We start from the raw sequence: 55222 nt of genomic DNA, 5'->3' as shown, positions 1-55222 counted from the left end.
CGCACGACCGTGCGCAGGCGCCTCGCGTCGGGAGATGTCGAAGAGGTGCTGCCCGCGCCGTGGAATGCGCGCTCGCGCGTGCACGAGTACGGCGGCGGCGCCTGGACCGCGGTCGACGACGGACGCCTCGCGTTCGTCGAGAAGGAGGATCAGCGCGTGTGGCTGCTGGCGCCCGGTGAGCCGCCGCGCCCCCTCACGCCCGCCGCGGGCGACACGCGCTACGGCGCCCTCTCGTGGCAGGAGGGGCGGCTCCTCGCCGTCCGCGAGGACCACAACGGTCGCCGCCGCCCGCGCCGCGACCTCGTCGCCATCTCGCTGGACGACGAGCCCGAAGTCACCGATCTCGTCGACGACAGCGACTTCCTCGCGCAGCCGGCGCTGTCTCCGGGCGGCAATCACCTCGCGTGGATCGCGTGGGACCACCCGGCGATGCCGTGGGACCGCACCGAGCTGCGCGTGGGCCGCATCGAAGACGGCACGGTCGCGGAGTGGGCGACGGTGTCTCCGGATGCCGCGACCGCCCCGCTCCAGCCGGTGTGGCTCGACGCGGAGGACCTGCTCTACGTCGACGACCCGACCGGCCGGTGGAACCTGTGGCGCATGCGACTGTCCGCCGACCTCGACCACCGCCCGGTGTCGCCCGCCGACGCCGACACGGGTGGGCCGCTGTGGACCCTCGGGACCCGCTGGTACGCGCTCGTCGACGGCGGCCGCGTCGTGGCGGTGCGCACGAACGGCGCCGACGAGCTCGTCGCGATCGACCTCGAGTCGGGTGAGGCCACCCCACTCCCCTGCCCCGCGACCGCGGGGGTGAGCGTCGAGCACGCGTCGGGCTCGCGCGTGCTGGTGTCGGGTGCGGGAACGGATGCGCCGACCGGGCTGTGGATCGTCGACGCCGACGCCCCCGGCGAGGTCGTGACGGTGAGCGGGGGCAGCGCGCCGTGGGGTTCGCAGTGGTCGCCGCGCGCGCTGCCGGTCACGTACGAAGGTCCGCACGGACCCGTGCACGCATTCGCTTACCCGCCGACGAACCCCGACCACACCGCGCCGGCCGGCGAGAAGCCGCCGTACATCGTGTTCGTCCACGGCGGTCCGACGTCGCACGTCGGGGGCGCGGCATCCGCCAAGATCGCCTACTGGACCAGTCGCGGGATCGGCGTGCTCGACGTCAACTACGGCGGATCGACGGGCTACGGCCGCGCGTACCGCGAGCGGCTCCTCGGCCAGTGGGGTGTCGTCGACGTCGATGACGTCGTCGCTGCCGTACGCGGGCTCGCCGACGCGGGTCTCGCCGACCCCGACCGTCTCGCGATCGCGGGCGGATCGGCCGGCGGCTGGACCGTGCTGTGCGCGCTCTACCGCAGCGACGTCTTCTCGGCGGGCATCAGCCGTTACGGCGTCGCCGATCTGCGCGCGCTCGCGCGCGACACGCATGACTTCGAATCGCGGTACCTCGACGGCATGGTCGGCCCGCTTCCCGAGGCAGAGGAGCTCTACGTCCAGCGCTCCCCGCTGTCGCACCTCGACCGGCTGACGACACCGCTGCTCATCGAGCAGGGGCTGGAGGACCGCGTCGTGCCCCCGGCGCAGTCCGAGGCGCTGCGGAACGCGCTCGCACGCAAGGGAGTGCCGCACGCGTACCTGCCGTTCGAGAACGAGGGGCACGGGTTCCGGCGCTCCGAGACGATCGTGCGCACGCTCGAAGCGGAGCTCAGCTTCCTCGGTCAGGTGTTCGGGTTCGACCCGCCCGGCGTCGAGCGCCTCGAGCTGGAGTGACGGGCCCGCGCGCGCTCAGCGACTGGCACGAGGGCCATCGCCGACCGCGCACGCTTCGCGGCGGTGATGCCGATCGGCGGGCCGTCAGGCTCGGGCGTACGGCGCCAGTCTCGAAGCCAGGTGTCGTCCCACCCGCGCGTGCAGGAGCGTGCCCTCCTCCTCGTGGTCCTGCGACAGGATGATGCCCTGCTCGTGCACGGCCGACACGAGGTCGCCACGGTCGTACGGCACGAGCGCGTGCACCTCGACCTCGGGCAGGGGCAGCGCGTCCTCGATCGCGGCGCGCAGCTCGGCGATGCCCTCACCGGTGCGCGACGACACGAAGAGCGCCTTCGGCTCGAGGCCTCGGAGCAGCATCCGCGTGTCGTCGTCGACGAGGTCGGCCTTGTTGAACACGACGAGTTCGGGGAGATCGCGCGCGCCCACGTCGCCGATGACGTCCCGTACGGTCGCGAGCTGCGCGGCCGGGTCGGGGTGCGAACCGTCGACGACATGGAGGATCACGTCGGCTTCGCCGACCTCCTCGAGTGTTGAACGGAAGGCCTCGACGAGCTGGTGCGGCAGGTTGCGCACGAAACCGACCGTGTCGGTCAGCGTGTACACGCGACCGTCGGACGTCTCGGAGCGACGCACAGTCGCATCGAGCGTCGCGAACAGCGCGTTCTCCACGAGCACACCCGCGCTCGTCAGCCGGTTCAGCAGCGACGACTTGCCGGCGTTGGTGTATCCGGCGATCGCGACCGATGGCACGGTGTTGCGCTTGCGCTCGGCGCGCTTCGCCTCGCGGGCGGGGGCGAAATCGCGGATCTGCCGGCGCAGCTGCGCCATGCGGGTCCGGATGCGGCGGCGATCGAGCTCGATCTTCGTCTCACCGGGCCCGCGCGAGCCCATGCCCGCACCGCCCGCGCCGACCTGGCCACCCGCCTGGCGGCTCATCGACTCACCCCAACCGCGCAGTCGCGGCAGCAGGTACTCGAGCTGCGCCAGCTCGACCTGCGCCTTGCCCTCGCGGCTCTTCGCGTGCTGGCTGAAGATGTCGAGGATCACCGTCGTGCGGTCGATGACCTTGACCTTCACGACGTCTTCGAGCGCGCGGCGCTGGCTGGGCGCGAGCTCGGTGTCGGCGATCACGGTGTCGGCTCCGACAGCGGCGACGATGTCGCGCAGCTCGTGGGCCTTGCCCCGGCCGACGTAGGTGGCGGGATCCGGATGCGGCCGCCGCTGCAGCACGCCGTCGAGCACCACCGCGCCGGCTGTCTCGGCGAGGGCCGCGAGCTCGCGCAGCGAGTTCTCGGCATCCTCCTGCGCGCCCTGCGGGTGCACGCCCACCAGGACGACGTTCTCGAGACGCAGCTGCCGGTACTCGACCTCGGTGACGTCTTCGAGTTCGGTCGAAAGACCGGGCACGCGACGCAGCGCCGCTCGCTCCTCGCGATCCCACTGGTCGCCGTCGGTGTCGACCTGCGCGACCGTAGTCTCGTCCTGAAGAGCCTGCGCCGCGCCGAAGACACGAACCCCGGACCGCGCGTCGGCGCGCGAGAGCACCCTGTCGACGGGGTCGACGAGGGTCTCTTCGGTGCTTCGGGATGTCGTGGTGTCGGTCATTCGTTCCTCTCGTGGGGCCTCTGCCGAGGCATCCGTAAACTCTACGCCGATGAGGTTGCGGGGCAATCCCCGCGGAGCCTCGCTTCGCCGCTGCTGGGGCCTACCCGGTACGCTCGCTCCCATGTCGAGCGATCACTACTTCAGTGCGTCGCCGGCGAGCGCTGAGAATCTGCGACGCATCCGGGTCGCTCTCGCCGGTCGTGACGTCGAGGTGACGACCGCCGCGGGCGTGTTCAGCCCCGATCACATCGACTCCGGGACGGGTGTGCTCCTCGCGAACACGCCGCCGGCGCCGCCCGGCGGTGACTTTCTGGACTTGGGGTGCGGTTGGGGCCCGATCGCTCTGAGCCTCGCCCTGCAGTCGCCTCACGCCACGGTGTGGGCCGTCGATGTCAACGAGCGGGCTCTCGACCTCGTGCGGCGCAATGCGGAGTCCCTCGGACTCGAGAATGTCAACGCCGTGCTGCCCGACGATGTTCCCGACGACATCGCGTTCCGCACGATCCGGTCGAATCCGCCCATCCGCGTCGGCAAGAACCAACTGCACGGGCTGCTCGAGCGTTGGATCCCGCGGTTGGCCGAACGCAGCGACGCGTGGCTCGTCGTGCAGCGCAACCTCGGGTCGGATTCGCTGCAGCGGTGGCTGGCGGCGACCTTCGACAAGGAGTACAGCGTGCATCGCGCCGCCACCGGCCGAGGGTTCCGGGTCATCCGCGTGCGGCGCCACGGCACGCCGCCGACGGAGCCGATCGACGTCCCCTGACGGTTCTCCCGATCGCTGAGCGAGGACGCGACCGGTCGAGACGAAGCGCGCACACCCCGACCCGGATGCCTCAGGCCAGCGAGACCTCGCCCGAGAACACGAGCGTGGCGGGCCCCGAGAGCAATACGTGCTCCCCGTCGGCGTCGCGGCGCACCCGCACGCCGAGCGTTCCCCCCGGCACATCGACCGTCCACCGGTCGGGCGCGGCCTCCCCCGCCCAGTGGCGCACCGCGAGCGCCGCCGCGGCGACGCCGGTCCCGCAGCTGAGCGTCTCGCCGACACCGCGCTCGAACACGCGCATGCGAATTGATCCGACCCCGTCCCGCACGAGCGGATCGCTCGGAACGACGAACTCGATGTTCGCGCCGTGCGGCGGCTGCGGGTCGAGCAGCGGCTGAACGGTGAGGTCGAGTCCGTCGAGCTCGCGTGTCGAGCCGAGCGCGACGACGATGTGCGGGTTGCCGACGTCGATGCCCTGCCCTGGGCGCGCGACGTCGAGTCCGCGAGCGCGCACGAGCGCGTCGGCATCCGTCCGCCACGCACCCAGGTCGACCTCGAAGCCGTTGGGCGCCGTCGTGACCGTCTTGACGCCGGCCCGCGTGCCGATGGGAAGCGTCCCGCCGTCGGGAAGCGATGCGTACCCGGCCTGGAGCAGGTAGCGCGCGAACACGCGCACGCCGTTGCCGCACATCTCGGCCTTCGAGCCGTCGGCGTTGCGGTAGTCCATGAACCACTCCGCCTCGGGCGTCGCCGCGCCCTCCTGGATCGCCGAGGAGCGCACGACGCGCAGGATGCCGTCCGCGCCGATCCCGAACCGACGATCGCACAGCGCCGCCACCTGGTCGTCGCTGAGATCGAGGTCGCCTTCGGGATCGGCGACGATGACGAAGTCGTTGCCGGTGCCGTGGCCCTTCGTGAACGGGATGAGCGGCATTCCTCAATCCTAGAGTCGGGTCGTCACGCGTCGGCGATGAGCCGCTTGCCGGTCGCCCAGATGTCGAACGACTCGTAGCCGAGCGCGTCGTAGAACCCTCGCGCCGCGATGTTGTCCGGTCGCACCATGAGCTGCACCTTGGGGCATCCGAGCTCCTCGAGCCGCCGTTCCGCCTCCGTGACGAGCAAGCGTCCGATGCCCTCCCCGCGACGCGCCGGGTCGCTCGCGAGGTAGTACAGCCACCCGCGGTGCCCGTCGTAGCCCGCCATGACAGATCCGACGACGGCGTCGCCGTCGATCGCGACAAGGAAGAGCTCGGGTTGCACCTGCAGCTTGCGCTCGATGTCTTTGCGGGGGTCGTTCCACGCACGTGTGAGGCCCGCGGCGCGCCACAGAGCGATGACGCACTCGGTGTCGGGACGCTCGAAGGGGCGGACGCGCAGGCTCATTCAGCCCACTCTGCCAGGGTCGCGGCATCCGCCCCGGAGTCCGTCCACAGCACGCCCGCGTACCTGCGGAACCACGACACCTGCCTGCGCGCATAGCGCCGTGTGAGGGCCTGCGTCTCGGCGATGGCCTCCGCCTCAGTGGCCTCGCCCTTCAACTGTGCGAGCGCCTGCGCGTACCCGATCGCGCGTCGCGCGGTGACGCCGTGTTCGAGCCCCTGCTCCCGCAGCCGCGAGACCTCGTCGACGAGACCGTCCGCCCACATGCGCTCCACGCGCGCGTCGAGCCGGATCACGAGCTCGTCGCGCGGCGCCTGCACGCCGATGATGCGGGTCGACGGATGCCACAGCACCGGCTCGTCGGGAAGCGCGGCGCCGTGCGTCGCCTCGCCCTGCGCGAGCACTTCGAGCGCGCGCACGATCCGGCGGCCGTTGCGCGGGTCGATCCGCTCGGCCGTGCGCGGGTCGAGTTCGCGCAGACGGGCGAAGAGCACCCCCGGGCCGTGCTCGGCGAGCTCCGCTTCGAGCTTCGCGCGGAGTTCGTCGTCGTGCGGCGGGAAGCGGAAGTCGAACAGGACGCTCGACACGTACAGCCCCGACCCGCCCACGAGGATCGCGTCCGCACCGCGCCCGTGGATGTCGTGGATCGCGGCTCGTGCCGCTTCCTGGTACCACGCGACGGCGGCTTCGTCTGTGACGTCGAGGACGTCGAGGAGGTGATGACGGATGCCGCGCCTGTCCCCCTCCGGAAGCTTCGCCGTGCCGATGTCCATGCCGCGGTACAGCTGCATCGCGTCGGCGTTGACGATCTCGGCCGGGCGCCCGCGCGCCGCGAGCGCCTCCGCGAGGTCGAGCGAGAGCGCGGTCTTGCCGGTGCCGGTCGCGCCGACGACCGCCCACAGGGTGGGTTCGCTGCTCGGGGACATTCGCGCTGTCGATTCCTTCATCCGCGCCCCTTGCGATCGGGCGCGCTCGCACGAAACGGTAGCGCGAACGCCGTCGCGCGATGGGGGCAGGTGGTCAGACCCCGATGCGGAGGGTCGGGAGGCCGAGCGACACGGGTCGCGGGGCTCCGGGCTCACCGGCCGGTGCGGGCACAACGCAGGACTCCGCCTGCGAACGGTCCCACGCGTCGCCTGCTCGCGTACGGCGGATGCGCAGCGGCGCGCCGTCGGGTGCGTCGGCGAGCAGGTGGAACGGCGCCGCGTGCGTGACGGTGACGCTCACGACATCACCCGGACGAGGCGTGGGCGAGCCCTCGGGAACCTCGAAGTGAACGAGACGGTTGTCTTCGGCGCGTCCGGTGAGGCGGTGCGTCTCGGCGTCCTTCTTGCCCTCGCCGGTCGAGACGAGCACCTCGAGGGTGCGGCCGAGCTGCTTCTGGTTCTCCTCGAGCGAGATGCGCTCCTGCAGCGCGATGAGTCGGTCGTAGCGCTCCTGCACGACAGCCTTCGGCACCTGGTCGGGCATCGTGGCCGCGGGCGTGCCCTCGCGGATCGAGTATTGGAACGTGAACGCGCTGGCGAAGCGCGCCTGCTCGACGACGCGCATCGTGTCTTCGAAGTCCTCGTCGGTCTCGCCGGGGAAGCCGACGATGATGTCGGTCGAGATCGCGGCGTCCGGCATCTTCGCCCGCACCCGATCGAGGATGCCCAGGAACCGGTCACTGCGGTAGGAGCGGCGCATCGCCCGCAGGATGCGGTCGCTCCCCGATTGGAGCGGCATGTGAAGCTGCGGCATGACGGCGGGCGTCTCGGCCATCGCGTCGATCACGTCGTCGGTGAATGCGGCCGGATGAGGGCTTGTGAAGCGGATGCGCTCAAGTCCTTCGATCTCGCCGGCGGCGCGGAGGAGCTTGCCGAAAGCCTGGCGATCGCCGAACTCGACGCCGTACGAGTTGACGTTCTGGCCGAGGAGCGTGACCTCGATCGCACCGTCCTCGACGAGGAGTCGGATCTCGTTGAGGATGTCGCCCGGGCGACGGTCCTTCTCCTTGCCACGCAGGCTCGGGACGATGCAGAACGTGCACGTGTTGTTGCAGCCGACCGAGATCGACACCCAGCCGCTGTAGACGCTGTCGCGCTTGGTGGGGAGCGTCGAAGGGAACACCTCGAGCGACTCGAGGATCTCGAGCTCGGCCTCGCCGTTGTGTCGCGCGCGCTCGAGCAAGGTAGGGAGAGAGCCCATGTTGTGCGTGCCGAACACGACGTCGACCCACGGGGCCTTCTCGAGCACGGCCTGCTTGTCCATCTGTGCGAGGCAGCCGCCGACGGCGATCTGCATGCCCTCGTGACGGTCCTTGCGGGACTTCAGATGCCCGAGGGTGCCGTAGAGCTTGCCGGCCGCATTGTCACGCACCGCGCACGTGTTGATCACGACGATGTCGGCCTCTTCGCCGGCGCCGGCGCGGACATACCCCGCACTCTCGAGCGACCCGGAGAGTCGCTCGGAGTCGTGCACGTTCATCTGACAGCCGAAGGTGCGGACTTCGTACGTGCGCACGCGGCCGTCGGCGCCCACCGCCGCGGACGACGGCGCGATGAGCGTCGGCGTGGAAGAAGGGGAGGTCATGATGGCGTCATTCTACGAGCCGGCGCTGGGAGGTCGGCCCGTCGGGCGTCCCGGCGACCGCGGTCGGATGCCCCGGCGATCGTCAGCGGAACCGCACGCCCGACGAACCGCCGCTCTCGTCGAGCGCCTGCTTCGCGGCGGTGAGCGCGACGTTCGCCGGGTAGCCGCGCCGGGCGAGCTGACCAGCGAGTCGGCGCAGGGCCGTGTCGCGGTCGAGCGCGCTCATGCTGCGCGCTTTCGCACGTGCGAACTTGAGTGCGCGATCGAGGTCGTCGTCGGGCAACGTCGAGAGCACCTCGTCGGCGATCTCGCGCGGGATGCCCCGCTTCACGAGGGTCTGCGCGATCACCTGCCTGCCCTGCCCCTTGCGATCGACCGCAGTATGGACGAGCTGTTCGGCGAGCGCCGTGTCATCGAGGTAGCCGAACTCGATCATCCTGCTCAAGACGAGGTCTGCCGATGCGGGGTCGAGCTCGTGTTCACGCAGGAACGATCGTGCCTCCGAGACCGAGAGCGACCGCGTGCGAAGCCTCTTCAGCAGCAGCTTCTCGGCGAGTTCGGATGCCGCGGGGCGATCTTCACCGGAGTCGTCGTCGGCTGGCGCGTACTCGTCGGAGCGGCTGCTCACCCACGTCGGGTGCCACACGGCATCCGTTCCGGCGTCGACGACCTCGGTCTCCGGCGCAAGCTCGGGTACGCGGGCCGTGGTGCCCCCGCCGAACAGAGGGATGACGGGGGCGAGCCCGCGCTCGGTCTCGGCCGAGGCGTGCTCGCCCCCTTCGTCTGCGAATCGGACCATCAGGCCGGGCGGCGTGCCGCCAGGTCGTCGACGGGCGCTTCGACGGCACCCTTGACCGCGCCGATGCCCAGCTTCGCCTTGATCTTCGTCTCGATCTCGGCCGCGACGTCTTCGTTCTTGAGCAGGAAGTTGCGGGCGTTCTCCTTGCCCTGCCCGAGCTGCTCGCCGTCGTACGTGTACCACGCGCCGGACTTCTTGACGATGCCGTGCTCGACGCCGAAGTCGATGAGGCTGCCTTCGCGCGAGATGCCGGATCCGAACAGGATGTCGAACTCCGCCTGCTTGAACGGCGGGGCCATCTTGTTCTTGACGACCTTGACGCGAGTGCGGTTTCCGACGGCATCCGACCCGTCCTTCAGGGTCTCGATGCGGCGGATGTCGAGTCGCACCGACGCGTAGAACTTGAGCGCCTTACCGCCCGCGGTCGTCTCGGGCGAGCCGAAGAACACGCCGATCTTCTCACGCAGCTGGTTGATGAAGATCGCCGTCGTCTTGGTCTGGTTGAGACCACCGGTGAGCTTGCGGAGCGCCTGCGACATGAGTCGCGCCTGGAGGCCGACGTGGGAGTCGCCCATCTCGCCCTCGATCTCGGCCTTCGGCACGAGCGCGGCGACCGAGTCGATCACGACGAGGTCGATCGCACCCGACCGCACGAGCATGTCGGCGATCTCGAGCGCCTGCTCACCGGTGTCGGGCTGCGACACGAGCAGCTGGTCGATGTCGACGCCCAGCTTCTGTGCGTAGTCGGGGTCGAGTGCGTGCTCCGCGTCGATGAACGCCGCGATGCCGCCGGCACGCTGGACGTTGGCGATCGCGTGAAGCGTGAGCGTCGTCTTACCGGACGACTCGGGTCCGTAGATCTCGATGATCCGGCCGCGCGGAAGCCCGCCGACGCCGAGGGCGACGTCGAGGGCGATCGAGCCGGTGGGGATGACCTCGACCGGAGCACGTTCGTCGCTGCCCAGTCGCATGACCGAGCCCTTTCCGAACTGCCGATCGATCTGCGCGAGGGCCGATTCGAGGGCCTTCTCGCGGTCGGCGGGTGATGGCATCGCATGCTCCTTCTGGTCGCGGTCCGTCGCCTGTAGGCTGTCGCGCTCTGCCCGGGGTGGACTCGATGCTGCGACAAGGCGTGTGGTGTCTTGGACGGGTCCCACGCTAGGGAGGGCTTCCGACATGCGGCTCACGCTCCTCCCGACCCGTGGACAGACGCCCGATCGACACCAGCTGTGCAGGAGCCTACGCTCACATCGAACGGATCTTCGATCCGACACGCCGCGCCCGACCCCGCGAAAAGCGACCGCCCACCGGAGGAACACCGGTGGGCGGTCGACGGAGGTCTGAGATCAGCGGCGCTTCGGCTCGAGCCGTCCGACGCCGTAGCGGCGCTCGGGCGGCACGTCCATCTCCTCGCATACGGCGAGCCACACGTCGCGCGCCGGAACGCCGGCCTCGAGCGCCTGATTCGCGGTGCGATTGCCCACGCCCGTCAGGACGAGGTCGGAGAGGATCGCCCCCGCCCGGGGACCGAACTCGTGTTGGACGGCGCGCTCGAACTCGCTCAAGCGCATGACACTCCCCGGCTGATCGTGGGCCTGCTCGATGGAGGTCTCAGCGCAGCGACAGCTCGGGACCGACCTCTGCCATCAGGTCGTCGGGCACCACGTCGGGGAAGGTCTGCAGGCCCTCGAGGACCGAGATGCGATCGCCGACTTCGCGCATGATCGTCGAGATGGGGACATCGAGTGCTTCGGCGACCGACGCGAGGATCTCGCTCGACGCCTCCTTCTGACCCCGCTCGACCTCGCTGAGGTATCCGAGCGCGACGCTTGCGCGGCTCGCGACCTGACGGAGGGTACGGCCCTTCTGCTGGCGGAAATCACGCAGGACTTCGCCGATCTCGTGACGTACAAGGATCATGTCCGGCCCCTCCTCACATCGGATCCCACCGTGTCCGGGTGGACAACAGTACAACAGCGACTGGACTCAATCTAATCCCGCGCGCTGTGGAAAGGGTGGGAATCGCCGAATGTAACCGACACGCAACACGAGTTGTTCCCGCATTGTGCAATCACACGGATGCCTCTCCCGAGGCATCCGCACCCTCCACGCAATCGCGTGCCAGGCGCAGCGCATGCCGCACCGCCGCCGACCGGATCTCGGCGCGACCGCCCTCGAGGGCGAGCCCCTCCACGCGCGTTTCGACGGGCGTGGAGACCGCGACGTACACCGTCCCGACGGCCTGCCCGTCCTGCGGGTCGGGGCCGGCGACGCCCGTCGTGGCGATGCCCACGTCGGCGGAGACACCATCGCGCCCGGCCGTCACGCGCACGCCCTGCGCCATCTGTAGCGCGACGTCGGGATCGACCGCGCCGCGCCGCGCGAGCAGGTCGGCGTCCACCCCGAGGAGCGAACGCTTGAGGTCGGTGGCATACGCGACGACTCCCCCGCGCAGCACTGCCGAAGCACCCGGTACCGACACGATCGTCGCCACGACGAGCCCGCCCGTGAGCGACTCTGCGATCGCGAGCGACCAGCCTCTCGAACCGAGCGCCGCCACGAGCGCGCGAGCCACCTCGTCGGGCTCGCTCACGACGACGCCCTGTTCCTGCGGGCGCCCCGCACCTCGGTCACCACGTAGTCGATGCCGCTCGCGATCGTGAGGATGACGGCGATCCACATCGTGACGATGTTGACCCAGAGGGTCCACTCCCCGACGACCGTCCACAGCGGCAGCAGCGCGAGAGAGAGGGCGACGGCCTGCGCGACCGTCTTGAGCTTGCCCATCCACGCGGCCGCCAGCACGTGGTCGCTCACGACGATGAAGCGGTAGACCGTGATGCCCACTTCGCGCACGAGCACGATGATCGTGACCCACCACGGCAGCTCGCCGAGGATGGAGAGCCCGATGAACGCGAAGCCCGTGAGCACCTTGTCGGCGATCGGATCGAGCAGCTTGCCGAGGTCGGTGACGATGTGATGCTTGCGGGCGAGGTATCCGTCGACGCCGTCGGTCGCGATCGCGACGATGAACAGCGCCGCCGCCCACCAGCGGAGCGCACCGTCGGCGCCTCCGTCGGCGAGGAGCATCCACAGGAAGAGCGGTGCGAGCAGGATCCGCACGATCGTGATCGTGTTCGGAAGCTGTCGGGGGATCGCCATGGCCCGAGCCTATCGAGGTTCACGCGATGCCCCGCGGCGCCTGCACGGCGCTCGCGAACAGCGTCAGTCGCGCCCCGTGAGCCCCCACGCGTCCTCGTCGCTGCCGGCCTCCTCGGTGGGGTAGCCGTCGAACTGGCGGTCGACGGCGTCGCCGTCGTACCGGTCGTCGGCTTCGGCATCCGCTCCCCCGCCGGCGGCGGGCTCGTCGGGAACGTCTTCACCGCGCAGGCGCGCGAGCACCGTCGGAAGCTGCTCGACCGTCACGAGGACGTCGCGTGCCTTCGAGCCCTCGGAGGGACCGACGATCTCGCGGGATTCGAGAAGGTCCATGAGCCGGCCGGCCTTCGCGAACCCGACGCGCAGCTTGCGCTGCAGCATCGACGTCGAGCCGAACTGCGACGAGACGACGAGCTCGGCCGCCGCGAGCAGCAGATCGAGGTCGTCTCCGATGTCGGCGTCGACCTCCTTCTTCGCGGCGACCGTCTGCACGTCCGGCCGGTACTCGGGCAGAGCCTGGCCCTTCACGTGCGCGACGACCTTCTCGATCTCGGGCTCGCTCACCCACGCGCCCTGCACGCGGATCGCCTTCGACGAGCCCATCGGCAGGAACAGGCCGTCACCCTGTCCGATGAGCCGGTCTGCGCCGGGCTGGTCGAGGATGACGCGCGAGTCGGTGACGCTCGTGACCGCGAAGGCCAGGCGCGAGGGCACGTTCGCCTTGATGAGACCCGTCACCACGTCGACGCTCGGACGCTGCGTCGCGAGCACGAGGTGGATGCCGCTCGCACGCGCGAGCTGCGTGATGCGGACGATCGACTCCTCGACGTCGCGCGGCGCGACCATCATGAGGTCGGCGAGCTCGTCGACGACGACGAGGAGGTACGGATACGGCTTGAGCACCCGCTCGCTGCCGGCAGGCACCTTCACCTCGCCCGCGCGCACCGCGCGGTTGAAGTCGTCGATGTGGCGGAATCCGAACGACGCGAGGTCGTCGTACCGCATGTCCATCTCCTTCACGACCCACTGCAGCGCCTCGGCCGCCTTCTTGGGGTTCGTGATGATCGGCGTGATGAGATGCGGCACACCCGCGTAGTTCGTGAGCTCGACGCGCTTGGGGTCGATGAGCACCATGCGCACCTCGGACGGCTTCGCGCGCATGAGCAGGCTCGTGATCATCGAGTTCACGAAGCTCGACTTGCCGGAGCCGGTGGAGCCCGCGACGAGCAGGTGGGGCATCTTCGCGAGGTTCGCCACGACGTAGCCGCCGCCGACGTCCTTCCCCACGCCGATGGTCATCGGATGCGTCGACCGCTGCGCCGCATCCGATCGCAGCACGTCGCCGAGCGTCACGATCTCGCGGTCGGTGTTCGGGATCTCGACGCCGATCGCGCTCTTGCCGGGGATCGGCGCGAGGATGCGCACCTCGTTCGACGCGACGGCGTACGCGATGTTGTTCGTGAGCGCCGTGATGCGCTCGACCTTGACGCCCGGGCCGAGCTCGATCTCGTACTGCGTCACCGTCGGACCGCGCGAGAAGCCGGTCACACGCGCGTCGACGCCGAACTGCTCGAGCACGCCCGTGATCGCACGCACGGTGTCGTCGTTGGCCTGCGAGCGCGCCTTGTGCGGCGTCCCCGCCGCGAGCGACGACACCGAGGGCAGGCGGTACGGCGTCGACGGCGGCGTACGCGGACCGTCGCCTCCGAGCCCCGACAGCCCGGGCAGCGTGCCGTCGTCGTGCGGCGCGGCCGAGTCGTCGACGAGCGCCGTGCCGCTCTTGCCGGTCGACGGCACGGGCGGCGCCGACGGCACGATGACCTCGGTCGCGGCATCCGGCATCACCGGAGGCGTGACCGCCTGCTCGAACCCGCCCTCCGACGCACCCGGCGGCAGGAGCTCGGTCAGATCGCTCGGGATCGACCCCTCGTCAGGGTCCTTCTCGCGCCCGGTCTTGTTGCGACGCCACCACGGCAGCGACGGGTCGTCCGACTCGGTCGAGGTGTCGGATGCCGCGTCGTCGACCGCGCGCGGCTCGGCGTCGAACATCCACGTGTACAGCTCGCCCAGGCGGCGCCCGATGCGGTTCGGCGGCGTCTTCGTGATGATGAGGACGCTCAGCGCCGCCAGCAGCGACAGCACGATGTACGCCCCGATGTCGGTGAGGCCGAGCGCGAGGGGCTCGCCGATCATCCAGCCGAACAGGCCGCCTGCCTCGCTGAGCGCGGGCAGCCCCTGGGGCGGCTGCGGGCGACCGCCCGCGACGTGACAGAAGCCCGCGATCGTCCACAGAAGCAGGCCGAAGCCGATTCCGATGCGCCCGTTGTCGTGCACCGACGACGGATGCCGGAACATCCAGCCCGCGAGCAGCAGGAGCAGCACGGGCAGCACGAACGCCTCGCGACCGACCAGCGCGCCCGCCGTGTAGTCGCTGATCGTGCCCGCGACGTCGTTGCCGATGAAGAACCACTCCACGATCGCGCCGGCGACCGCGAGGAGCACGAGCAGCAGCGGGAAGCCGTCCCGACGCTGCTCCTTCTCAAGCGTCTCGGGCCCGAATGCGCGGAACAGCGCACCCGTCGCATGGGCGAGGCCGAGCCACAGCCGCACGATCACCGGCGGCCGCTCGGGCTCGCCGACGTACCGCCTCGGAGCCGGCGCGGAGCGCGCGGCCTTCGTGGGGGCGTCGCCCTTCGAGCCCGCGGAGGACTTCGACGCGCGCGAAGACGATCCCTTCGCGGGCGCACGACCGTTCGTGGTCGGGCTGGTGCTCCTGGCCATAGATTCCACCGTAAGCGCGCCGGACGACATCGCCCGGTAGCCACGCGGCGCACCGCGCGGGCTCCGGAGGGCGCGGATCCGAGGGGGCTACGCCTCGATGACGAGCGGAACGATCATGGGACGCCGACGCAGCGACTGGTTGACCCAGCGACCGATCGTGCGCCGCACGACCTGCGACAGCGCGTGCGTGTCGCGAACGCCCGACTGCGCCGCCTCGGTGAGCGCGGCGGCGATCTTCGGCTTGACCGAGTCGAACACCGCGTCGTCCTCTGCGAAGCCGCGCGCGTGGATCTCGGGACCCGAGATGATCTTGCCGGTCGCGGCATCGACCACGACGATCACCGAGATGAAGCCCTCCTCGCCGAGGATCCGGCGGTCCTTGAGGTCCGCCTCGGTGATCTCGCCCACCGTGGAGCCGTCGACGTACACGAAGCCGAGGTCGAGCTGACCCACGACGGATGCCTGGCCGTCGCGCAGGTCGACCACGGTGCCGTTCTCGCCGATGATCGTGCGCTCCGGCGCGATGCCGGTGTCCTGAGCGAGCGCGGCGTTCGCACGCAGGTGGCGGAACTCGCCGTGCACGGGCAGCACGTTGCGCGGCTGCAGGATGTTGTAGCAGTACAGCAGCTCGCCCGCGGCCGCGTGGCCCGAGACGTGCACCTTCGCGTTGCCCTTGTGCACGACATTGGCGCCGAGCTTCGTGAGGCCGTCGATCACGCGGTACACCGCGTTCTCGTTGCCCGGGATGAGGCTCGACGCGAGGATCACGGTGTCGCCCGGACCGGGCTCGATCTCGTGGTCGAGGTTCGCCATGCGCGACAGCACGGCCATCGGCTCGCCCTGCGACCCCGTCGACATGTAGACGATGCGGTCGTCGGGCAGCTCGCGCGCCTGCTTGTAGTCGATGAGCACGCCCTCGGGCACGTTGAGGTACCCGAGCTCCTCGGCGATCGTCATGTTGCGCACCATGCTGCGTCCGAGGAACGCGACGCGACGGCCGTGCGCGTACGCCGCGTCGATCACCTGCTGCACGCGGTGCACATGGCTCGCGAAGCTCGCGACGATCACGCGCCGCGGCGCCTTCGCGATCACCTGGTCGAGCACGGGTCCGATCGAGCGCTCGAGCGGGGTGAACCCCGGGACATCCGCGTTCGTCGAGTCGGGCAGTAAGAGATCGACCCCCTCCTCCCCGAGGCGCGCGAACGCGCGCAGGTCGGTGAGGCGCCCGTCGAGCGGGAGCTGGTCCATCTTGAAGTCGCCGGTCGCGAGCACGGTGCCCGCCGGCGTGCGGATCGCGACCGCGAGCGCATCGGGGATCGAATGGTTCACCGCGATGAACTCGAGGTCGAACGGCCCGACGTTCTCGCGCTGCCCCTCGGCGACCGTGAGGGTGTACGGCTTGATCCGGTGCTCCTTGAGCTTCGCCTCGGTGAGCGCGAGCGTGAGGCCGGAGCCCAGGATCGGGATGTCGCTCTTGAGCTTGAGGAGGTACGGCACGGCCCCGATGTGATCCTCGTGGCCGTGCGTGAGCACGAGTCCGACGATGTCGTCGAGGCGCTCCTTGATGGGTTCGAAGTCGGGCAGGATCAGGTCGACGCCCGGCTGGTGCTCTTCGGGGAAGAGCACGCCGCAGTCGACCACGAGCAGCTTGCCGCCGTACTCGAAGACCGTCATGTTGCGGCCGACCTCGCCGAGCCCGCCGAGCGGCGTGACGCGCAGCGTGCCTTGGGCAAGAGCCGGCGGGTCGTACACGGTGTTGGGCATTGATCGCCTTCCGATCGCCTTTCCTCGGCGGATGCCACGCGGCATCCGCCTTTCGCGTCACCGGGCGCTGCGCGCCCGACGGACCGCCCTCATCTCGTCGTGCCGGAGACCTTCGGCAATGCGCCGCCCGCGGCGGCGTTGCGATCGGGGCGGAAGTTCGAGAAGTCGACGCCGGGGACGTCGCGCACGAGCGCGAGCTCGTCCTCGATGATCGCGGCCTCCCACTCCTCCGGTCCGACGAGCGGCAGTCGCACGCGCGGGCTGCCGATGCGGCCGAGGCCGTGCAGGATGTACTTCGCCGAGACGGTGCCGGGCACGTGCGTCATGACCGCGCGCACGAGCGGCTCGAGCTTCTTGTGCGCGGCCGTCGCGCGGTGCAGGTCACCCGCGTTCACGGCGTCGACGATCTCGCGGTACGGCTGGGCCGCGATGTTCGCGGTCACGCCGATGAGCCCCGTCGCGCCGATCGCGAGGTGCGGGAGCACGTTCGCGTCGTCGCCCGAGAAGTACATGAGGTCGGTCTGGTTGAGCACACGGCTGACCTCGCTGAAGTCGCCCTTGGCGTCTTTGATCGCGAGGATGTTCGGATGCTTCGCGAGACGCAAAATCGTCTCGTAGGCGATCGGCACCCCCGTGCGGCCGGGGATGTCGTACAGGATCACCGGGAGGTCGGTCGCGTCGGCGACGAGCCGGAAATGCGTCAGGATGCCGGCCTGCGTGGGTTTGTTGTAGTACGGCGTCACGATCATGATGCCGTCGGCGCCCGCGCGCTCGCTCGCCTTGTAGAGCTCGATCGCGTGCGCGGTCTCGTTCGAGCCGCCGCCCGTGATGATCTTGGCGCGGCCGGATGCCACGTCCTTGCCGACCTCCACGAGCCGGACCTTCTCGGCGTCGGTGAGCGTCGAGGTCTCGCCCGTGGTGCCGGTCACGACGACGCCGTCGGCTCCTGCCGAGATGACGTCGTCGATGTGCTTCTCGACGGCGGGCCAGTCGACCTCGCCGTCGGCCGTCATGGGGGTGACGAGCGCGACGAGCACCTGTCCGAAGGGGTTGCCCGTATGCGTCATGGAGTTCAGGTTATCGGTTTCCGAGGGGCGGCCGTTCCTCGTTCCGGCCTGCTTCGGCGGCGCTCAGCGGCCGCGCCGCGCTGCGGACGCGACGATGCCCGCGGGGAGGATCCGTGACACCGCGACGATCGCCTTGTAGCGCAGCGACGGGATCGACACCGCCTTGCCGCGCGCCGAATCGCGCAGCGCCTGGCCGACGACCGCCGGCGCGTCGAGCCACATGAACGACGGCACGCCCTCCTGTCCCGGCGGAAGCCCCGCGCGCTCATGGAAGTTCGTGTGCGTGTAGCCGGGGCACACCGCCGTGACGGTCACGCCGCGCGGTCGGTACGCGGTGTTCGCCCAGCGGCTGAAGCTCACGATCCACGCCTTGACGGCGCCGTAGGTGGAGCGCGGTGTGAACGCGGCGACCGAGGCGACGTTGATGATTCGCCCGTGACCGTGCGCGAGCATCGACTGCAGCGCCGCGTGCATGAACCGCATGGGCGCCTCGACGTGCACCGCGAGGTGCCGTGCCTCGTCTTCGATGTCGTTGCGCTCGAACGCGAGCGGCAGGCCGAACCCCGCGTTGTTGACGAGCACTTCGATGGGCCGTTCCTCGTCGACGATGCGCTCGACGACCTTCGCCCGCTGCCGGGGCTTCGCGAGATCGGCGACGAGCACCTCGCACTGCACGCCGTAACGCGAAGTCAGCCGCGCCGCGAGCTCCTCGAGGGCCTCGCGGTCGCGCGCGACGAGCACGAGGTCGGCGCCGCGCGCGGCGAGCTGCCGGGAGAACTCGGCGCCGAGGCCGGAGCCGGCGCCGGTGATGAGCGCTGTCGTCACATCTCCTCCTGTCGCATCCGGCTCCTCGACTACGGCGCGACGCGCCCGTTGGCGTTGAACGCGGCGTGCGTCAGCGGCATGAGCTCGCGCCAGATCGCCTCCATCTTCTCGGCGCACATCTCGATCTCGCGCTGCGGGAACGACGGGAAGTGCGTGCCCTCGACCTTCGTGCGCAGCGAGAGGAAGTTCATGAGCGAGCGCGCGTTCATCGTCACGTACATCGACGAGTAGATGTTGAGCGGCAGCACGATGCGCGCGACCTCGCGCGCGACGCCGGCGTCGAGCATCCGCTGATACGCGCGGAACGCGTGGACGGATGCCTCGCGCGTCGTCTCGTCGACGATCGCGGCCTGCTCGGGCGTGCCCTCGAGGAACTCGTACGCGCCGGGCTTGCCGACCTGGACGAGCCGCCGGTCGGGCGCGGGGACGTAGAACACGGGGCGCAGCTCGCGGTATCGACCGGACTCCTCGTTGTACGACGCGATGCGGTGCCGCATGAACTCGCGGAACACGAAGATGGGCGCCTGCACGTAGAACGTCATCGAGTTGTGCTCGAACGGCGATCCATGGCGGTCGCGCATGAGGTAGTTGATGAGGCCGCGATCGCGAGCGGATGCCTCGGTGCCCGCCGCCGCGGACTCGAGCGTCTGCTCGCCCATCGTCGACACGCGCGCGGCGAACAGCACGTCGGAATCGGACGCGCTCGCGCGTACGATCTCGACGGTGACGTCGCTGCGGAACTCGATCTCTGGCTCGGTGATGGCTTCGTCGGTCACGCCTGCCACACTAGCCGCGCCCACCCCCATCGCAGAGGAGCGACGGCGGGCGTCGTGTGACGCGGCTTTCGTCACATTGCGCCGCATCCGGCCTCTATTCAGGTGATTGCAGTTAGCCTGGCTCGTTGTGGATCTCGTGAGCGCTCTCGTCGGCCTCGCCGTGCTGCTCACGGCGACGGTCGCCCTCGGCGTCTTCCTGCGCTGGCGTCAGAACCGCCCGCGCCGCCACATCCCGCACGAGATCGTGCAGCCCGAGCGCCTCGGCGCCGACGGCCTCGGCGAGAACGCGACGCTGCTGCAGTTCTCCACCGAGCTGTGCGCGCGCTGCCCCGGAGTGCACCGCACGCTCGCCGCGGTCGCCGCCGCCCACGAGGGCGTGCGCCACCTCGACATCGACCTGACGCACCGGCCCGACATCGCGCGCCACTTCCACGTGCTGCAGACCCCCACCACGCTCATCCTCGACCGCAACGGCGCTGTCCAGACCCGATTCGGCGGCGCCCCCAACCGCGACGTGCTCGAGCTCGAGCTCGCACGCCTGACCTCGGAGACGGCCACCCATGTCTGACGCCCCCGCCCGCGGCATCGACCCCCGAGGACCCCGGTTCGCCGCGGGCATCACGAGCGTGCTGCTGCTCGTCGACGTGCTCCTGGGTCTCACCGGGCTGTCGACGGCGCGCGCGGACGCCGGTTGGTTCGCGTATCAGCCGCTCGCCGAAGCGACGTTCGTGCCGGGGGCCGAGTGGGCGATCGGCTACGCGTCCATCGCGCAGCGCGTCCTCGACCCCGCGTTCCTCCTGCTGCTCGTGATCGCGCTCCTGTTCCTGTGGGGCGTGCTCTCACCGCGCACCGCGCCGTGGGGCGTGCTCTACCGCAAGGCGGTGCAGCCGCGCCTGAGCCCGCCCACCGAGCTCGAAGACCCGCGCCCGCCTCGCTTCGCGCAGGGCGTCGGTCTGCTCGTGACGTCGATCGGCCTCGTGCTGCACCTCGTCGGAGTGCCGTGGGCGCTGCCGATCGCGGCCGCCATGGCGTTCGTCGCGGCGTTCCTCAACGCCGTGTTCGGACTGTGCCTGGGGTGCCAGCTCTACCTTCTCCTGCAGCGCATGGGCCTGGTCGGCCGCGAGCGCGCCACGGCCTGACGACACCGCGTCAAGTCGTCGCATCGCGCCTGCCGCGTGGCTAGGCTGACGGAACGGCGTCCGAATGGCGGGTGCCGGCGACAAGGAGGTACCGATGACCGTCACGAGCGAAGCCACCACCGCTTGGAAGGGCAGCCTTGCCGACGGCCAGGGCACGGTCACCCTGGTCTCTTCCGGCACCGGCACGTTCGATGTGAACTGGAAGGCCCGCAGCGAGGGGTCGAACTCCACGACGACTCCCGAGGAGCTCATCGCCGCGGCGCATTCGTCATGCTTCAGCATGGCGCTGTCGCACGAGCTGGCGCAGAACGGCACTCCCCCGCAGTCGATCGACACGACGGCATCCGTCACGTTCAAGCCGGGCACCGGCATCACCGGCAGCCACCTCAACGTCAACGCGGTGGTTCCCGGCATCGAGCCCGAGGATTTCGAGCGCATCGCGCAGGCGGCGAAGGCCGGATGCCCCGTGTCGCAGGCGCTCGCGGGCATCGAGATCACCCTCGAGGCGACGCTTGCCTGAATCCGATCGTGGCCGGCGCGTCGTCATCGGCGGCGCGTCCGGCCTGATCGGGCGCGCGCTCGCCGACAGCCTCCGCGCGGACGGCGTGGCGGTGACCCGCCTCGTCCGGCGTCCCGCCGAGCATCCGGATGAGGTGGAGTGGCTCACGCGCGCCGAGCCGCTCGACCCCGCCGTGCTGGAGGGCGCCGACGCCGTCGTCGGGCTCAACGGCGCGAGCATCGGCCGCTTCCCGTGGACCGGGAAGTACAAGAACACCCTGCTGTGGTCGCGCATCACGCCGACGCAGGCGATCGCTCGTGCGGTGCGCGAACTGGGGGCGGATGCGCCGCCCTTCGTGTCCGCGTCCGCCGCGGGTTACTACGGGACGGCGCCCGGCCGTCGGCTCACCGAGGACTCCCCGCGCGGCGACTCCTTCCTCGCGGATCTGGTCGGCGAATGGGAGACGGCCGCGTTCGCGGCGGGGCGGTACGCCAGGGTCGCCGTCGTCCGGACGGCGCCGATCGTGCACCCGGATGGCATCCTCAAGCCCCTCATCCTCCTCACGCGCTTCGGGGTGAGCGGCCCCATCGGGCGCGGCACCCAGGCGTGGCCGTGGATCTCGCTCGAGGACGCGGTGCGCGGCATCCGTCACGTCATCGACGCGGGTCTCGACGGGCCCGTCAACCTCGCGGGGCCCACGCGCGCCACGGCCAACGACCTCGGCTTCTCGCTCGCGGTGCGCATGAACCGCCCGTATCTGGTGCGCGCGCCGGAGTGGGCGATGAAGCTCGTGCTCGGGCGCGACGCGACCGAGACGCTGTTGACCTCGGACATGCACGTCGTGCCCGAGAAGCTCGAGGCGTCCGGCTTCACATGGATGCATCCGCGCGTCGAGGACGCGGTCGCCGCCGCGGTTCCCGCCTCCGCCTGACCGCCCGCCCGTCGCCTACCCCCTACCCCCCGCCGGTCGCCTACCCGTGCCGAGGATGCGCGAACGACGACCGGATGCCGCATGCCGCGGTCATTCGTGCGATCTCGACGCCTTCGGGGCCCGGCTCAGCCCCCGGCCGCGGCCCGGCGCTCGACCGACTCGAGGCGGATCGCGCGACGCACGGCCTCGCGCGCCCGGCGGCGGTCGCCGGCCGCGTCGTACGCGAGCCCGAGGCGGTACCACGCGCGCCAGTCCTCCGGGTTCTCCTCGACCTCGCGGCGATACGCGGGGAAGACGGCGTCGCCGTCCTCGCGCAGCACACGCCCGCTCGGGCGCACCCCGACCTCCTCGGTCGGCAGGGCGTCCTCGCCCTCGAGGCGGCGCGCCAGCTGTTCGGCGCGCACGCCGAACCACAGCTCGCGCGCGAGCCCCCACGCCGCGATGAGCGGCAGCACGACGAGGGCGACGCCCATGAGGACGCCGACCGGGTCGCCGCTCATGAGCAGGAGCACGGCCCGCTGCCCGACGAGCACGATGTACAGCGCGAGCGCGGCCGCGATGACGAAGACGCCGATGCGCGCGCTCATGCGGGGGTCACGCCGGCGACCTGTCCCGAGACGTCCCCGTCCGCGACGGGCGGCTCCTCGACGGTGCCCGGCACCCGGACGCCCAGGTCGATGAAGCTGTCGAGGCCGACGAGGACGCCCTGCGCATCGCGCGCCGCGCGAAGGGCGATGCGGATGCCGGGCGCATACGCGCGAGCAGGGTCGATCGTGTCATGCGTGATGGTCACCGACTCCCCCGGCCCGGAGAGGATCACGTCCTGCTTCGCGACGACGCCCGGGCGGCGCAGCGAGTGCACGGGCACGCTCGCGACCTGCTGACCGCGGGCGCGCTGATCGACGTGCGGCGACTCCACCGGACCGACCGCACCGCGCGCCGCCGCGATGAGCTCGGCGGTGCGCACGGCGGTGCCGCTCGGCGAGTCGATCTTCGTCTCTCGATGCGCCTCGACGATCTCGATCGACGGGAAGAAGGGCGCCGCCGCGGCGGCGAGCGCCGTGCTGAGCACCGACCCGAGCGAGAAGTTGGGGATGAACACGACACCGGTGCCGGCGGCCGCCACGAGCGGGCGCACGAGTGCGATGCGCTCGGCCGACCAGCCCGACGTGCCGACCAGCACGTTGACGCCGCGCTCGATGGCGGCGCGGACGACGTCGATCGACACCGCGGGCGACGACGCGTCGACCACGAGGTCGGCGCCGTCGAGCTCGTCGAGCGTCGAACTCGACGACAGCACGGCGTGCACCTCGAAGCCGTCCTCGGCCTCGACGACGGAGCGGATGATGCCGCCGAGCTTGCCGGTTCCGCCCACGATGGCCACGCGCGTCGTCATGCGTCAAGCCTAATCGCGCGCGCGGAGACGCCGACCGACCGACCTAGGATCGAGGGATGGCCGAATTCGTCGAGGCATCCGTCGACTCGCCCGAAGCACATGCCCTCCTCGCCGACTACTTCGCGCTCCGCGCCGAGATCTTCCCCGGCGGCGGCTACCGCACCGTGTTCCCCGATCCGGCCGCGTTCGAGCCGCCCGCCGGCGTGTTCGTGATGGTGCGTGACGACGGAACGCCCGTCGGCTGCGGCGGCATCCGTCGCGTTCCCGACGGCCCTGCAGGCGTCCGCTACGAGGTCAAGCACCTGTACCTCTCCCCCGCGACGCGCGGGCGGGGATGGGGACGGATGCTCCTCGCGGATCTCGAGCGCCGTGCGCGCGAATGGGGGGCCGCGGAGCTCGTGCTCGACACCCACCACACCCTCGAGGCGGCGGGCGGCCTGTATGCGGCGAGCGGCTTCAGGCGGATCGAGCCGTACAACGACAACCCGAACGCCACGCGCTGGTACGCGAAGACGCTCGATTGACGTGCGTCAGACGGGGTAGGTCTCGGGCAGACCCGTGCGCAGCTCGACCGGGAGGTGCGCCATGTCGTTGTGCGACACGAGCGTCCACGGGCGGCCCTGCTTCTGGGCGATGACCGTGAGCCCGCAGTGCGCCTGATTCAGCGTCATCCACCGCCACTCGGGCGCCTGCAGCACTTCACGCACGAACCACGCGATGACGAAGTTGTGCGTGATGAGCAGCTCGTGCACCTCGCCCGGCCGTCGCACGAGGAACTCGCTCACGGCGTCGCCCATCTGGGCGCGGCCGGCCTCGATCTCGGCCTCGGTCACGCCGCCGAAGAAGGGCTCGAATGCGGCCGGCGTCTCGGGGGTCATGCCGGTGGGGACGCAGTCGAACAGGAGCGCCGACGGCTCGGGGTTCACCGACGGCATGCGGTCGGCCACCGCGTGAGCCGTCTGGCTCGCGCGCTCGAGGGGCGAGTGCCACACGGAATCGAACGGCACGCCGGAGAGGCGGTCGGCCAGCAGTGCGGCCTGTCGCCGGCCGCGCGGCGACAGGGGTCCGTCGGCGAGGCCGTGCTCGGCGTCCTGATGCTCACCATGCCGCACGAGGTAGATGTAGTGCGTCACACCAGCTCACTTCGTCGGGGGGATCTGCGCGCTCAGAGGCGCCCCTCCACCCTACGACAACGATGCGCGCGACCCGGCTCGCCGACGCGGGCTGTGGACAGCCGGGCGCAGACCTACTCGGACGCCCGACCGATGTCGGCGAGCTGTGCCCGACTGAGGCGCACGCCGACGCCCTGCACGAGCTCCTCGACGTGCTGCGGCGCGAACGCGTTCACGATCGGCGCCGTCACGAGACGCTGCGCGAGCAGCCACGCCACCGCGACCGCGGCATCCGGCACGCCGAGCTCGGATCCGACCGCGTCGAGCGCACGCAGCGTTCGGCTCCCGCGCCGGTTGAGGTTCGCCGCGAGCTGAGCGCCGCGCACCGAGAGCGCACCGCGCACGCGCGTGCGGTGACGACCCGCGAGGAAGCCGTGCTCGAGTGCGTGCGACGGGGTCACAGCCATGCCCTGCGCGCCGGCGACGAGCCGCAGGTCGTCGTCGAACTCGTGGCGGCGCAGCACGTTGTACGGAACGTCGAGCACCGTGATGCGCGGGAAGCCCGCCGACGCGTAGATGCGCGCCTCGACGAGCTGCGCGGCTGTGTAGCCGATCGCCCCGAGTGAGCCCACCTTGCCCGACTCGACGAGCCACTCGGCGGTCGCGAGCGTGTCTTCGAGCGCGGTGGTCGTGTCGGCCGTCGCGTCGAGGTAGAGCACGTCGATGCGGTCGGTGCGCAGACGCGTGAGCGAGGATTCGACGGCGCGCACGAGGTTCACGGGGCCGAGGCCCGGGTGGTCGGGGTTTCCGCCGACGCGCACCATGAGCACGATGTCGTCGCGGATGCCGCGCGAGTGCAGCCACTGGCCGACGATGTGCTCGCTGCGGCCGCCCGAGAAGCTGTCGGCGGTGTGCAGGGCGTTGCCGCCCAACTCGACGAACGCGTCGATGATCTCGTGACTCGACTCGAGATCCACATTCCAGCCGAACTCGGCGCCGCCGAGGATGAGCGGGAAGATCTCGTGACCCGTCTCGCCCAGTCGCACGCGGACGCCCTCGCCGACCGCGGGACCCTGCACCGGGATGGGTTCCGACGGATGCGGCGCAGGAGGTGTCGCGGCATCCGTCGCGCTCGCGGCCACGGCTGCGAGATGCGTCGCCGTACGCTTTGATTCGACGTCGAAGTAAGCCATGTGCCACACCCCCTCACGATGTCCTAGAGGACAGATCGTGACCTTTTGATGCTGTGTGCCCCCCGGCACGTAACTACAGGCTAGGGCAGGCCACCGACGAGACCGGTCGTTGCGGGGAACCTACGATAAACATTGCATAACGCTTGCATCACGATGAGGCGCGTGTGCGTCGATTCGTCCCCCGTTCGGCGGACAGGGCCCCATGCCCCCGCACGGTAATGCCCGCCCCTCCGCGAACGGGAGGGACGGGCATCCGCGATTTACGCCCTGATCAGCCCTCGGCAGGAGCCTCGGGGCCGACGCTGGCAGCCGCACGGCTCTCCTGGTCGGCCTCTTCGAGCACCGGCTCGAGCGACAGCTTGCCGCGGTCGTCGATCTTCGTGATGCGCACGAGCAGCTTCTGCCCCACTCCCAGCACGTCCTCGACGTTCTCGACGCGCTTGCCGCCCGCGAGCTTGCGGACCTCGCTGACGTGCAGCAGGCCGTCCTTGCCCGGGAGGAGCGAGATGAACGCGCCGAACGTCGCGATCTTGACGACCGTGCCCAGGAACTGCTCGCCGACCTCGGGGTTGGTGGGGTTGGCGATCGCGTTGACCTGTGCGCGCGCGGCCTCGGCCGACGGGCCGTCGGTCGCGCCGATGTAGACGGTGCCGTCCTCCTCGATGGAGATCTCGGCGCCGGTCTCGTCCTGGATCGCGTTGATCGTCTTGCCCTTGGGGCCGATGAGCTCGCCGATCTTGTCGACCGGGATCTGCACGCTGATCACACGCGGAGCAGTCGGCGCCATCTCGTCGGGACCGTCGATCGCCGCGTTGATGACGTCGAGGATGCGCAGACGCGCGTCTTTGGCCTGCTGCAGCGCGGCCGACAGCACCGACGACGGGATGCCGTCGAGCTTCGTGTCGAGCTGGATGGCGGTGACGAACTCGCTCGTGCCGGCGACCTTGAAGTCCATGTCGCCGAGCGCGTCCTCGGCGCCGAGGATGTCGGTCAGCGCCGCGTAGCGGGTCTGACCGTCCACCTCGTCGGACACGAGGCCCATCGCGATGCCGGCGACGGGGGCGCGCAGCGGCACACCCGCGTTCAGCAGCGAGAGGGTCGACGCGCACACCGAGCCCATCGACGTCGAGCCGTTCGAACCGAGCGCCTCGGACACCTGGCGGATCGCATAGGGGAACTCCTCGCGCGACGGAAGCACCGGCACGAGCGCGCGCTCGGCGAGGAAGCCGTGGCCGATCTCGCGGCGCTTCGGGCTGCCCACACGACCCGTCTCACCCGTCGAGTAAGGCGGGAAGTTGTAGTGGTGCATGTAGCGCTTGTGCGTGACGGGAGACAGCGAGTCGATCTGCTGCTCCATCTTGAGCATGTTCAGCGTCGTGACGCCCAGGATCTGGGTCTCGCCGCGCTGGAAGATCGCCGAGCCGTGCACGCGCGGGATGACCTGCACCTCCGCGTCGAGCGGACGGATGTCGGCCAGGCCGCGGCCGTCGATGCGGACGCCCTCGGTGAGGATGCGGCCACGCACGATCTTCTTGGTAACGGACTTGTAGGCGGCGGAGAACTCGACCGTCGCGACCGCCGGGAGCTCCCCGGCCTCGACCGCGGCGACCAGCTCCGCCTTGACGCGCTCCTTGACGGCGTCGTCGGCGTTCTGCCGCTCGATCTTGTCGGCGATCTGGTACACGCCGACGAGATCGTCGTACGCGCGCGACGCGACGAAGTCGTACGTCTCCTGGCTGTAGGGCAGGAACACGGGGTACGGCTGGATCTCCTTCGCCGCCGAGTTCGCGAGGACGTTCTGCGCCCCGACGAGCTCGCGGATGAAGGGCTTGGCCGCCTCGAGACCCTGCGCGACGATCTCCTCGCTGGGCTTGGTGGCGCCGGCCTTGATGAGGTTCCAGCTGTGCTCGGTCGCCTCGGCCTCGACCATCATGATCGCGACGTCGCCGTCCTCCAGCACGCGGCCCGCGACGACGAGGTCGAACACGGCCTCTTCGAGGACCTTCGTGTTCGGGAACGCGACCCACTGGTCGGGGTGCTCGCCGTGACCCGGCACGAGCGCGAGCCGCACGCCGGCGATCGGACCCGAGAACGGCAGACCCGAGATCTGGGTCGACGCGGATGCCGCGTTGATCGCGAGCGCGTCGTAGAACTCGCCCGGCGCGATCGAGAGCACCGTCACGACGATCTGGACCTCGTTGCGCAGGCCTTCGACGAACGACGGGCGCAGCGGACGGTCGATGAGGCGGCACACCAGGATCGCGTCGGTCGAGGGGCGGCCCTCGCGACGGAAGAACGATCCGGGGATCTTTCCGGCCGCGTACGAGCGCTCCTCGACGTCGACGGTCAGCGGAAAGAAGTCGAAGCCCTCGCGGGGCTGCTTGCTGGCGCTGGTGGCCGACAGGAGCATCGTCTCCTCGTCGAGGTACGCCGCCACGGCGCCCTGGGCCTGCTGTGCCAGGCGTCCGGTCTCGAACCGGACCGTGCGGGTGCCGAAGCGTCCGTTGTCGAGGACGGCTTCGGCGAACGTGATTTCAGGACCTTCCAAGAGGCCTCTCCTTCTTTTTTTAGCCTCGTCCGGCCGTGTGCCGGGCGAGGGTTTCTCGAAGGAGCAGGAACAGGCAGATCTCGACGCGCGGCATCGCCGCGGGATTCGCCAGCGCTGGTCACCAGTAGAAGATCACCCGCCGCGTCGCGTCGGGGAACCCACCACAGGGGACCAGCTTCCTGCCGGCCTGCTCCGTGAAAGCTCATGTTGAATTGAGCGGATGCCGCAAAGGCAGCCTCGTCGATCCTAGCAGTGCGGCTTCTGCGGACCCACCTGGGGGTCTTCCGCACAGGTGGCGACCCCGCGGCGGCGCCCCTAGGGTTGGTGCATGAGCACCGACGACAAGCCGGCGGGCGCCGCATCCGAAGAGATGAAGCGAAAGTTCAAAGAGGCACTCGACAAGAAGAACGCGCAGCACCGTGAGGGCGAGGCGCACCTCGACGGCGACTCGGCGATCCACGGCACGCACGGCGCGGTGACCAAGCGAGAGTTCCGCCGCAAGAGCGGCTGACGCGAAGGAGCACGGCGATGGTCTTCGATCCGACGTTCCACGAGATCTCCGACGAGGCCGACGAGCTGCCCGACCTCGACGGGGCCGACCCCGAGGCCGCTCCCCTCGAGGACGTCGACCCGGCCGACCTGCCCCCTGAAGGCGAGGAGTGACATGAGCGACTTCCACGAGCCGATCCCCGACGACGAGCGCGAGGTGCCGATCGACGACGAGGACGAGCTGGAGCTTCCGCCGCCGACGATCGACCCCCTCGAGTCGGTCGAGGAGGACGTCGATGACCAGGAGCTCGAGGTGCGCGAGGCTGCCATCGAAGCCGGGGAGATCGACCCTGCCGACTGACCCCTCGGCCCGGGAGTCGCCTCCGCGCGCGGGGGCCGCCTGGATCGTCGCCGCACTGTGCACGGGTACGGCGCTGAGTGCGCTGAACTCGGGCATGATCGCGGTCGCCCTGACGACGCTGCGCCGCGAGTTCTCGGTCGACGTCGCGACCGTCACCTGGGTCATCACGGTCTTCTACCTCACGTCGGCCGTGCTGCAGCCGCTCATGGGCCGCCTCGCCGACCGGTACGGCGCCCACCGCGTCTTCACGTTCGGCATGATCATCGTTGCGATCGCCGGCGCCGCGGGTCCGTTCGCGCCGTCGCTGGAGTGGGTGTGCGTCGCGCGCGTGGTCCTCGCGGTCGGCACGGCCGCCGCGTTCCCATCTGCCGCGGCCCTGCTGCGCTCGCTCGCTCCACGAGGGGGCTTCGACGCGGCCCGGGTCATCGGGCGCATCCAGCTCATCGACACGAGCACGGCCGCCATCGGGCCCGTCGTCGGCGGAGCGCTCATCCTCGTCGCGGGATGGGAGGCGGTGTTCTGGATCAACGTGCCGCTCGCCCTGCTCGCGATCGTCAGCACGCGCATCCTCATTCCGCGCGACGAGCCGCGCGATCACGTCCCGATCCGGCGGACGCTGAGCGAGTCCGACATCCCCGGCCTGCTCGCCTTCGCGGCGACCGTGGTCGCGATGCTCATGTTCCTGCTCGCCCTCCCCACCGCCCCGGAATGGCTGCTGCTCGCGGCCGCGGTCGTCGCGTGCGCCCTGTTCGTGTGGCGCGAGCTGCGCGCGCGGGTGCCCTTCGTCGATCTGCGGCTCCTCGCCGAGAATCTGCCGCTCGTGCGGGTGTACGTCCTCTTCGTGATCGGCAACATCGTGCTCTACGGCACGCTCTTCGGGATCCCGCAATACCTCGAGGAGTATGCGTCGTACTCGACGGCGATCGTCGGCGCGATGCTCGTGCCGCTCGCGGCGTTCAACGCCGTGCTCGCGCGGCCGATCGAGCGTCTCATCGACCGGTGGGGCGTGCGCCGGACGATGCTCGCGGGCGCGGGCGGGCTCGTCGTGGCGACGGCCGCACTCCCGCTGCTGGCCCTGTCGTCGCAGTGGTGGATCGTGCTGCTGCTCATGGCGGCGGTCGGCATCCCGTACGCGTTCGTGCTCATCTCGCTCACCCAGTCGCTCTACCGCACGGCGCCGCCCACGATCGTCGGCCAAGCCGCAGGGCTCTTCCAGACGGCCCGCTCGATCGGCTGCATCTCGGCCGCCGCGGTGGTCGGCCTGTCGTTCTCGGGCGCAGTGGGCGCCGAGGACTGGCTCGTGCTCTCGCTCGTCGTCGCGGGGGCCGCGATCGCGCTCACGGTCGCGATGGCCGCGACGGGTCGCACAGCGAGCGCGGGCGCGGCCGCCTCCTGAGCATCCGACTCGGTTTCACGCGATCTGCGCGGTGACGTCCCGACTGTCGGGCAATAGGTTCACGCCCACAAGGACCGTCCCGCGCACATCGGCACCGCTCCGTGCGCGCACTCGCACGCGAGCCGGTCCCCGATCCGACGGAGGACAGCATGACTCACGACGACGCGCTCCAGCCGACGTTCACCCGCGTAGGCGAGGCCACGACGGCGCGCTACCGCACGCTTCCCGAGGACTCGATGCTTCCCGAGACGGCGTACCGGGTCATCCGCGACCAGACGATGCTCGACGGAAACGCGCGGCTGAACCTCGCGACGTTCGTCGGCACGTGGATGGACGAGCACGCCGACCGGCTCTACATCGACTCGGCCGACAAGAACATGATCGACAAGGACGAGTACCCGGCCACGGCGGCGATCGAGGAGAGCTGCTGGCGAATCCTCGGCGACCTGTGGAACGCGCCCGACGACGAGGACGTCATCGGCACGTCGACGATCGGCTCGTCGGAGGCGTGCATGCTCGGCGGGCTCGCGCTCAAGCGTCGCTGGCAGCACGCGCGTCGCGAGGCGGGCAGGCCGGCGGACAAGCCGAACCTCATCATGAGCTCGGCGGTCCAGGTGTGCTGGGAGAAGTTCTGCAACTACTTCGACGTCGAGATGCGGCTCGTGCCGGTCACCGCCGAGCATCCGCTCATGGACGGCACGGGTCTCGAGGACGTCGTGGATGAGAACACGATCGGCGTCGTCGCGATCGTGGGGGTGACGTACACCGGAGCGTACGAGCCGGTGAAGGCGATCGCCGCCAAGCTCGACGAGATCCAGGCTGCGACCGGGCTCGACATCCCGATGCACGTCGACGGGGCCTCGGGGGCGATGGTCGCGCCGTTCCTGCAGCCCGACCTCGAGTGGGACTTCCGCGTCGAGCGCGTGCAGTCCATCAACACGTCGGGGCACAAATACGGCCTCGTCTACCCCGGCGTCGGCTGGGTGGTGTGGCGCAGCACGGCCGCGCTCCCCGAAGACCTCGTGTTCCGCGTGAGCTACCTCGGCGGATCGATGCCGACGTTCGCCCTCAACTTCTCGCGGCCAGGCGCCCCGGTGCTGCTGCAGTACTACCGGTTCCTGCGGCTCGGTCGCGCGGGCTACACGGCGATCCAGCAGGCGTCGCAGGATGTCGCGACGTACCTCTCGTCGGGGGTGGCCGAGCTCGACGCCTTCGAGCTGCTCAGCGACGGCACCGACATCCCGGTCTTCGCGTGGCGGCTCCGGCCGGGGTACACCGACAAATGGACGCTGTACCACCTGTCGGAGCGGCTGCGGATCAAGGGCTGGCTCGTGCCCGCCTATCCGCTGTCGGGCGAGCTGTCGGACCAGACGGTGATGCGGATCGTGTGCCGCAACGGACTCAGCCGCGACCTCGCGGAGGGCCTCCTGGACGACATCCGGAAGGAGACCTACTTCCTCGACTCGCTCGACGCGCCCATGCCCCACCCCGGCCTCGGGCCGACGTTCCATCACTGACATGCGCGGTGCGGCCGATCGCGCCACACGGCGTGTGCGACGTCTGAGGCGCGAATCCTGGGGCTTCGCGGTCGGATCCGCGCTGTTCTTCGTCGGCGTCCTGCCGGCGTACTCATCGTGGGCGGGACCCGTCTGGACGAACGCGACGTTCTTCGCGGGTTCGATCTTCTTCACGATGGCGGGGCTCATCCAGCTCCTGCTGAGCGGCCGTCGCGCGCCCGACACCCGGATGAACCGCGCCGACCGCACGGACTGGTGGGCGGCGGCGATCCAGTTCGCCGGAACGCTCCTGTTCAACGCCTCGACAGGGGCTGCGCTGGTCGCCGCGATCATCGAGCCCGACAGAGTGGGTGCCGGATGGCGGCCGGATGCGTGGGGCTCGATCGCGTTCCTCGTCTCGTCCGCACTCGCGGTGGTCGCCACCAAGGACCGCGGCGAGCTGTGGGATCGCGACGCGCGGACGTGGCACGGCACGGGACTGAACATGCTCGGATCGATCGCGTTCGGCGTGTCGGCGGTGGCCGCGTTCGTGCGGCCCGCCACGGGAGATCTCGTGAGTGCGGCGATGGCGAACTTCGGCACGGCGATCGGCGCGGCGTGCTTCTTCGTCGCCGCCCTGCTCGCCCGCCGGACGATCGAGGAGCCTCCGCGACGCGCATGACGGCGCGCGAGATGCGTGTTACCTTGTGGTGCTATGTACCTAGCAGTTCTAGGTATTGGGGGTGGCACGGTGCGCATCGGCAAGGACCTCGTCGCGGCGGTCGCGACGCCACTCGTCCTCGGCATCCTCGCCGAGGGCGAGTCGTACGGGTACGCGATCCTGCAGCGCGTGAGCGAGCTGTCGGAGGGCGAGCTCGAGTGGAGCGACGGCATGCTGTATCCGCTGCTCCACCGACTCGAGCGGCTCGGCTACGTCGAGGCTTCGTGGGGCATCTCGCCCACGGGTCGACGCCGGCGCCACTACCGGCTGAGCCCCAGCGGCCACGCCGCGATCGCGGAACAGCGCAGGCAATGGGAGGTCGTCAGTGACGCGCTCAACCGCGTATGGGACGGCCGCGGGAGCGCGCGGGCTGACCTCGCCTGGGCGGAATGACCACATCGGGAGGGGTCGGCATGACCGGAGGCGAGCTGGAGGAGCGCATCGCGCAATGGCGTGAGTTCGTCGCGCGTCGCGACGCGATCGCGCGTGACGTCGACGAGCTCGAAAGCCACCTGCGCGATCAGATCGACGGGCTCCAGGCGTCGGGCCTCGCCCCTGACGAGGCGTTCCTCGTCGCGGTGAAGCGCATGGGGCGCCTCGACGAGCTCTCGAAGGAGTTCGCACGCGAGCATTCGGAACGAATGTGGAAGCAGCTGGTGATGCCGGATGCCGCACCCCAGGCATCCGATTCGCGGAGTCTCCGGCTCGCCCTCGGCCTCGCCGTCGGCGCCGCGCTGGCCGTGCGGCTCGCGGCGATGCTGCTCCCCGACGGGCCGGCCGGTGCGCTCATGAACGCGAGCGTGCTCGTGCTGCCGTTCCTCGCGACCCACTTCCTCATGCGCCGGCGTGCGAGCGCCGTGACCGCGGTCGCGGTGCTCGTGCCGTTCGCCATCACGGCCGTCGTGCTGAACGCCTACCCGTTCGAGCCGGACGGCACGACGCAGGCCCTGTCGGCGATGCACGCCGTCGTGGCGATGTGGCTCGTCGTCGGGATCGCGTATGCCGGTGGCGACTGGCGCTCGAGCCGCGCGCGCATGGACTTCATCCGGTTCTCGGGCGAATGGCTCGTGTACTACGCGCTCATCGCGCTCGGCGGAGCCGTCATCACGGCGATCACGCTGGGCGTCTTCGGCTCGATCGGCATCGACGCCCAGCCGTTCGTGGGCGAGTGGCTCCTGCCGTGCGGCGCGGCGGGCGCCGTGCTCGTGGCGGCCTGGCTCGTCGAGGCCAAGCAGAGCGTGGTCGAGAACATCGCGCCCGTGCTCACGAGGGTGTTCACGCCCCTGTTCACGCTGTTGCTGCTCGCGCTCATCGCCGCGTGGATCGTGCAGGGGATCACCGCGGGCAGCGACGGGACGACCGTCGTGTTCGGCGAGCGCAATCTGCTCATCGTCTTCGACGTCACCGTGATCTTCGCGCTCGCGCTGCTGCTGTACTCGCTGTCGGCGCGCGACCCGCTGCAGCCTCCGAAATGGTTCGATCGCCTGCAGCTCGTGCTGCTGGCGAGCGTGCTCGTCGTCGACGTGCTCGTCCTCGTGTCGATGGTCGGGCGGATCGCCGAGTACGGCTCGAGCCCGAACAAGCTCGCGTCGCTGGGGCTCAACCTGATCCTGCTCGTCAACCTCGTCGGAGCGACGTGGCTGCAGACGCGGTTCGTCTTCGGGCGCGAGCGCTTCGCCGCGCTCGAGTCGTGGCAGACGGCGTTCCTCCCGGTGTACCTCGCATGGGCCGCCGTCGTCGTCGCGGTCTTCCCCGTGACCTTCGGGTACGTGTAGGTGGCGGATGTACGACCAGGAGTTCCTCGGGATCGAGGTCCCGCTCCCCCGGCCCCGCACGGACGAGCCGATGCGCGAGCTCGACTACCCGCGCTTCACGGTCGTGCTCGACCCGCGGCGGCGTCTCGCACGGGTCACAGGCGTCAACGTCGACGGCGGGTCGCTGGTCGACCTTCCGCGTCAGGGCCGGTGGCGTCTCGACGAGCGCGTCCCCGCGCACGAGCAGGCCGGCCCCGAGCTCTACGCGCGCAACGACCTCGACCGCGGCCACCTCGTTCGCCGACGCGATCCGGGGTGGGGCGATCCCGCCGACGCGCGCACAGCGATGGCGGCGACGTTCTTCTATCCGAACGCCGCTCCGCAGGCGAGCGCGTTCAACCAGTCGAAGGAGCTGTGGCTGGGTCTCGAGGACCATGTCCTCGAATTCGCGGATGCCACCCACCAGCGCATCTCGGCCTTCACTGCTCCGGTGCTCGCCGAGGACGACCCCGTCTACCGCGGAATCGCGATCCCGCGCCGGTTCTGGAAGGTCGTCGCGTGGGCGGATGCCTCGCGCGACGGACGCCTGGGCGCGACGGGATTCGTGCTCGACCAGTCCGAGCTGCTCGACCTGCGCGAGGGCGGGCTGACGGTCGCGCCGCTCGGCGGGTTCCGCACGTTCCAGGCGCCGATCGTCGACCTCGAGCGGCTCGCCGGCATCGACGCGGGTCCGCTCGCGGCGGCCGACGTCCTGCCGCAGACGACCGTGCGCGGAGAGACCGCCTGGCGGCCTCTCCGCGCGGTCCACGACATCGCGCTGGGCTGAATCGCGCCTCGCGCGTCACTCGCCCGCGAGGCCGCCCAGCAGGTGGCCGAACGATCGGCCCTCACCCAGGTAGCTCGCCGGGTCGAACGGATCGGATGCGGTCGCCGGGTTCTTGCGCGCGATCGCGACGGCGAACTCGCGTGCGGCCTTGTCGATGCGCTCCGACAGCGACGCGACCTGGTCGCCCGAGCCGCCCCAGTCGCTCGAGGCGGCGAACACGCCCGTCGAGACGGGCTCGGCGTGCAGGTAGGCGAACAGCGGCCGGATCGCGTAGTCGATCGCGAGCGAGTGGCGCGGCGTACCGGCGTTCGCACCGATGAGGACGGGCTTGCCGGTGAGTGCGTCGGGGTCGAGCACGTCGATGAACGACTTGAACAGACCCGAGTAGCTGGTCGAGAAGATCGGCGTGACCGCGATGATGGCGTCCGCCGAGACGACCGCGTTGATCATCGACTCGAGGGCCGGAGGCGCGAAACCCGTGAGGAGGTTGTTCGTGATGTCATGCGCGTAGTCGCGCAGCTCGAACACGTCGACCTCCGCCTCGATGCCCTCTCCATCCGGTCCCTGGGCCCGTCGAAGGGCCGCGACGGTCGCGGCGGTGAGCCGGTCGGCGAGCATGCGCGTCGACGAGGGGTTCGAGAGCCCCGCCGAGATGACGGCGATGCGACGGGCGGTCATCGGCTCGTCTCGCTTCGCTCGCTCACCGGACGGGTGGAGGCGGTCGCGGCCGCGCCGAACGCGGCGCCGGCGGCGGCCGCCGGCCGGGTCGCGTGCGCGTCCTGGTACGGCGACCCCGCAGTGAGGTTGTCGCCGCGGTTCGCGCCGGGCACGGCCTGTCGCGGCTCGCCATCGCCATAGGCGGCCTTCACACGCGCGGCGTGGGTGGGGGCATCCGGAACATCGGCGGGGCGTCCGCGCTGCAGTTCCTTGCGCAGGACCGGCACCACCTCGCCGCCGAGGATGTCGAGCTGCTCGAGCACCGTCTTGAGCGGGAGGCCGGCGTGATCCATGAGGAACAGCTGGCGCTGGTAGTCGCCGAACGTCTCGCGCATGCTCGCGTAGCGGTCGATGACCTGCTGGGGCGAGCCGACCATGAGCGGCGTCATCTCCATGAAGTCCTCGAGGCTCGGCCCGTGGCCGTAGACGGGCGCGTTGTCGAAGTACGGGCGGAACTCGCGCACGGCGTCCTGCGAGTTCGGTCGCATGAACGCCTGGCCGCCGAGTCCGACGATCGCCTGCTCGGGCGTGCCGTGCCCGTAGTGGGCGTAACGCTGGCGGTAGAGGCCGATCAGCCGCTGGTAGTGCTCCTTCGGCCAGAAGATGTTGTTCGCGAAGAAGCCGTCGCCGTAGTACGCGGCCTGCTCGGCGATCTCGGGGGTGCGGATCGACCCGTGCCACACGAACGGCGGCACGCCGTCGAGCGGACGCGGTGTCGCGGTGAAGCCCTGCAGCGGGGTGCGGAACTGGCCCTCCCAGTCGACGACGTCCTCACGCCACAGGCGGTGGAGCAGGTTGTAGCTCTCGATCGTGATCGGCAGGCCCTGGCGGATGTCCTTTCCGAACCACGGGTACACCGGGCCCGTGTTGCCGCGCCCGATCATGAGGTCCATGCGACCCTGCGACACGTGCTGCAGCATCGAGTAGTCCTCGGCGATCTTCACCGGGTCGTTCGTCGTGATGAGGGTCGTCGCGGTCGAGAGGATGAGCCGCTCGGTCTGCCCCGCGATGTAGGCGAGTGTCGTCGGAGGAGACGACGACCAGAACGGCGGGTTGTGGTGCTCGCCGAGCGCGAAAACGTCGAGACCGACCTCCTCGGCGTGCTTGGCGATGGTGAGGGTCGCCTGGATGCGCTCGGCCTCACTCGGAGTGCGGCCCGTGGTGGGGTCCTGCGTGATGTCGCTCACGGTGAAGATGCCGAACTGCATCCCCTGCCACGTGCTGCTGGTGTCGCTCACGATCTCTTCCGCTCTCGGATGCCGGAGCATCCGTATCTATGCAAGTGAATGTAACTCGTGCAACGCCTCTGTGCCAAGGTTATTCCCGCACGCCTGAGACGGCCTCGGAACCGGCCGTCTCAGGCGTCCGCGAACAGCGCGAGCATGTCGCGCACGACCTGGTGCGGGGTCCCCTCGCACGGCGCGTGACCTGTCGGATAGATCGCGATGCGCGCGCCGATGCGCTTCGCGTACTCCATGTGCTGCGCGGTCGGCCACAGGTCGTTGTCGCCCACGACGATGAGCTTCGGGATGTCGATCGCCGCGACCTCGTCCAGCACGTCGGGCGTGTCCATCATGAGACGCACCACGTCGTCGATCGCCTCGCGCCGCGTGACGTCCATGCGGTCGCGCACGAACGAGATGCGGTGCGACGGCGACCGATTGAGGTTGTACCGGATGCCCCACAGGATCAGCCCCGCCGCCTTGTGGGGGTCCACGTCCGACAGCGGCCCGATGTGCCGGACGCCGCGGAACACCTGGCCCACCGCGGGCGCCGACGACATGAGCGTGAGGCTCGAGAAGAGGTCGGGCCGCTCGACGAGTGCGAGCTCCGAGACGATGCCGCCGAAGCTGTAGCCCAGCACATGCGCGGGTGTCGGACCGTCCTCCAGCACCGCGATGAGGTCATCGATGAACAGCCGGTAGTCGTAGTGCTCACGCGGCGGGATGAGGTTGTGGGGCCCTGCGTCGACCGATTCCCAGTGGCCGGCGAGATCGTACGACTCGACGCGATATCCCGCTTCGGCCAGCAGCGGGAACATGAGGAGGAAGTCCTCCTTGGATCCGGCGAACCCCGACACGAGCACGACGCGCTGCGCGGTCGGGTCGCCGAGCGTCGCACGCGCGAGCGGACCGCTCGGAGCCGACACCGTGTCGCGCACCGTGCCGGGCGGGAAGGTGCGCCAGTCGATGTCGGGAATCACCTGGTCACGCTGGATCGCGTCGTCGATCGTGGTCATCGCGCCGACGAGACTACAGCCTCGCGGCGACTCTCACCGGTCGGCGCGTCGCACGACACGTCCCGCACGGCTCGCGGTCAAGCCCCTCTCGCCCGCGCGAACCGGGGATAGTGTGGCTTCGCCGCCATGACCGATTCACACAGCGCGGCCGCAGCCGCGGCATCCGGATCCCCCGCCTCGCCGGCCACGGGGAGCGTCGGCACGCCGCGCGCGAAGCGCCGAGTGCCCTTCTGGGACAACGCGCGGTTCGCCTGCATCACGCTCGTCGTCCTCGGTCATGCGATCCAACGACTCACGTACGACTCCGACATCGCGCTCGGGCTCTACCTCGTGATCTACGCGTTCCACATGCCCGCGTTCGCCCTCATCTCGGGTTACTTCTCGCGCTCGGACTCGCCGAGCCGACGGCAGATGGCTCGCGTGATCACCGACATCCTCGTGCCGTACGTCATCTTCGAGGCGCTGTGGACTCTCACGAAGTGGCTCGTCGAGGGGCAGGCGAACCCCAATCTCACGCAGCCCTCGTGGACACTGTGGTTCCTGCTCGCGCTCGGCATCTTCCGGCTCGTGCTCCCCTACCTCGCGCTCCTGCGGTGGCCGCTCGCGTGGACGATCGTGATCTCGATCGGCGCCGGCTACCTGCCGAACATCGACTCGACGCTGTCGCTGTCGCGCACGATGGGCCTGCTGCCGTTCTTCACGCTCGGCTGGTGGCTGCGCGAGCACGACATCGTCGAGCGCCTGCGACTGCTCGATCGCCGGCCGTGGTGGGTGTTCGCGGGCGCGATCGGCACGTTCGCCGTCGCGGGGCTCGTCGCATGGTTCTTCATCGACGACTGGCGCGAGATGAACCTCGGCGCGTGGCTGTTCTACGACGAGAACTACTCGTCGATCGGCGGCACGCAGTGGTGGGCGGGCGGCGTGCGACTGGCGCTCATCGCGATCGCGCTCGTGCTCGTGACCGCGTTCCTCGCGCTCGTCCCGCGCGGCACACACTGGTGGACGCACTTCGGGCAGTACACGATGTACGTCTATCTCCTGCACTCCTTCGTGCTGTACCCCTTCCGCGAGTCGGGCGTGCTGCGCCATCTCGAGCCGACGTGGCTGTGGCTGCCGATCGTGATCGTCGCGTCGGTGCTGATTTCGCTCGGCCTCGCGACGCGGCCGGTCAGGTGGGTGTTCCGGCCGTTCATCGAGCCGCGGCCGGCGTGGCTGTTCGCCGATCGCGACCTCGCCCGGCGCGAGGGGCGACGCAACGACCCGACGGGTTCGCGGCGGCCGCGCGAGACGACCCGCCGACTGAGACCGGCGGGCGAGGAGCGCCCCGACCGCTAGGTACCGCTAGGCCCCCGGCTTCGGCGACGGGAACTGCGTGCGCAGCACGCGCTCGAACGCCCGCTCCGACAGCACGCGACGCAGCCCCAGCATGAGCGTCGCCGACGGGGCGACGCGGTAGCGGGCACGCGGATGCTTCGCCTCCACCGCCCGCAGCACGCGCTCCGCCACATCGGCCGGCGTGCACGCCAGGCGGGCCTGCGGCCCGCGGTCCCACGACAGCGTCAGCGCGGCGACACGTTCGTTGAAGTCGTCCCACGCCGGGTCGACCTGCTCGGTGTCGCGCCGCTCCGCCGCTGCGTGCCCGAATCGCGTCGTCACCATCCCCGGCGCGATGAGCGACACGTCGATGCCGAACGGGCGCGCCTCGTAGCGCAGGGCATCCGTGAACGCCTCGAGAGCGTGCTTCGTCGCCGCGTACGCCCCGATGCCCGGCATGATCCAGCGCCCGTTCATCGAGCCGATCGTCACGATGCGTCCCCACCGCTGCTTCCGCATGCCTGGAAGGACCAGCTGCGTCAGGAGCAGCGCCCCGAACACGTTCGTCTCGAACATGCGACGCACCTGGTCGACGGGGAGCGTCTCGGTCGCCCCGAGCTCGTTGACCCCCGCGTTGTTGACGAGCACGCCGACCGCGCCCTCGGCTGCGACGACCGCGTCCACCGCTGCGCGGGATGACTCCTCATCCGTCACGTCGAGCGCGAGCGTGCGGCATCCGGCGTTCTCGAGGTCCGCGATCGACTCGAGCCGTCGCGCCGTCGCGTACACGGTCCAGCCGCGAGATGCGAGCACTGTCGCGATCTCACGGCCGATGCCGGTGGAGCATCCGGTGACGAGAACGGCGCGCGAGATCGCGGTCATGAGACAGACATAGCGGTCCCCGCGCGCGAGCGCAACGGCCCGGACCGGATGCTACGCCGTGGGCCCGCCCGAGTCGGCGAGCGCGAGCGGCAGACGCTTCGCCTCGCGCACGACCCACAGCACGAGAAGCGCCAGGAGGATCACATCCACCGCCACGTACGCGTAGTGCAGGATCGACGGACCGGGGTCGCCGCCCGCGATGATGATGTCGCTGCGCGCGCTCAGGAGCGGGCGGATGACGAGCGTCTGCACCGCGAGCACGACCCACATCGCCCCGATCATCGCCCATGCCGCGCGGTCGACGCGCGGGCGCGGCACCGCGAGCGCGGTGATCGTCACGAGCAGCACCCAGCCCGCGATCGCGAGGGCGGTGAACACGAGCCTCCCGATGCCCAGCCCGAGCGGGAGCGTGATGCCCGGCGCTTGGAACTTGAGCGGGGTCTCTATGAAGGACAGCCCCAGCACGAGGCCGAACCACACGGAGGGCACGGCGAGACGGAGCACGACGACAGAGCGCATGGCCCCACGGTAACGCCGGGCAACATTCGAGCGCTCGGGCATCGACCGTGCCTATTCTCGGCGCATGAGCGACCTGAGCCTGCCGATCCTCGATCTCTCTCAGCTCGACCGCGGCCCCGAGGCGGCCGCACGCTTCCGGGATGAGCTGCGCGCCGCGACGCACGATGTCGGGTTCTTCTACCTCACGGGCACGGGTGTGACGCCCGAGCTCGAGCGCCGCCTGCATCGCGCCGCGCGTGACTTCTTCGCGCTGCCCGAGGCCGACAAGCTCGCGATCGAGAACGTCAACAGCCCCCACTTCCGCGGGTACACGCGCGTCGGCGGGGAGCGCACGCAGGGCAAGGTGGACTGGCGCGAGCAGATCGACATCGGGCCCGAGCGCGAAGCGGTCGACGATCCGGATGCCCCGGACTTCGCGCGCCTCATCGGGCCGAACCTGTGGCCCGAGGCGCAGCCCGAGCTGCGCGAAGTCGTCTCGGAGTGGCACGACCACCTCTCCGGCGTCGCTCGCAAGCTGCTGCGCGCGTGGGCGCTGTCGCTCGGCGCACCCGAGACGTACTTCGACGAGCATTTCGGCGAGCCCTCGACGCTCATCAAGATCGTGCGCTACCCCGGCAAGGAGGACCCGACCCCGCAGCAGGGCGTGGGCGCGCACAAGGACTCAGGGGTGCTCACGCTCCTGTGGATCGAGCCGGGCAAGGGCGGGCTCCAGGTCGAGCGGGATGGCGAGTGGGTCGACGCTCCCCCGGTCCCCGGTGCGTTCGTCGTCAACATCGGCGAGATGCTCGAGTACGCGACGCAGGGCTACCTCCTCGCGACGAACCATCGCGTGATCTCTCCGCGCTACCCCGACGACCGCATCTCGGTGCCGTTCTTCTTCAACCCCGCGCTCGACAAGCGCCTGCCGCTCATCGACCTGCCGCCCGAGCTCGCCGCACAGGCGCGCGGCGTCACCCACGACCCCTCGAACCCGATCCACTCGCTGTACGGCGAGAACGCCCTCAAGTCGCGGCTGCGCGCACACCCGGACGTCGCCGAGCGCTGGCACGCCGACCTCCTCGCCGCGCGGGCCGCGGCATCCGGTTGAGACGCCTGCGTCTCTGAGTCCCTCATCGAGCTGTTTGACCGAGCGACGGGTTGTCGCCATAATCGGCACAGATCAGGCCGCCTGAAATTACCCGAAGCGGTCTGCGCTGCCAGGTGCATCTCGATGAGGAGAAGACATGACCGATACGTTGCTCGCGACCGCCACCGGAAGGCTGTTCATCGGCGGCGAGTGGCGCGAATCGTCCAGTGGCGAGAGGCATGACGTGGTCACGCCCGCCACGGGCGAGAAGATCGCGGATGTCGCGTGGGCGACCGTCGACGACGTCGACGCCGCGGCAGCGGCCGCACGAGCGTCGTTCGAGAGCGGCGTGTGGTCGGGCCTCTCCGGGCGCGAGCGTGCCCGCGTGCTCATCCGCATCGCCGCCCTCATCCGAGAGCGCTCCGAGGAGCTCGCGCAGGCCGAGAGCGCCGACGTCGGAAAGCCGATCCTGTTCGCACGCGTCGTCGACGTGCCGACGGCCGCCGAGACGTTCGAGTACTACGCCGCGCTCGCCCAGACGGGTGAGGGCGCGCTGCGCGACACGACCCTCCCCGCCTTCCAGTACACGGTGCGCGAGCCGATCGGCGTGGTCGGAGCGCTCACGCCGTTCAACTTCCCGCTCATCCTCACCGCGTCCAAGATCGCGCCGGCGCTCGCGGCGGGCAACTCGATCGTGCACAAGCCGGCCGAGGACACTCCCCTGTCCGCTGTGATCCTGGCGCAGATCTTCGCGGATGCCGGACTCCCGGACGGCGTCTACAACCTCATCACGGGCGTCGGCCCCGCGCTCGGCGAGCGCATCGTCGAGCACCCGGAGATCGACATGATCGCGTTCACGGGCTCCACGGCGGTCGGCTCGAAGGTCGCCGCGAAGGCGGGCGAGCTGCTCAAGCCGGTCATGGTGGAGCTCGGCGGCAACGGCGCGAACGTCGTGTTCGCCGACGCCGACATCGACTCGGCGGTGAACGCGACGATCAACGCGTTCGTGTTCAACTCGGGCCAGTTCTGCATGGCGGGCGTCCGCCTGCTCGTGCAGCGCGAACTCCACGACACGTTCCTGCAGATCCTGTCGCAGGCCGTCCCGCAGGTTCCGATCGGCCGCATCGACGACATGGGCACGATCATCGGACCGCTCGTGTCGCAGCGCCACCTCGACCGTGTGAGCGGCTTCGTAGAGCGCGCGAAGGCGCAGGGCGGGACCGTGGTCACAGGCGGCGAACGCGTCGACCTCGACGGCGGCTACTACTTCTCCCCCACGATCATCACGGGGCTCCCCAACGACGCAGAGGCGGTGCAGGAAGAGGTCTTCGGCCCCGTGCTCACGGTGCAGACCTTCGACACCGAGGAGGAGGCGATCGCGCTCGCGAACTCGACGCGGTACGGCCTCGCGATGGGCATCCAGACGTCCGACATCGTCAAGGCGATGCGTGTCTCGAAGAAGCTCGAGGCCGGCCTCATCTGGGTCAACGAGTGGGGCAAGCTCGACCCCACGCTGACCTTCGGCGGCGTCAAGAACTCCGGTTACGGCCGCGAGAACGGCCCGGAGGCGCTCCACCACTACACGCGCACGAAGTCCGTCGTGATCTCGACCCCGGCCCCCGCGCCCGCCGCGCCGTCCGCTCCCTGACCTGGCGGCAGGAGATGGTCCGCGCGGAGGATCCGGGACCCGACAGCGGTCCTGCGCCGGCGCCATCTCCTACCGTCGCAACAGGGGTGTCGACGCTCAACGGTGAAGGCCGCCCCCACACCTGGGGGCGGCCTTCCAAGAATGTTTTGCGCGATTGAACGCTGGTCGCGTTATCGGCGGAGTCCGAGACGCTCGATCAGCTTGCGGTAACGCTCGATGTCGATGTCCTGGAGGTAGCCGAGCAGACGACGGCGCTGACCGACGAGCAGGAACAGCCCACGACGCGAGTGGTGGTCGTGCTTGTGTTCCTTGAGGTGCTCGGTCAGGTCCTTGATGCGCTGCGTCAGCATCGCGACCTGCACCTCGGGGGATCCGGTGTCACCGGGGTGCGTCGCGTACTCTTCGATGATCGCCTTCTTGACCTCTGCATCCAGTGCCATAAAGTGATCCCCTTCCTCGTCGTTGCGCGGCGCCCGACGCCCTCTGCGTGAGCTCTCTTTATCCGCGGCCGATCTAACGGCAACCGGAAGAGTCTACCAGCGTCCGAGACGCACGCGGAATCGACCGGATCCCGCCTCCCGTTGGGCGAGGATGGCGCCGGAGGCCGCACCCCGTGGCGCCGGTACCCTCGATCGGGTGAAATACACGGTCCGCGTCAAGCCGGGCAGCCGCAAGGGCCCCCTGGTCGAGGCATCCGCCGACGGCCTCACCGTGTACGTGCGCGAGCGCGCGGTCGCTGGCGCCGCCAATGCGGCGGTCGTCCGGGTGCTCGCCGACCACTTCGGCGTCGCGCCGAGCCGCGTCGAGATCGTGGGCGGCCACACGTCGCGCATCAAGCGCGTCGAGGTCGCCGAGTGAGCGGCGGGAACGGTCCGAGGCGGATGCCGCGCCTGCGCCGCGACCACCTGATCGACCTGCGCCCGCTCACCACGAGCCCGGCGTTCGCGCGCCTGTGGATAGGGTCGACGCTCGCCGGGCTGGGCGGCCAGCTCACGATCGTCGCGGTGATGCTCCACGTGTACGAGCTGACGCAGGACACCTTCGCGGTGTCGATGGTGGCGGTCTTCGGTCTCGTGCCGATGATCTTCGCGGGCCTGTACGGCGGAATGCTCGCGGATGCCTTCGACCGACGCCTCGTCGCCCTCCTCGCCGCCGTGGTCACGTTCGCCTCGACGGTGCTGCTCGCGGTGCTCGCGTGGACGCAGCAGGAGACGGTCGCGTGGCTGTACGCGCTGAGCGCCGTGAACTCGGCCGCGAACTCGATCGTCATGACCACGCGCGCCGCGATCGTGCCGCGACTCATCCCGCGCGACCTGCTCCCCGCGGCGGCCGCGCTCCAGGGAATCACGTTCGGCATCATGGTCATGGCCGGCCCCGCGCTCGCGGGCGTGCTGGTCGCATTCGCGGGCTACGCATGGACGTACTCGATCGACGTCGTGCTGATGCTGTCGCTCTTCCTCGGGCTGTGGGCGCTGCCCCGCATCCGTCCCGAAGGCGAGACCGTGCGGCCGGGCCTCGAGTCGCTCAAGGACGGCTGGCGCTTCCTCAAGCGGGCCCCGAACATCCGGCTGCAGTACATCCTCGACATCATCGCGATGACGTTCGGCAACCCGCTCGCGCTGTTCCCCGCGGTGGGCGCGGTGCTGCTGGGCGGCGGGTCGATCACGACCGGAGCCCTCACCGCGGCCGTCGCGGCGGGCACGTTCCTCTCGAGCCTCTTCTCCGGTCCGATCGGACGCGTGCGGCGTCACGGCATCGGCATCCAGCGCTCGATCCAGGTGTACGGCGCCGCGACGGTGCTGTTCGGCCTCGTGCTCGTCGCGGGCGCGCTCGGCTGGTTCGCTCCCCCGACGGTCGACGCGACGCATCCGAACATCACCCTCATCGTGCTCGCGTGCGTCGCCCTCGCGATCACGGGCGCCGCCGACAACGTCAGCTCGATCTACCGCTCGACGATGATGCAGGCCGCCGTGCACGACGCCGTGCGCGGGCGGTTGCAGGGCATCTTCACGGTCGTCGTGGCGGGCGGTCCGCGCATCGGCGCCCTCTACGCGGGCACCCTCGCGACCCTCACCACGCTGTGGTTCCCGCCGCTGATCGGCGGTTTCATCATCATCGGGCTGGTCGGCCTGCTCGTGCGCCTGAACCCGCGCTTCCGCGAGTACGACGCACTCCACCCCACTCCCTGACCTCGCGGAGCGTAGTCACCCGGCCGAAGAACGGCGGATGTCGGACGTCGCAGTGCCCGACCGCCGGAACGGTCGCACCCCGGGTCTAGAGTCACCCGGGTGAACACCGCAACCGCTCCCCTCCCCGTCGTGCGCGACCGCGCCGGGTCCAACGCGTCGGTCGCGATCCAGTTCACGCTCGCGGGACTGGTCTGGGGCTCGAGCTTCCTCTTCATGAAGGTGGCCCTCACGGGGCTCGCTCCCGCACAAGTCGCGTGGTCGCGGCTCGTGCTGGGCGCGCTCGCGCTCGGGGTGTTCGTCCTCGCGCGACGCGAGGCGCTGCCGCGCAGCATCCGCATCTGGGGACACATGACGGTCCTCGCGGTGTCGTTCTGCGTCGTGCCGTTCCTGCTGTTCTCGTGGGCGCAGCAGTACGTGACGTCGGGCCTCGCGAGCATCTACAACGCCACGACGCCGATCATGACGGCGGTCATGGCGGGCCTGATCTTCCGCGTCGAGAAGCTCACGCTGACGCAGATCGCCGGCATCCTCGCGGGCATCCTCGGCGTCGTCGTGATCATCGCACCCTGGCAGGGGCTCGACTTCAACCAGAGCATCGTGGCGCAGATCGCGATCCTCGGGGCGACCGCGTGCTACGGCTTCAGCCTCACCTACATGCGCCGGTTCGTGTCGAACACCGGCATGAGCGCCCTCATGTTCTCGTTCCTGAACATCGGCATCGCCGCGGCGATCATGGTGCTGGCGACGCCGGTGCTCGTACTCTCCCCCGTGCGGCTCGACTTCTGGGTCGTCGGCAGCATCGTGCTGCTCGGCTGCCTCGGCACGGGCGTCGCGTACATCTGGAACCAGAACGCCGTGCGGGCGTGGGGCCCGACGCGCGCGTCGACCGTGACATACATCACGCCCCTCGTGGGCGTCGCCCTCGGCGTGCTCATCCTCGGCGAGCGCCTCTCATGGAACGAGCCCGTCGGCGCCCTGGTCGTCTTCCTCGGGATCCTGCTCGCGCAGAATCGTCTGCGCCCGCGCCCGCGCCCACGGGCCGTGACATGACGAAGCGGATGCCCCGACCCGGTGCGATGGGTCGGAGCATCCGCTCTCGAATCTGCTGCGTCAGTCCTGCTGCAGCGCGCCCTGCAGGTCCAGCGTGATCGTGACGTCCTTGCCGACAAGCACGCCGCCGGTCTCGAGAGCCGCGTTCCACGTGAGGCCGAAGTCCTCGCGGTTGACGACGGTCTTCGCCGTCGCGCCGGCCTTGTAGTTGCCCCACGGGTCGACGCCGAAGCCGCCGAACTCGAGCTCGAAGGTGACGGGCTTCGTCGTTCCGCGGATGGTGAGGTCGCCGTCGACGAGGAAGTCGCCGTCCTCGATGCGCGTGCCGGTCGAGCGGAACTCCATCGTCGGGTGGTTCTCGGCGTCGAAGAAGTCGGCGGAACGCAGGTGGTTGTCGCGACCCTCGTCCTTGGTGTCGACCGACGTCACGTCGACGCTCGCCTCCACCGTGGCCTCGAGGGGGTTCTCCGGGGCGACGATCGTCGCGCGCTTCACGCCGAAGGTGCCGCGCACCTTCGAGATCATCATGTGGCGCACGCTGAACGTGACCTCGCTGTGCGACGGGTCGAGCACCCAGGTGCCCGCCTTGTAGCCGGGAACGTCGATCGGGGTGGCGGTGGCGGTCGTGTCGGTCATGCTCATCCTTCGTCTCGGGACCGCCGCGGGCGCGACGGACTCCTTGGTCCAACGCGCCGTTCGGTCAAATCTATTCCTACGAATGAAAAATTCTCTCGCGCCGCATGACGAAGGGGACGGATGCCGCAGCATCCGCCCCCTGTGCGAAACGCGGGACGCGGTGGTCAGCCGACCTCGATGAGGTCGATCACGAAGATGAGGGTCTTGCCCCCGAGGAAGTGACCGCCGGCCGGGCCGTAGGCGAGGTCGGGCGGAATCACGAGCTCCCGGCGGCCGCCGACCCTCATGCCGGGGATGCCGTCCTGCCAGCCCTGGATCAGCCCGCGGAGGGGGAACTGGATGCTCTCGCCGCGGTTCCACGACGAGTCGAATTCCTCGCCGGACTCGTACTCGACTCCGACGTAGTGCACCGTGACGGTGTCGCCCGGCGATGCCTCAGCGCCCTCCCCCACGATGATGTCGCGGATGACGAGCTCATCGGGGGCGGGCCCCACGGGAGCATCGATCTCGGGCTTGGTGCGGTCGTCACTCATGCATCCATACAACGCGAGCGGGAGTGCGGAGTCAACGCGAGGAGCAACCCGCCGCAAGACTCAGCGCCCGGTGCCGCGGCGATGCCTGCGTGTCTACCGAGCGCTGAGTTGACCTGGCATCAGGATGCCCAAGCCGCCGCGCGCGTGTCAAGAGCCGCCCGGCGCATCGCCCGATCGCCCGCCGTCACAGCGCGAACAGCGCCGCGCGCGCGGCCGCCGTCTTGCGAAGAAGCTCGTGCTCGTCCTCGATCGCGTGCGGATCGCGCCCCGTGATCGCCCGCTGGCGCGCCGCCGCGAGGGCCGTGGCATCCGCGATGAACTCCCGCATGATCGGCCGTCGATCCCCGCGCAGAGTCATCGCCCACTGCATGGCGGCCTTGCGTCCACGGCCCGTCGCGAGCATGTCGACCTCCTGGGGCGTGAACCACCCGGCCGCCGCGTACTCGCCGAGTCGCGCGCGTGTGAGCCGTGCCTCTTCGCGCCGCAGGGCGATGATCCCGAGGATGAAGAGCACGAACAGCGGCACCTGCGCCGTGATGTAGAGCGCGAAGAAGTCGAGGAAGACCGCGGAGCCGTTCCAGAACGCGTGCAGCCCCATCGCGCCGACCATGCCGATGAGCCACGGCCCGACGGCCTGACCGGGCGTGAGACCGCGCCGCGCGGCGAGGCCGAGCGCGAGGCCCGTGAGGCTCGTGAACATGACGTGCGCGAACGGCGAGAGGATCCCGCGCAGGAAGAACGTCGCCGTGACGTCGGGCACGCCGCCCTCGATGAGGCTGATCGCGAAGTACTGGATGTTCTCGGTGAAGGCGAACCCCGCGCCGATGAGCGCGCCGTACACGACCCCGTCCACCGGGCCGTCGAACGCGCGCCGGGCGCTCGCGAAGAGGATGAAGACGCCGAGGCCCTTCGCGAGCTCCTCGACGATGGGGGCTTGGATGACCGCCGACGCGGCATCCGCGGCCACGGAGTCGATCGGGCCGAAGAGGATCGTCAGCAGCAGATCCACGCCCAGCGCGATCGCGACCGACGCGATCGCGCCCCACGCGACCGCGAACACGACGAGGCCGCGCGGCTCGGGCTCCCAGCGGTCGACGATGCGGATCGCGATGAAGACGCCCGCGAGCGGGATGAGCGCGAGGATCATGCCGACGATCGACGCCCCCGCCCCGATCGCGTTGAGGAAGTACGCCGCAAGGACGAAGAACAGCAGCACGAGGACGCCCGACAGCCAGATCGGCGCGGCGCGGCCCACCCTCGACGGGACCGACACGGGCACGGATGCCGGCAGTGTGCCGACCGGCGGTATGGCGGCGCCGTGACCGATCTGGGGCTGGGCGAGCGGCGACGGGAACGGGGGCGGGACGAGCGAAGGCCGTCCGTCCGGGTTGGTCGTCATGCGCACAGCCTAGGGTCGGCGCCGAGGTCGCCGCACATCCGAATAGGCTTGACGGATGCGTTTCGCCCACGTGACCCGAACGGGGTCGGATTCGCCGCGCCTTGCAGTCGTCGACGGCGATACGGCCGTCCTCGTGGAGAACCTCTTCCCCGGCGCGCCGAGGTATCTCGAAGAGCTCATCGCCGCCGGCGACGAGCTGCTGGAGAGAGTGGCCGATGCCTCGACCGGCGCGGCGGAGCGGCATCCGCTCACCACCCTCGGTTTCGCCTCGGCGGTGCTGAGTCCGCCCGTGATCCTCGCGGTCGGCCTCAACTACGCCGCACACTCAGGGGAGCTCGGCCTCAAGACCGACTCCACCCCCACCGTCTTCGTGCTGTGGCCGAACTCGCTCGCCGGGCACGGGGGCACGACGACCTGGCCGCGGTCGCTCAGCGAGGCGATCGACTGGGAGGCCGAGCTCGGCGTCATCATCGGTCGCCCGGCGAAGGACGTGTCGCCCGAGGACGCCCTGTCGCACGTGTGGGGCTACACGGTCGTCAACGACATCACGGCGCGCGACATCCAGTACTCCGAGGCGCAGTGGTCGCGATGCAAGTCGTTCGACGGGTTCACTCCGACCGGCCCGTTCGTGGTGACCGCCGACGAGATCCCCGACCCTCAGGACCTCCACATCTGGACCATCGTGGACGGCCACCAGATGCAGGACGCGTCGACCGGCCAGATGGTGCGCTCGGTCGCGACGCTCGTGTCGCACCTGTCGCGCTCGGCCACACTGCTGCCGGGAACGCTCATCTCGACCGGCAGCCCGGGAGGTGCCGGATACTCGCGAGACCCGCAGATCTTCCTGCGCGACCGCTCGACGGTCACGGTCGGCATCGACGGCATCGGGTCGCTCACGACCCACTGCCGGATCCTCGACTGAGCCACTGCCGACCGCATACGAGCCGACCGCATACGGAAGGGGCGGCCCCGCCTTCGCGGAGCCGCCCCTTCACGTGTTCGGCGGTCTCAGCCGCACGTGATCGTGAGGCCGTTGGGCAGCTCGTGGACTCCGGGGCCGAGTTCGGCGCACCGCTGCGCGAGCTCGCCGATCGCCGGAAGGAAGACGGCGAGCATCACGATCCCGACGATGATGCCGATCACCATGAGCACAGACGAGATGATGATCGCGGCGACGGCCCAGCCGTTGGAGTGGCCGGCCTTCTTGCTCTGCACGAGCGCGATGATCCCGAGGATCAGCGCCACGAGCTGGACGAAGAACGACAGGATGAAGGCGACGATGCCCATCGTCCTGCCCGGCACGGTCGGGGTCGCCGGCGGGCCGTACGGGGCAGGAGGCGCGGCGGCGTACCCGGATCCCGCGTCACCGGCGCCGGGATACTGCTGCGGCGGCTGGTACGCGGGCGGCTGGTATGCCGGCGGCTGCTGCGGGTCGACGGGGTTCTGCGGGTCTGACATGCGGGCACCTTTCGGTCGTGACCCTGGAACGCTATCGGCCCACGCGGACGGCGGGCAATCAGGACTCACACATCGTCGAGATCGGGTGCGTTCGGCTTGTCGGTGACCGAGTCCGCGTCGACGACCGGAATCGCCGCGGTGATCGCCTCGAGTCCCGACAGTCGCGCGGGCGACAGCTGCTTCGTGACCTCTTCGCGCGACATGAGGCCCGCCTCGACGACGAGATCCGCCACGTTTCGACCGGTCAGGAGGGCGGTCTTTGCCAGAGCGGCCGCGGCGGCGTAGCCGATGAACGGCGTCAGCGCCGTGATCACGCCGACCGACGAGCCCACCATGGCACCGAGCCGCTCGCGGTTCGCGGTGATCCCGTCGATGCAGTTGACGCGGAGCGTGTGCATCGCGCGGCGCATCCACGTGATCGACTGGAAGATCGAGTGGGCGATGACCGGCTCGAAGGCGTTGAGCTGCAACTGGCCCCCCTCGACCGCCATCGTCACGGTGAGGTCGGAGCCCGCGACCGCGAATGCGACCTGGTTGACGACCTCGGGGATGACGGGGTTCACCTTGCCCGGCATGATGCTGGAACCCGCCTGGCGCGCCGGCAGGTTGATCTCGCCGAGTCCGGCCTGCGGTCCGGACGAGAGGAGGCGCAGGTCGTTGCAGATCTTCGACAGCTTGATCGCGTTGCGCTTGAGCGACGAGGAGAACGACATGAACGCGCCTGTGTCGCTCGTGGACTCCACCAGGTCGGTCGCCAGCTCCAGATCGAGGCCCGTGATCTCACGGAGGTGCCGCAGCACCGCGTTGCTGTAGTCGGGGTGGGTCGTGATGCCGGTGCCGATGGCCGTCGCACCCATGTTGATCTCCATCAGGAGGTACCGGTTCTCGAGCAGGCGGTTGTAGTCCTCGCCGAGAGTCGTGGCGAAGCCGTTGAACTCCTGCCCCAGCGTCATCGGCACGGCGTCCTGCAGCTGCGTGCGACCGACCTTGAGGACGTCGTGGAACTCGACGGCCTTGGCCAGGAACGAGCGGCGCAGCAGGTCGAGCTCCTCGAGCAGCGTCTGCAGGTCGAGACTCAGGCCGATCTTGACCGCCGTCGGGTAGACGTCGTTCGTGGACTGGCTGCGGTTCGTGTCGTCGATCGGCGAGAGGAACTCGTAGTCGCCCTTCTCACGACCGGCCAGCTCGAGCGCGATGTTGGTGATGACCTCGTTCGCGTTCATGTTGGTCGACGTGCCGGCGCCGCCCTGGATCACGCCCACGACGAACTGGTCGTGGAACTGGTCGTCGATCACGAGCTGGGCCGCGCGGTCGATCAGGTCGGCCTTCTCGGGGTCGAGCACCCCGATCTCCTTGTTCGCGCGCGCCGAGGCCTGCTTGACCATCGCGAGCGCGCGCACGAGGTCGCGGTACACCGAGATCGGCCGCTTCGAGATCGGGAAGTTCTCGAGGGCTCGTGCGGTGTGGATGCCCCAGTAGGCGTCGGCAGGGATCTGCATGGATCCCAGGGAGTCTGTCTCGGTGCGGGTGCGCGTCATCGCGTCCAGTGACATCGTGTTGTCCTTGTGGGTCGTCACGGAAGAGGAATGGGATGCCTACGAGCGTACCCGCGCGCGTGTTCGGCGAGGCTGTACCTCCCGTACGGTGCGCTCGCGTGGTATGTACGACCCGGCGATGGCTTTTCGCGGCCGTGAGCGGGCGCGTCAGCGCTTGCGGGAGAAGCGCTCCAGCCGCTCCTCGGGCGTGAGCCGCGCCATCCGCTCGATCCACTCCGCCGAGAAGTAGTCCCCCGTCACGGCGTCGACGACCGGCACGACCGAGTGCGTGATCGTGTCGTCGTACACGTGCACGAGATGGAAGGACTGACCCGCGTCCATTCCGTTGACCTCGGACGCCGGTCTCGCGAGGTTCATCGTGTAGCAGGTCGCCGCGGCCACGCTCACGGGAACCCCCGCGAAAGTGCCGCTCGTGGAGTAGTGGAGGTGCCCGCCGAGGATCGCGCGCACGTCGGACCCGGCGACCGCGGAGGCGAGCCGACCCTGGTCCCGCAGCTCGAGGATGTCGAACAGCGGCAGATGGCTCGGCAGCGGCGGATGATGGAGCGCCAGGATCGTGCCGAGCGGGGCCGGCGTCGACAGCACACTCCGCAGCCACGCGAGCTGTCCCTCGTCGAGGTCGCCGTGGTGCCACCCCGGGACGCTCGTGTCGAGCGCGACGAGCCGCAGTCCGCCGAGGTCCCACGCCCCGACGACAGGCTCCTCGGTGGGCTCGAGGTCGAGCAGGTCGCGCCGCAGGGCGGGGCGCTCGTCGTGGTTGCCGGCGACCCACACGACGGGCGATCCGAGTCGCGCGGCGAGCGGCTCGACCACGGCGCGAAGGGCCCGGTACGCTTCCGGCTCGCCGAGGTCGGTGAGGTCTCCGGTGAACACGATCGCGTCGGGCCGGATGCCGAGCGCCTCGACCGCCTCGAGCGTGCGCGCGAGATTCGCGGCGGTGTCGTACCGGCCGCCGAGCGGCGGATTCCCGGCGAGCAGGTGCGTGTCGCTGAGGTGGACGATCGTGCGCCGGGCAGGCGGGTACTGGCCGAACTGGACGGGCTGGGGGACCTCCATGCCGTCATGCTACGTGCCGGTGCGGCGGCGCCGGTGGCCCCGCATCCGTGAGCCGTCACTTCAAGACGATGAGCAGCAGTCCTCCGAGCACCGCGAGACCGCACAGCGTGAACGACGCGTATGCGCAGACGAGCGCGAACAGCTTCTGCCCCTCGGTGAGGGGGTTCTTCTTCGCGGCTTTCACGGCGGCCTTCGCCGCGCGACGCGCCTCCTTCTCGGAGATCACCGTGATCGCGTCGGTGAACTCGACCGGCGCGACGACCGGCACGCGTCCGGCGCGCACGAGCAGGCGCAAGCCGATCGCATAGAAGCCGACCACGAGAACCGCGGCGATGAGAGCGGCCGCGAACACCTCGACGAAGGCGATCCAGTCGATCGTGATGTTCACTTCGACGCCTCCTTCTCGCGCTTCTCGCGCTTGGCTGCCGCGGCGGCCGCCTCGCGCTCACGGCGGGCCTCGGCGCGCATCGCAGCGCGCTGACGCCGCGTGGGCGGCGGGTTGCGCTTGACCTTGACGGCGCGCCCGGACTCGGCCACCTCGCTCATGGCGTTCGCGGAGTTGACCGCGTTGCGACGCGAGCGCAGGAACAGGCCGAGGACGACCGCGACGGCGAGGACCGCGTCGATCGCGATGCCCCAAGGGCCGAACCACACGATGAGGATCGCGCACGCCGCGCCGACGGCCGCGGCAGCGGGAAGGGTCAGCACCCAGCCGATCGCGATGCGACCGACGGTGCGCCACCGCACCTTCGAGCCGCGGCGGCCGAGGCCAGAGCCGATGACCGATCCCGACGCGACCTGCGTCGTCGAGAGCGCGAAGCCGAAGGCGCTCGAGGCGAGGATCGTCGACGCCGTGGCGGTCTCGGCCGAGAAGCCCTGCGCGGGCTTGACGTCGGTCAGGCCCTTGCCGAGCGTGCGGATGATGCGCCAGCCGCCCATGTACGTTCCGAGCGCGATCGTGATGGCGCACGCGAAGATGACCCAGGTCTGCGGGTCGGCGTGCTCGGGGTCCTGCCAGCCCGCGACGATGAGGGCGAGGGTGATCACGCCCATCGTCTTCTGGGCGTCGTTGGTGCCGTGGGCGAGTGCGACGAGCGACGACGTGAAGATCTGGCCCCAGCGGAATCCGTCGCGGCCGTCGGGCTTGTTGTCGTATCGGCGTGTGATGGCATACGCGATGCGCGTCGCGGCGAAGGCGATGACACCGGCCGTGAACGGTGCGATGACGGCGGGCAGCACGACCTTGCTGAGCACCTGGCCGAAGTCGATCGCGGCGACGCTCGCCCCCACGATCGTCGCGCCGATCAGTCCGCCGAACAGCGCGTGGGACGAGCTGGAGGGCAGCCCCAGCAGCCACGTGAGCATGTTCCAGGTGATCGCGCCGATGAGGCCCGCGAAGATGATGGGCAGCATCGTGTTGCCGGTCAGCGAGTCCTCGCGGATGATCCCGTGGGAGATCGTCTTCGACACCTCGGTCGACAGGAAGGCGCCGACGAGGTTGAGCACCGCGGCGAGCAGCACGGCGACCTTGGGCCGCAGCGCGCCGGTCGCGATCGGGGTCGCCATCGCGTTGGCGGTGTCGTGGAAGCCGTTCGTGAAGTCGAAGGCCAGCGCGACGGCCACGACGAGGTAGAGCAGGAGATCGGCATCCATGGGCGGACGGGCGGCGGGTCCGGCGCGTGCTACGCGTTCTTGATGACGATGTTCGCGAGCGTGTTGGCGACGCGCTCGCAGGCATCGATGGCGTCCTCGAGGCGCTCGTAGATGTCCTTCCAGCGGATGACGACCATCGGGTCGATGCCGGTGTCGAAGAGCGACGCGACCGCCTCGCGC

58 protein-coding genes (1 of these 58 cut by a window edge) are annotated in these 55222 nt (G+C 70.0%); 23 read left to right on the top strand and 35 right to left on the bottom strand.

Features of this window, described 5'->3' with window-relative positions; genetic code table 11:
- Window positions 1-1776: the 3' portion of a S9 family peptidase gene (locus VNR19_RS02510; protein WP_325723563.1), read on the top strand. The gene continues 156 nt to the left of window position 1, outside the view; the window shows 1776 of its 1932 coding nt (coding positions 157-1932); its start codon lies off the left edge, out of view; the stop codon is at window positions 1774-1776.
- Between the two features lie 84 nt (window positions 1777-1860).
- Here the strand turns inward: VNR19_RS02510 and hflX are convergent, their stop codons facing one another.
- Complete coding sequence (gene hflX / locus VNR19_RS02505; RefSeq protein ID WP_325723561.1) at window positions 1861-3381, bottom strand: GTPase HflX; 1521 nt, start codon at window positions 3379-3381, stop codon at window positions 1861-1863.
- A gap of 121 nt (window positions 3382-3502) precedes the next feature.
- Here hflX and VNR19_RS02500 point away from each other — a divergent pair, with 121 nt between their 5' ends.
- Window positions 3503-4144, top strand: coding sequence for a class I SAM-dependent methyltransferase (locus VNR19_RS02500; protein WP_325723559.1), 642 nt, complete (start codon window positions 3503-3505; stop codon window positions 4142-4144).
- 70 nt (window positions 4145-4214) lie between these two features.
- Here the strand turns inward: VNR19_RS02500 and dapF are convergent, their stop codons facing one another.
- The 15 genes from dapF to thyX all read right to left on the bottom strand — a co-directional run bounded on the left by dapF (window position 4215) and on the right by thyX (window position 19266).
- A complete protein-coding gene (gene dapF / locus VNR19_RS02495) occupies window positions 4215-5078 on the bottom strand; it encodes a diaminopimelate epimerase (protein WP_325723557.1) in 864 nt (287 codons plus the stop codon).
- A gap of 23 nt (window positions 5079-5101) precedes the next feature.
- Complete coding sequence (locus VNR19_RS02490) at window positions 5102-5527, bottom strand: GNAT family acetyltransferase (RefSeq protein ID WP_325723555.1); 426 nt, start codon at window positions 5525-5527, stop codon at window positions 5102-5104.
- Entirely contained in the window at window positions 5524-6450 is a 927-nt protein-coding gene (gene miaA / locus VNR19_RS02485; RefSeq protein ID WP_325723553.1) for a tRNA (adenosine(37)-N6)-dimethylallyltransferase MiaA, read from the bottom strand. The genes VNR19_RS02490 and miaA overlap by 4 nt, the downstream gene beginning before the upstream one ends.
- Window positions 6451-6544: 94 nt before the next feature.
- Window positions 6545-8095 carry a tRNA (N6-isopentenyl adenosine(37)-C2)-methylthiotransferase MiaB gene (gene miaB, locus VNR19_RS02480; RefSeq protein WP_325723550.1) on the bottom strand — a complete coding sequence of 517 codons (1551 nt, stop codon included), beginning with the start codon at window positions 8093-8095 and terminating at the stop codon, window positions 6545-6547.
- 82 nt (window positions 8096-8177) lie between these two features.
- Entirely contained in the window at window positions 8178-8894 is a 717-nt protein-coding gene (locus VNR19_RS02475) for a regulatory protein RecX (RefSeq protein ID WP_325723548.1), read from the bottom strand.
- Window positions 8894-9946: a recombinase RecA gene (recA, locus tag VNR19_RS02470; RefSeq protein ID WP_325723546.1), complete on the bottom strand. Its 1053-nt coding sequence runs from the start codon at window positions 9944-9946 to the stop codon at window positions 8894-8896. The genes VNR19_RS02475 and recA overlap by 1 nt, the downstream gene beginning before the upstream one ends.
- Before the next feature lie 294 nt (window positions 9947-10240).
- Window positions 10241-10465, bottom strand: a complete 225-nt coding sequence (locus VNR19_RS02465) for a DUF3046 domain-containing protein (protein ID WP_325723544.1) — start codon at window positions 10463-10465, stop codon at window positions 10241-10243.
- A gap of 40 nt (window positions 10466-10505) precedes the next feature.
- Window positions 10506-10814: a helix-turn-helix domain-containing protein gene (locus VNR19_RS02460; RefSeq protein ID WP_325032870.1), complete on the bottom strand. Its 309-nt coding sequence runs from the start codon at window positions 10812-10814 to the stop codon at window positions 10506-10508.
- Between the two features lie 151 nt (window positions 10815-10965).
- Window positions 10966-11487, bottom strand: coding sequence for a CinA family protein (locus VNR19_RS02455; RefSeq protein ID WP_325723542.1), 522 nt, complete (start codon window positions 11485-11487; stop codon window positions 10966-10968).
- A complete protein-coding gene (pgsA, locus tag VNR19_RS02450) occupies window positions 11484-12056 on the bottom strand; it encodes a CDP-diacylglycerol--glycerol-3-phosphate 3-phosphatidyltransferase (protein WP_325723540.1) in 573 nt (190 codons plus the stop codon). Before pgsA ends, VNR19_RS02455 begins: the two co-directional genes overlap by 4 nt.
- A 63-nt stretch (window positions 12057-12119) precedes the next feature.
- Window positions 12120-14834, bottom strand: a complete 2715-nt coding sequence (locus tag VNR19_RS02445) for a DNA translocase FtsK (protein ID WP_325723538.1) — start codon at window positions 14832-14834, stop codon at window positions 12120-12122.
- An 87-nt stretch (window positions 14835-14921) separates the two neighbouring features.
- Window positions 14922-16598 carry a ribonuclease J gene (locus tag VNR19_RS02440; protein ID WP_325723536.1) on the bottom strand — a complete coding sequence of 559 codons (1677 nt, stop codon included), beginning with the start codon at window positions 16596-16598 and terminating at the stop codon, window positions 14922-14924.
- 89 nt (window positions 16599-16687) lie between these two features.
- Complete coding sequence (gene dapA / locus VNR19_RS02435; RefSeq protein WP_325723534.1) at window positions 16688-17665, bottom strand: 4-hydroxy-tetrahydrodipicolinate synthase; 978 nt, start codon at window positions 17663-17665, stop codon at window positions 16688-16690.
- A gap of 63 nt (window positions 17666-17728) precedes the next feature.
- Entirely contained in the window at window positions 17729-18490 is a 762-nt protein-coding gene (locus VNR19_RS02430) for an SDR family NAD(P)-dependent oxidoreductase (protein WP_325723532.1), read from the bottom strand.
- A 29-nt stretch (window positions 18491-18519) separates the two neighbouring features.
- Window positions 18520-19266 (bottom strand): FAD-dependent thymidylate synthase, encoded by a 747-nt coding sequence (thyX, locus tag VNR19_RS02425; protein WP_325723531.1) that lies wholly within the window; start codon window positions 19264-19266, stop codon window positions 18520-18522.
- 127 nt (window positions 19267-19393) lie between these two features.
- Here thyX and VNR19_RS02420 point away from each other — a divergent pair, with 127 nt between their 5' ends.
- The 4 genes from VNR19_RS02420 (at window position 19394) to VNR19_RS02405 (ending at window position 21835) form a co-directional block, all read left to right on the top strand.
- Window positions 19394-19834, top strand: coding sequence for a TlpA family protein disulfide reductase (locus VNR19_RS02420; protein WP_325723529.1), 441 nt, complete (start codon window positions 19394-19396; stop codon window positions 19832-19834).
- Window positions 19827-20405 (top strand): DUF4395 domain-containing protein, encoded by a 579-nt coding sequence (locus VNR19_RS02415; protein WP_325723527.1) that lies wholly within the window; start codon window positions 19827-19829, stop codon window positions 20403-20405. Before VNR19_RS02420 ends, VNR19_RS02415 begins: the two co-directional genes overlap by 8 nt.
- A 94-nt stretch (window positions 20406-20499) precedes the next feature.
- Window positions 20500-20925, top strand: coding sequence for an OsmC family peroxiredoxin (locus tag VNR19_RS02410; protein WP_325723525.1), 426 nt, complete (start codon window positions 20500-20502; stop codon window positions 20923-20925).
- The gene (locus tag VNR19_RS02405) at window positions 20918-21835 is read left to right on the top strand and encodes a TIGR01777 family oxidoreductase (RefSeq protein WP_325723523.1); all 918 of its coding nucleotides are present in this window, start codon (window positions 20918-20920) and stop codon (window positions 21833-21835) included. The genes VNR19_RS02410 and VNR19_RS02405 overlap by 8 nt, the downstream gene beginning before the upstream one ends.
- 125 nt (window positions 21836-21960) lie before the next feature.
- Here the strand turns inward: VNR19_RS02405 and VNR19_RS02400 are convergent, their stop codons facing one another.
- Window positions 21961-22422 (bottom strand): tetratricopeptide repeat protein, encoded by a 462-nt coding sequence (locus tag VNR19_RS02400; RefSeq protein WP_325723521.1) that lies wholly within the window; start codon window positions 22420-22422, stop codon window positions 21961-21963.
- The gene (dapB, locus tag VNR19_RS02395; protein ID WP_325723519.1) at window positions 22419-23231 is read right to left on the bottom strand and encodes a 4-hydroxy-tetrahydrodipicolinate reductase; all 813 of its coding nucleotides are present in this window, start codon (window positions 23229-23231) and stop codon (window positions 22419-22421) included. The genes VNR19_RS02400 and dapB overlap by 4 nt, the downstream gene beginning before the upstream one ends.
- Window positions 23232-23287: 56 nt before the next feature.
- Between dapB and VNR19_RS02390 the strand changes: the two genes are divergently transcribed.
- Window positions 23288-23755, top strand: a complete 468-nt coding sequence (locus VNR19_RS02390; protein WP_325723517.1) for a GNAT family N-acetyltransferase — start codon at window positions 23288-23290, stop codon at window positions 23753-23755.
- A 6-nt stretch (window positions 23756-23761) separates the two neighbouring features.
- On the opposite strand, the gene VNR19_RS02385 is transcribed toward VNR19_RS02390, so the two are convergent.
- The 3 genes from VNR19_RS02385 to VNR19_RS02375 all read right to left on the bottom strand — a co-directional run bounded on the left by VNR19_RS02385 (window position 23762) and on the right by VNR19_RS02375 (window position 28084).
- Complete coding sequence (locus VNR19_RS02385; RefSeq protein ID WP_325723515.1) at window positions 23762-24364, bottom strand: histidine phosphatase family protein; 603 nt, start codon at window positions 24362-24364, stop codon at window positions 23762-23764.
- A 113-nt stretch (window positions 24365-24477) separates the two neighbouring features.
- Window positions 24478-25536: an aldo/keto reductase gene (locus VNR19_RS02380; RefSeq protein ID WP_325723513.1), complete on the bottom strand. Its 1059-nt coding sequence runs from the start codon at window positions 25534-25536 to the stop codon at window positions 24478-24480.
- A 271-nt stretch (window positions 25537-25807) separates the two neighbouring features.
- Window positions 25808-28084, bottom strand: a complete 2277-nt coding sequence (locus VNR19_RS02375) for a polyribonucleotide nucleotidyltransferase (protein ID WP_325723509.1) — start codon at window positions 28082-28084, stop codon at window positions 25808-25810.
- A gap of 328 nt (window positions 28085-28412) precedes the next feature.
- Here VNR19_RS02375 and VNR19_RS02370 point away from each other — a divergent pair, with 328 nt between their 5' ends.
- The 9 genes from VNR19_RS02370 (at window position 28413) to VNR19_RS02330 (ending at window position 35127) form a co-directional block, all read left to right on the top strand.
- Window positions 28413-28595, top strand: a complete 183-nt coding sequence (locus VNR19_RS02370) for a DUF5302 domain-containing protein (protein ID WP_325723507.1) — start codon at window positions 28413-28415, stop codon at window positions 28593-28595.
- A 17-nt stretch (window positions 28596-28612) separates the two neighbouring features.
- Entirely contained in the window at window positions 28613-28747 is a 135-nt protein-coding gene (locus tag VNR19_RS02365; protein ID WP_325723505.1) for a hypothetical protein, read from the top strand.
- Window position 28748: 1 nt separating this feature from the next.
- Complete coding sequence (locus tag VNR19_RS02360) at window positions 28749-28934, top strand: hypothetical protein (RefSeq protein ID WP_325723503.1); 186 nt, start codon at window positions 28749-28751, stop codon at window positions 28932-28934.
- A complete protein-coding gene (locus VNR19_RS02355; protein ID WP_414684112.1) occupies window positions 28870-30330 on the top strand; it encodes an MFS transporter in 1461 nt (486 codons plus the stop codon). The genes VNR19_RS02360 and VNR19_RS02355 overlap by 65 nt, the downstream gene beginning before the upstream one ends.
- Before the next feature lie 149 nt (window positions 30331-30479).
- Window positions 30480-31847 carry a glutamate decarboxylase gene (gene gad, locus VNR19_RS02350; protein ID WP_325723501.1) on the top strand — a complete coding sequence of 456 codons (1368 nt, stop codon included), beginning with the start codon at window positions 30480-30482 and terminating at the stop codon, window positions 31845-31847.
- 1 nt (window position 31848) lies between these two features.
- Window positions 31849-32508 (top strand): hypothetical protein, encoded by a 660-nt coding sequence (locus VNR19_RS02345; protein WP_325723499.1) that lies wholly within the window; start codon window positions 31849-31851, stop codon window positions 32506-32508.
- A 69-nt stretch (window positions 32509-32577) separates the two neighbouring features.
- Window positions 32578-32940 (top strand): PadR family transcriptional regulator, encoded by a 363-nt coding sequence (locus VNR19_RS02340; protein ID WP_325723497.1) that lies wholly within the window; start codon window positions 32578-32580, stop codon window positions 32938-32940.
- Complete coding sequence (locus VNR19_RS02335) at window positions 32937-34322, top strand: permease prefix domain 1-containing protein (RefSeq protein ID WP_325723496.1); 1386 nt, start codon at window positions 32937-32939, stop codon at window positions 34320-34322. Before VNR19_RS02340 ends, VNR19_RS02335 begins: the two co-directional genes overlap by 4 nt.
- A 7-nt stretch (window positions 34323-34329) precedes the next feature.
- Entirely contained in the window at window positions 34330-35127 is a 798-nt protein-coding gene (locus VNR19_RS02330; RefSeq protein WP_325723494.1) for a DNA/RNA non-specific endonuclease, read from the top strand.
- Between the two features lie 15 nt (window positions 35128-35142).
- Here the strand turns inward: VNR19_RS02330 and VNR19_RS02325 are convergent, their stop codons facing one another.
- From VNR19_RS02325 to VNR19_RS02315, 3 genes are all read right to left on the bottom strand, one after another.
- Entirely contained in the window at window positions 35143-35805 is a 663-nt protein-coding gene (locus VNR19_RS02325) for an FMN reductase (RefSeq protein ID WP_325723492.1), read from the bottom strand.
- Entirely contained in the window at window positions 35802-37052 is a 1251-nt protein-coding gene (locus VNR19_RS02320; RefSeq protein WP_325723632.1) for an LLM class flavin-dependent oxidoreductase, read from the bottom strand. Before VNR19_RS02320 ends, VNR19_RS02325 begins: the two co-directional genes overlap by 4 nt.
- A gap of 149 nt (window positions 37053-37201) precedes the next feature.
- Window positions 37202-38083, bottom strand: a complete 882-nt coding sequence (locus VNR19_RS02315; RefSeq protein WP_325723490.1) for an alpha/beta fold hydrolase — start codon at window positions 38081-38083, stop codon at window positions 37202-37204.
- A gap of 126 nt (window positions 38084-38209) precedes the next feature.
- Between VNR19_RS02315 and VNR19_RS02310 the strand changes: the two genes are divergently transcribed.
- Window positions 38210-39418, top strand: coding sequence for an acyltransferase family protein (locus tag VNR19_RS02310; RefSeq protein WP_325723488.1), 1209 nt, complete (start codon window positions 38210-38212; stop codon window positions 39416-39418).
- A 6-nt stretch (window positions 39419-39424) separates the two neighbouring features.
- Here VNR19_RS02310 and VNR19_RS02305 read toward each other — a convergent pair whose 3' ends face one another.
- Both VNR19_RS02305 and VNR19_RS02300 read right to left on the bottom strand, forming a co-directional pair.
- Window positions 39425-40279, bottom strand: a complete 855-nt coding sequence (locus tag VNR19_RS02305; protein WP_325723486.1) for an SDR family NAD(P)-dependent oxidoreductase — start codon at window positions 40277-40279, stop codon at window positions 39425-39427.
- A gap of 51 nt (window positions 40280-40330) precedes the next feature.
- Window positions 40331-40798: a hypothetical protein gene (locus VNR19_RS02300; protein ID WP_325723484.1), complete on the bottom strand. Its 468-nt coding sequence runs from the start codon at window positions 40796-40798 to the stop codon at window positions 40331-40333.
- A gap of 64 nt (window positions 40799-40862) precedes the next feature.
- Here VNR19_RS02300 and VNR19_RS02295 point away from each other — a divergent pair, with 64 nt between their 5' ends.
- Window positions 40863-41885 (top strand): isopenicillin N synthase family dioxygenase, encoded by a 1023-nt coding sequence (locus VNR19_RS02295; protein ID WP_325723482.1) that lies wholly within the window; start codon window positions 40863-40865, stop codon window positions 41883-41885.
- Between the two features lie 136 nt (window positions 41886-42021).
- Entirely contained in the window at window positions 42022-43512 is a 1491-nt protein-coding gene (locus VNR19_RS02290; RefSeq protein WP_325723480.1) for an aldehyde dehydrogenase family protein, read from the top strand.
- 170 nt (window positions 43513-43682) lie between these two features.
- On the opposite strand, the gene rpsO is transcribed toward VNR19_RS02290, so the two are convergent.
- Window positions 43683-43952, bottom strand: coding sequence for a 30S ribosomal protein S15 (gene rpsO, locus VNR19_RS02285; protein ID WP_179491015.1), 270 nt, complete (start codon window positions 43950-43952; stop codon window positions 43683-43685).
- Between the two features lie 196 nt (window positions 43953-44148).
- Here rpsO and VNR19_RS02280 point away from each other — a divergent pair, with 196 nt between their 5' ends.
- From VNR19_RS02280 to VNR19_RS02270, 3 genes are all read left to right on the top strand, one after another.
- Window positions 44149-44370 carry a DUF167 domain-containing protein gene (locus VNR19_RS02280; RefSeq protein ID WP_325723477.1) on the top strand — a complete coding sequence of 74 codons (222 nt, stop codon included), beginning with the start codon at window positions 44149-44151 and terminating at the stop codon, window positions 44368-44370.
- A 23-nt stretch (window positions 44371-44393) separates the two neighbouring features.
- On the top strand, window positions 44394-45701 hold the full coding sequence (locus VNR19_RS02275) for an MFS transporter (RefSeq protein WP_325723475.1): 1308 nt from the start codon (window positions 44394-44396) through the stop codon (window positions 45699-45701).
- 99 nt (window positions 45702-45800) lie between these two features.
- Window positions 45801-46751 carry a DMT family transporter gene (locus VNR19_RS02270; protein WP_325723473.1) on the top strand — a complete coding sequence of 317 codons (951 nt, stop codon included), beginning with the start codon at window positions 45801-45803 and terminating at the stop codon, window positions 46749-46751.
- A gap of 60 nt (window positions 46752-46811) precedes the next feature.
- Here VNR19_RS02270 and VNR19_RS02265 read toward each other — a convergent pair whose 3' ends face one another.
- The 3 genes from VNR19_RS02265 to VNR19_RS02255 all read right to left on the bottom strand — a co-directional run bounded on the left by VNR19_RS02265 (window position 46812) and on the right by VNR19_RS02255 (window position 49319).
- Window positions 46812-47387 carry a YceI family protein gene (locus tag VNR19_RS02265; protein WP_325723471.1) on the bottom strand — a complete coding sequence of 192 codons (576 nt, stop codon included), beginning with the start codon at window positions 47385-47387 and terminating at the stop codon, window positions 46812-46814.
- A gap of 164 nt (window positions 47388-47551) precedes the next feature.
- A complete protein-coding gene (locus VNR19_RS02260; RefSeq protein WP_325723469.1) occupies window positions 47552-47920 on the bottom strand; it encodes an FKBP-type peptidyl-prolyl cis-trans isomerase in 369 nt (122 codons plus the stop codon).
- 184 nt (window positions 47921-48104) lie between these two features.
- Window positions 48105-49319, bottom strand: a complete 1215-nt coding sequence (locus VNR19_RS02255; protein WP_325723467.1) for a PrsW family intramembrane metalloprotease — start codon at window positions 49317-49319, stop codon at window positions 48105-48107.
- A gap of 55 nt (window positions 49320-49374) precedes the next feature.
- On the opposite strand from VNR19_RS02255, the gene VNR19_RS02250 reads away from it, so the two are divergent.
- Window positions 49375-50241, top strand: coding sequence for a fumarylacetoacetate hydrolase family protein (locus tag VNR19_RS02250; protein ID WP_325723465.1), 867 nt, complete (start codon window positions 49375-49377; stop codon window positions 50239-50241).
- Window positions 50242-50327: 86 nt separating this feature from the next.
- On the opposite strand, the gene VNR19_RS02245 is transcribed toward VNR19_RS02250, so the two are convergent.
- The 5 genes from VNR19_RS02245 to VNR19_RS02225 all read right to left on the bottom strand — a co-directional run bounded on the left by VNR19_RS02245 (window position 50328) and on the right by VNR19_RS02225 (window position 55042).
- Complete coding sequence (locus VNR19_RS02245) at window positions 50328-50777, bottom strand: DUF4190 domain-containing protein (RefSeq protein ID WP_325723463.1); 450 nt, start codon at window positions 50775-50777, stop codon at window positions 50328-50330.
- A gap of 65 nt (window positions 50778-50842) precedes the next feature.
- On the bottom strand, window positions 50843-52330 hold the full coding sequence (locus VNR19_RS02240) for an aspartate ammonia-lyase (protein WP_325723629.1): 1488 nt from the start codon (window positions 52328-52330) through the stop codon (window positions 50843-50845).
- A gap of 150 nt (window positions 52331-52480) precedes the next feature.
- Entirely contained in the window at window positions 52481-53389 is a 909-nt protein-coding gene (locus VNR19_RS02235; protein WP_325723461.1) for a phosphodiesterase, read from the bottom strand.
- A 55-nt stretch (window positions 53390-53444) separates the two neighbouring features.
- Window positions 53445-53777, bottom strand: coding sequence for a peptidase (locus VNR19_RS02230; protein WP_325723459.1), 333 nt, complete (start codon window positions 53775-53777; stop codon window positions 53445-53447).
- Window positions 53774-55042: an inorganic phosphate transporter gene (locus VNR19_RS02225; RefSeq protein ID WP_325723457.1), complete on the bottom strand. Its 1269-nt coding sequence runs from the start codon at window positions 55040-55042 to the stop codon at window positions 53774-53776. Before VNR19_RS02225 ends, VNR19_RS02230 begins: the two co-directional genes overlap by 4 nt.
- Window positions 55043-55222: the final 180 nt, after the last annotated feature.

Origin of the sequence: Microbacterium sp. (assembly GCF_035556355.1) — a bacterium.
GTDB lineage: Bacteria > Actinomycetota > Actinomycetes > Actinomycetales > Microbacteriaceae > Microbacterium.
This window is presented reverse-complemented; position numbering and strand designations above follow the sequence as displayed.

What these genes read in the sequence shown, in the direction of transcription:
- hflX (WP_325723561.1), bottom strand. Translation starts at nt 3,381, where the DNA reads ATGACCGACACCACGACATCCCGAAGCACCGAAGAGACCCTCGTCGAC.
- VNR19_RS02500 (WP_325723559.1), top strand. Translation starts at nt 3,503, where the DNA reads ATGTCGAGCGATCACTACTTCAGTGCGTCGCCGGCGAGCGCTGAGAAT.
- dapF (WP_325723557.1), bottom strand. Translation starts at nt 5,078, where the DNA reads ATGCCGCTCATCCCGTTCACGAAGGGCCACGGCACCGGCAACGACTTC.
- VNR19_RS02490 (WP_325723555.1), bottom strand. Translation starts at nt 5,527, where the DNA reads ATGAGCCTGCGCGTCCGCCCCTTCGAGCGTCCCGACACCGAGTGCGTC.
- miaA (WP_325723553.1), bottom strand. Translation starts at nt 6,450, where the DNA reads ATGTCCCCGAGCAGCGAACCCACCCTGTGGGCGGTCGTCGGCGCGACC.
- miaB (WP_325723550.1), bottom strand. Translation starts at nt 8,095, where the DNA reads ATGACCTCCCCTTCTTCCACGCCGACGCTCATCGCGCCGTCGTCCGCG.
- VNR19_RS02475 (WP_325723548.1), bottom strand. Translation starts at nt 8,894, where the DNA reads ATGGTCCGATTCGCAGACGAAGGGGGCGAGCACGCCTCGGCCGAGACC.
- recA (WP_325723546.1), bottom strand. Translation starts at nt 9,946, where the DNA reads ATGCCATCACCCGCCGACCGCGAGAAGGCCCTCGAATCGGCCCTCGCG.
- VNR19_RS02465 (WP_325723544.1), bottom strand. Translation starts at nt 10,465, where the DNA reads ATGCGCTTGAGCGAGTTCGAGCGCGCCGTCCAACACGAGTTCGGTCCC.
- VNR19_RS02460 (WP_325032870.1), bottom strand. Translation starts at nt 10,814, where the DNA reads ATGATCCTTGTACGTCACGAGATCGGCGAAGTCCTGCGTGATTTCCGC.
- pgsA (WP_325723540.1), bottom strand. Translation starts at nt 12,056, where the DNA reads ATGGCGATCCCCCGACAGCTTCCGAACACGATCACGATCGTGCGGATC.
- VNR19_RS02445 (WP_325723538.1), bottom strand. Translation starts at nt 14,834, where the DNA reads ATGGCCAGGAGCACCAGCCCGACCACGAACGGTCGTGCGCCCGCGAAG.
- VNR19_RS02440 (WP_325723536.1), bottom strand. Translation starts at nt 16,598, where the DNA reads ATGCCCAACACCGTGTACGACCCGCCGGCTCTTGCCCAAGGCACGCTG.
- dapA (WP_325723534.1), bottom strand. Translation starts at nt 17,665, where the DNA reads ATGACGCATACGGGCAACCCCTTCGGACAGGTGCTCGTCGCGCTCGTC.
- VNR19_RS02415 (WP_325723527.1), top strand. Translation starts at nt 19,827, where the DNA reads ATGTCTGACGCCCCCGCCCGCGGCATCGACCCCCGAGGACCCCGGTTC.
- VNR19_RS02410 (WP_325723525.1), top strand. Translation starts at nt 20,500, where the DNA reads ATGACCGTCACGAGCGAAGCCACCACCGCTTGGAAGGGCAGCCTTGCC.
- VNR19_RS02400 (WP_325723521.1), bottom strand. Translation starts at nt 22,422, where the DNA reads ATGAGCGCGCGCATCGGCGTCTTCGTCATCGCGGCCGCGCTCGCGCTG.
- dapB (WP_325723519.1), bottom strand. Translation starts at nt 23,231, where the DNA reads ATGACGACGCGCGTGGCCATCGTGGGCGGAACCGGCAAGCTCGGCGGC.
- VNR19_RS02390 (WP_325723517.1), top strand. Translation starts at nt 23,288, where the DNA reads ATGGCCGAATTCGTCGAGGCATCCGTCGACTCGCCCGAAGCACATGCC.
- VNR19_RS02380 (WP_325723513.1), bottom strand. Translation starts at nt 25,536, where the DNA reads ATGGCTTACTTCGACGTCGAATCAAAGCGTACGGCGACGCATCTCGCA.
- VNR19_RS02370 (WP_325723507.1), top strand. Translation starts at nt 28,413, where the DNA reads ATGAGCACCGACGACAAGCCGGCGGGCGCCGCATCCGAAGAGATGAAG.
- VNR19_RS02365 (WP_325723505.1), top strand. Translation starts at nt 28,613, where the DNA reads ATGGTCTTCGATCCGACGTTCCACGAGATCTCCGACGAGGCCGACGAG.
- VNR19_RS02360 (WP_325723503.1), top strand. Translation starts at nt 28,749, where the DNA reads ATGAGCGACTTCCACGAGCCGATCCCCGACGACGAGCGCGAGGTGCCG.
- VNR19_RS02355 (WP_414684112.1), top strand. Translation starts at nt 28,870, where the DNA reads ATGACCAGGAGCTCGAGGTGCGCGAGGCTGCCATCGAAGCCGGGGAGA.
- gad (WP_325723501.1), top strand. Translation starts at nt 30,480, where the DNA reads ATGACTCACGACGACGCGCTCCAGCCGACGTTCACCCGCGTAGGCGAG.
- VNR19_RS02345 (WP_325723499.1), top strand. Translation starts at nt 31,849, where the DNA reads ATGCGCGGTGCGGCCGATCGCGCCACACGGCGTGTGCGACGTCTGAGG.
- VNR19_RS02335 (WP_325723496.1), top strand. Translation starts at nt 32,937, where the DNA reads ATGACCACATCGGGAGGGGTCGGCATGACCGGAGGCGAGCTGGAGGAG.
- VNR19_RS02330 (WP_325723494.1), top strand. Translation starts at nt 34,330, where the DNA reads ATGTACGACCAGGAGTTCCTCGGGATCGAGGTCCCGCTCCCCCGGCCC.
- VNR19_RS02325 (WP_325723492.1), bottom strand. Translation starts at nt 35,805, where the DNA reads ATGACCGCCCGTCGCATCGCCGTCATCTCGGCGGGGCTCTCGAACCCC.
- VNR19_RS02320 (WP_325723632.1), bottom strand. Translation starts at nt 37,052, where the DNA reads ATGCAGTTCGGCATCTTCACCGTGAGCGACATCACGCAGGACCCCACC.
- VNR19_RS02315 (WP_325723490.1), bottom strand. Translation starts at nt 38,083, where the DNA reads ATGACCACGATCGACGACGCGATCCAGCGTGACCAGGTGATTCCCGAC.
- VNR19_RS02310 (WP_325723488.1), top strand. Translation starts at nt 38,210, where the DNA reads ATGACCGATTCACACAGCGCGGCCGCAGCCGCGGCATCCGGATCCCCC.
- VNR19_RS02305 (WP_325723486.1), bottom strand. Translation starts at nt 40,279, where the DNA reads ATGACCGCGATCTCGCGCGCCGTTCTCGTCACCGGATGCTCCACCGGC.
- VNR19_RS02300 (WP_325723484.1), bottom strand. Translation starts at nt 40,798, where the DNA reads ATGCGCTCTGTCGTCGTGCTCCGTCTCGCCGTGCCCTCCGTGTGGTTC.
- VNR19_RS02295 (WP_325723482.1), top strand. Translation starts at nt 40,863, where the DNA reads ATGAGCGACCTGAGCCTGCCGATCCTCGATCTCTCTCAGCTCGACCGC.
- VNR19_RS02290 (WP_325723480.1), top strand. Translation starts at nt 42,022, where the DNA reads ATGACCGATACGTTGCTCGCGACCGCCACCGGAAGGCTGTTCATCGGC.
- rpsO (WP_179491015.1), bottom strand. Translation starts at nt 43,952, where the DNA reads ATGGCACTGGATGCAGAGGTCAAGAAGGCGATCATCGAAGAGTACGCG.
- VNR19_RS02275 (WP_325723475.1), top strand. Translation starts at nt 44,394, where the DNA reads ATGCCGCGCCTGCGCCGCGACCACCTGATCGACCTGCGCCCGCTCACC.
- VNR19_RS02265 (WP_325723471.1), bottom strand. Translation starts at nt 47,387, where the DNA reads ATGACCGACACGACCGCCACCGCCACCCCGATCGACGTTCCCGGCTAC.
- VNR19_RS02260 (WP_325723469.1), bottom strand. Translation starts at nt 47,920, where the DNA reads ATGAGTGACGACCGCACCAAGCCCGAGATCGATGCTCCCGTGGGGCCC.
- VNR19_RS02255 (WP_325723467.1), bottom strand. Translation starts at nt 49,319, where the DNA reads ATGACGACCAACCCGGACGGACGGCCTTCGCTCGTCCCGCCCCCGTTC.
- VNR19_RS02250 (WP_325723465.1), top strand. Translation starts at nt 49,375, where the DNA reads ATGCGTTTCGCCCACGTGACCCGAACGGGGTCGGATTCGCCGCGCCTT.
- VNR19_RS02245 (WP_325723463.1), bottom strand. Translation starts at nt 50,777, where the DNA reads ATGTCAGACCCGCAGAACCCCGTCGACCCGCAGCAGCCGCCGGCATAC.
- VNR19_RS02240 (WP_325723629.1), bottom strand. Translation starts at nt 52,330, where the DNA reads ATGTCACTGGACGCGATGACGCGCACCCGCACCGAGACAGACTCCCTG.
- VNR19_RS02235 (WP_325723461.1), bottom strand. Translation starts at nt 53,389, where the DNA reads ATGGAGGTCCCCCAGCCCGTCCAGTTCGGCCAGTACCCGCCTGCCCGG.
- VNR19_RS02225 (WP_325723457.1), bottom strand. Translation starts at nt 55,042, where the DNA reads ATGGATGCCGATCTCCTGCTCTACCTCGTCGTGGCCGTCGCGCTGGCC.